The sequence below is a fragment of the Streptomyces sp. NPDC034043 genome, assembly GCF_055575675.1.
Map to the genome: position 1 here is coordinate 1 of NZ_JBVISF010000022.1, position 57,421 is coordinate 57,421.

General features: G+C 73.9%; 43 protein-coding genes and 1 riboswitch. Of the genes, 28 read left to right on the plus strand and 15 right to left on the minus strand.

The genetic code is table 11. The features are described 5' to 3' along the window. Positions 1–296 precede the first annotated feature (296 nt). The gene (locus tag ACZ51S_RS31990; RefSeq protein ID WP_468478659.1) at positions 297–779 is read right to left on the minus strand and encodes a DUF456 domain-containing protein; all 483 of its coding nucleotides are present in this window, start codon (positions 777–779) and stop codon (positions 297–299) included. Positions 780–803: 24 nt separating this feature from the next. After that, positions 804–1,769: a helix-turn-helix domain-containing protein gene (locus ACZ51S_RS31995; RefSeq protein ID WP_468962785.1), complete on the minus strand. Its 966-nt coding sequence runs from the start codon at positions 1,767–1,769 to the stop codon at positions 804–806. A 269-nt stretch (positions 1,770–2,038) separates the two neighbouring features. Here ACZ51S_RS31995 and ACZ51S_RS32000 point away from each other — a divergent pair, with 269 nt between their 5' ends. From ACZ51S_RS32000 to ACZ51S_RS32010, 3 genes are all read left to right on the plus strand, one after another. Continuing rightward, a complete protein-coding gene (locus tag ACZ51S_RS32000; protein ID WP_468478660.1) occupies positions 2,039–3,370 on the plus strand; it encodes a protein phosphatase 2C domain-containing protein in 1,332 nt (443 codons plus the stop codon). A 65-nt stretch (positions 3,371–3,435) separates the two neighbouring features. Beyond that, positions 3,436–5,178, plus strand: a complete 1,743-nt coding sequence (locus ACZ51S_RS32005; RefSeq protein WP_468478661.1) for a pyruvate dehydrogenase — start codon at positions 3,436–3,438, stop codon at positions 5,176–5,178. Between the two features lie 183 nt (positions 5,179–5,361). After that, the gene (locus ACZ51S_RS32010; RefSeq protein WP_468478662.1) at positions 5,362–5,751 is read left to right on the plus strand and encodes an ATP-binding protein; all 390 of its coding nucleotides are present in this window, start codon (positions 5,362–5,364) and stop codon (positions 5,749–5,751) included. A 54-nt stretch (positions 5,752–5,805) separates the two neighbouring features. Here ACZ51S_RS32010 and ACZ51S_RS32015 read toward each other — a convergent pair whose 3' ends face one another. Both ACZ51S_RS32015 and ACZ51S_RS32020 read right to left on the minus strand, forming a co-directional pair. Further along, a complete protein-coding gene (locus ACZ51S_RS32015; protein WP_468478663.1) occupies positions 5,806–6,864 on the minus strand; it encodes a DUF2637 domain-containing protein in 1,059 nt (352 codons plus the stop codon). Positions 6,865–7,056: 192 nt separating this feature from the next. After that, the gene (locus tag ACZ51S_RS32020) at positions 7,057–7,926 is read right to left on the minus strand and encodes a (2Fe-2S)-binding protein (RefSeq protein ID WP_468804084.1); all 870 of its coding nucleotides are present in this window, start codon (positions 7,924–7,926) and stop codon (positions 7,057–7,059) included. 246 nt (positions 7,927–8,172) lie between these two features. Between ACZ51S_RS32020 and ACZ51S_RS32025 the strand changes: the two genes are divergently transcribed. Next, the gene (locus tag ACZ51S_RS32025) at positions 8,173–8,811 is read left to right on the plus strand and encodes a GntR family transcriptional regulator (protein ID WP_388945457.1); all 639 of its coding nucleotides are present in this window, start codon (positions 8,173–8,175) and stop codon (positions 8,809–8,811) included. A gap of 444 nt (positions 8,812–9,255) precedes the next feature. Here the strand turns inward: ACZ51S_RS32025 and ACZ51S_RS32030 are convergent, their stop codons facing one another. Both ACZ51S_RS32030 and ACZ51S_RS32035 read right to left on the minus strand, forming a co-directional pair. Continuing rightward, on the minus strand, positions 9,256–10,011 hold the full coding sequence (locus ACZ51S_RS32030; protein WP_468804095.1) for a hypothetical protein: 756 nt from the start codon (positions 10,009–10,011) through the stop codon (positions 9,256–9,258). Positions 10,012–10,201: 190 nt separating this feature from the next. Beyond that, complete coding sequence (locus tag ACZ51S_RS32035; protein WP_388945378.1) at positions 10,202–11,878, minus strand: PucR family transcriptional regulator; 1,677 nt, start codon at positions 11,876–11,878, stop codon at positions 10,202–10,204. A gap of 253 nt (positions 11,879–12,131) precedes the next feature. Between ACZ51S_RS32035 and ACZ51S_RS32040 the strand changes: the two genes are divergently transcribed. The 7 genes from ACZ51S_RS32040 to ACZ51S_RS32070 all read left to right on the plus strand — a co-directional run bounded on the left by ACZ51S_RS32040 (position 12,132) and on the right by ACZ51S_RS32070 (position 21,782). Continuing rightward, the gene (locus tag ACZ51S_RS32040) at positions 12,132–13,025 is read left to right on the plus strand and encodes an FAD binding domain-containing protein (protein WP_467891937.1); all 894 of its coding nucleotides are present in this window, start codon (positions 12,132–12,134) and stop codon (positions 13,023–13,025) included. Positions 13,026–13,027: 2 nt separating this feature from the next. Next, a complete protein-coding gene (locus ACZ51S_RS32045) occupies positions 13,028–13,627 on the plus strand; it encodes a (2Fe-2S)-binding protein (protein ID WP_388945384.1) in 600 nt (199 codons plus the stop codon). Positions 13,628–13,629: 2 nt separating this feature from the next. After that, positions 13,630–16,032 (plus strand): xanthine dehydrogenase family protein molybdopterin-binding subunit, encoded by a 2,403-nt coding sequence (locus ACZ51S_RS32050; RefSeq protein ID WP_467891933.1) that lies wholly within the window; start codon positions 13,630–13,632, stop codon positions 16,030–16,032. A gap of 327 nt (positions 16,033–16,359) precedes the next feature. Then, positions 16,360–17,820, plus strand: coding sequence for an NCS2 family permease (locus tag ACZ51S_RS32055; protein ID WP_468804081.1), 1,461 nt, complete (start codon positions 16,360–16,362; stop codon positions 17,818–17,820). Between the two features lie 86 nt (positions 17,821–17,906). Continuing rightward, positions 17,907–19,058 carry an XdhC family protein gene (locus ACZ51S_RS32060; RefSeq protein ID WP_468478666.1) on the plus strand — a complete coding sequence of 384 codons (1,152 nt, stop codon included), beginning with the start codon at positions 17,907–17,909 and terminating at the stop codon, positions 19,056–19,058. Between the two features lie 114 nt (positions 19,059–19,172). Then, complete coding sequence (locus ACZ51S_RS32065) at positions 19,173–20,441, plus strand: YncE family protein (RefSeq protein WP_468478667.1); 1,269 nt, start codon at positions 19,173–19,175, stop codon at positions 20,439–20,441. 105 nt (positions 20,442–20,546) lie between these two features. Next, positions 20,547–21,782, plus strand: coding sequence for a GNAT family N-acetyltransferase (locus ACZ51S_RS32070; protein WP_468478668.1), 1,236 nt, complete (start codon positions 20,547–20,549; stop codon positions 21,780–21,782). 106 nt (positions 21,783–21,888) lie between these two features. On the opposite strand, the gene ACZ51S_RS32075 is transcribed toward ACZ51S_RS32070, so the two are convergent. Together ACZ51S_RS32075 and cobN are read right to left on the minus strand one after the other, a co-directional pair. After that, on the minus strand, positions 21,889–24,114 hold the full coding sequence (locus tag ACZ51S_RS32075; protein ID WP_468804078.1) for a terpene synthase family protein: 2,226 nt from the start codon (positions 24,112–24,114) through the stop codon (positions 21,889–21,891). A gap of 213 nt (positions 24,115–24,327) precedes the next feature. After that, a complete protein-coding gene (cobN, locus tag ACZ51S_RS32080) occupies positions 24,328–27,948 on the minus strand; it encodes a cobaltochelatase subunit CobN (RefSeq protein ID WP_468478670.1) in 3,621 nt (1,206 codons plus the stop codon). Between the two features lie 53 nt (positions 27,949–28,001). Further along, positions 28,002–28,101: riboswitch (cobalamin riboswitch) on the minus strand. Positions 28,102–28,312: 211 nt separating this feature from the next. Between cobN and ACZ51S_RS32085 the strand changes: the two genes are divergently transcribed. The 3 genes from ACZ51S_RS32085 to ACZ51S_RS32095 are packed head-to-tail and all read left to right on the plus strand — an operon-like array spanning position 28,313 to position 31,822. Then, entirely contained in the window at positions 28,313–29,647 is a 1,335-nt protein-coding gene (locus ACZ51S_RS32085) for a cobalamin biosynthesis protein CobG (RefSeq protein WP_468962768.1), read from the plus strand. Between the two features lie 4 nt (positions 29,648–29,651). Next, positions 29,652–30,299 carry a precorrin-8X methylmutase gene (locus ACZ51S_RS32090; RefSeq protein ID WP_468478672.1) on the plus strand — a complete coding sequence of 216 codons (648 nt, stop codon included), beginning with the start codon at positions 29,652–29,654 and terminating at the stop codon, positions 30,297–30,299. After that, positions 30,296–31,822 carry a precorrin-2 C(20)-methyltransferase gene (locus ACZ51S_RS32095; protein WP_468478673.1) on the plus strand — a complete coding sequence of 509 codons (1,527 nt, stop codon included), beginning with the start codon at positions 30,296–30,298 and terminating at the stop codon, positions 31,820–31,822. Before ACZ51S_RS32090 ends, ACZ51S_RS32095 begins: the two co-directional genes overlap by 4 nt. A gap of 194 nt (positions 31,823–32,016) precedes the next feature. Here ACZ51S_RS32095 and ACZ51S_RS32100 read toward each other — a convergent pair whose 3' ends face one another. From ACZ51S_RS32100 to ACZ51S_RS32115, 4 genes are read right to left on the minus strand one after another with little or no spacing between them, the layout of a single operon-like run. Next, the gene (locus ACZ51S_RS32100) at positions 32,017–32,775 is read right to left on the minus strand and encodes a cobalt-precorrin-6A reductase (RefSeq protein ID WP_468478674.1); all 759 of its coding nucleotides are present in this window, start codon (positions 32,773–32,775) and stop codon (positions 32,017–32,019) included. Next, complete coding sequence (gene cobM / locus ACZ51S_RS32105) at positions 32,765–33,514, minus strand: precorrin-4 C(11)-methyltransferase (protein WP_468478675.1); 750 nt, start codon at positions 33,512–33,514, stop codon at positions 32,765–32,767. The genes ACZ51S_RS32100 and cobM overlap by 11 nt, the downstream gene beginning before the upstream one ends. Further along, positions 33,511–34,845 (minus strand): precorrin-6y C5,15-methyltransferase (decarboxylating) subunit CbiE, encoded by a 1,335-nt coding sequence (gene cbiE, locus ACZ51S_RS32110; RefSeq protein ID WP_468962770.1) that lies wholly within the window; start codon positions 34,843–34,845, stop codon positions 33,511–33,513. Before cbiE ends, cobM begins: the two co-directional genes overlap by 4 nt. Further along, positions 34,842–36,062, minus strand: a complete 1,221-nt coding sequence (locus tag ACZ51S_RS32115) for an MFS transporter (protein ID WP_468804074.1) — start codon at positions 36,060–36,062, stop codon at positions 34,842–34,844. The genes cbiE and ACZ51S_RS32115 overlap by 4 nt, the downstream gene beginning before the upstream one ends. 177 nt (positions 36,063–36,239) lie before the next feature. Here ACZ51S_RS32115 and ACZ51S_RS32120 point away from each other — a divergent pair, with 177 nt between their 5' ends. From ACZ51S_RS32120 to ACZ51S_RS32135, 4 genes are all read left to right on the plus strand, one after another. Continuing rightward, positions 36,240–37,067, plus strand: coding sequence for an SMI1/KNR4 family protein (locus ACZ51S_RS32120; protein WP_468962772.1), 828 nt, complete (start codon positions 36,240–36,242; stop codon positions 37,065–37,067). Positions 37,068–37,163: 96 nt separating this feature from the next. Beyond that, entirely contained in the window at positions 37,164–38,177 is a 1,014-nt protein-coding gene (locus ACZ51S_RS32125; protein WP_468888873.1) for a transcriptional regulator, read from the plus strand. A 104-nt stretch (positions 38,178–38,281) separates the two neighbouring features. Next, positions 38,282–39,226: an oxidoreductase gene (locus tag ACZ51S_RS32130; RefSeq protein WP_468804072.1), complete on the plus strand. Its 945-nt coding sequence runs from the start codon at positions 38,282–38,284 to the stop codon at positions 39,224–39,226. A 284-nt stretch (positions 39,227–39,510) separates the two neighbouring features. Next, positions 39,511–40,920 (plus strand): NAD(P)/FAD-dependent oxidoreductase, encoded by a 1,410-nt coding sequence (locus tag ACZ51S_RS32135; RefSeq protein WP_468888828.1) that lies wholly within the window; start codon positions 39,511–39,513, stop codon positions 40,918–40,920. Here the strand turns inward: ACZ51S_RS32135 and ACZ51S_RS32140 are convergent. Together ACZ51S_RS32140 and ACZ51S_RS32145 are read right to left on the minus strand one after the other, a co-directional pair. Continuing rightward, positions 40,917–41,801: a trypsin-like serine peptidase gene (locus ACZ51S_RS32140; protein WP_468478681.1), complete on the minus strand. Its 885-nt coding sequence runs from the start codon at positions 41,799–41,801 to the stop codon at positions 40,917–40,919. The two genes, ACZ51S_RS32135 and ACZ51S_RS32140, sit on opposite strands and share 4 nt — an antisense overlap. A gap of 154 nt (positions 41,802–41,955) precedes the next feature. After that, positions 41,956–44,253, minus strand: coding sequence for an immune inhibitor A domain-containing protein (locus ACZ51S_RS32145; protein WP_468962774.1), 2,298 nt, complete (start codon positions 44,251–44,253; stop codon positions 41,956–41,958). 280 nt (positions 44,254–44,533) lie between these two features. Here ACZ51S_RS32145 and ACZ51S_RS32150 point away from each other — a divergent pair, with 280 nt between their 5' ends. Both ACZ51S_RS32150 and ACZ51S_RS32155 read left to right on the plus strand, forming a co-directional pair. Further along, positions 44,534–45,640 carry a class I adenylate-forming enzyme family protein gene (locus ACZ51S_RS32150; protein WP_468478683.1) on the plus strand — a complete coding sequence of 369 codons (1,107 nt, stop codon included), beginning with the start codon at positions 44,534–44,536 and terminating at the stop codon, positions 45,638–45,640. A 17-nt stretch (positions 45,641–45,657) separates the two neighbouring features. Next, on the plus strand, positions 45,658–46,326 hold the full coding sequence (locus tag ACZ51S_RS32155; RefSeq protein WP_468478684.1) for an O-methyltransferase: 669 nt from the start codon (positions 45,658–45,660) through the stop codon (positions 46,324–46,326). Between the two features lie 55 nt (positions 46,327–46,381). Here the strand turns inward: ACZ51S_RS32155 and ACZ51S_RS32160 are convergent, their stop codons facing one another. Next, positions 46,382–46,906, minus strand: a complete 525-nt coding sequence (locus ACZ51S_RS32160; protein ID WP_468962776.1) for a hypothetical protein — start codon at positions 46,904–46,906, stop codon at positions 46,382–46,384. Positions 46,907–47,055: 149 nt separating this feature from the next. On the opposite strand from ACZ51S_RS32160, the gene ACZ51S_RS32165 reads away from it, so the two are divergent. From ACZ51S_RS32165 to ACZ51S_RS32200, 8 genes are all read left to right on the plus strand, one after another. Then, entirely contained in the window at positions 47,056–48,552 is a 1,497-nt protein-coding gene (locus ACZ51S_RS32165; RefSeq protein ID WP_468962778.1) for a tyrosine-protein phosphatase, read from the plus strand. 356 nt (positions 48,553–48,908) lie between these two features. Further along, a complete protein-coding gene (fusA, locus tag ACZ51S_RS32170) occupies positions 48,909–50,966 on the plus strand; it encodes an elongation factor G (RefSeq protein WP_468478686.1) in 2,058 nt (685 codons plus the stop codon). A 165-nt stretch (positions 50,967–51,131) separates the two neighbouring features. Further along, positions 51,132–52,580, plus strand: a complete 1,449-nt coding sequence (locus ACZ51S_RS32175; protein WP_468804065.1) for an MFS transporter — start codon at positions 51,132–51,134, stop codon at positions 52,578–52,580. Between the two features lie 175 nt (positions 52,581–52,755). Further along, positions 52,756–53,961, plus strand: coding sequence for a trans-sulfuration enzyme family protein (locus ACZ51S_RS32180; protein ID WP_468804093.1), 1,206 nt, complete (start codon positions 52,756–52,758; stop codon positions 53,959–53,961). A 64-nt stretch (positions 53,962–54,025) separates the two neighbouring features. Continuing rightward, positions 54,026–54,532, plus strand: coding sequence for a MaoC family dehydratase (locus ACZ51S_RS32185; RefSeq protein WP_468478688.1), 507 nt, complete (start codon positions 54,026–54,028; stop codon positions 54,530–54,532). A gap of 39 nt (positions 54,533–54,571) precedes the next feature. Continuing rightward, positions 54,572–55,411, plus strand: coding sequence for a class I SAM-dependent methyltransferase (locus ACZ51S_RS32190; protein ID WP_468888812.1), 840 nt, complete (start codon positions 54,572–54,574; stop codon positions 55,409–55,411). Then, entirely contained in the window at positions 55,408–56,454 is a 1,047-nt protein-coding gene (locus ACZ51S_RS32195) for a methyltransferase domain-containing protein (protein ID WP_468478690.1), read from the plus strand. The genes ACZ51S_RS32190 and ACZ51S_RS32195 overlap by 4 nt, the downstream gene beginning before the upstream one ends. Positions 56,455–56,524: 70 nt before the next feature. Continuing rightward, entirely contained in the window at positions 56,525–57,418 is an 894-nt protein-coding gene (locus ACZ51S_RS32200) for a diiron oxygenase (protein WP_388946376.1), read from the plus strand. Positions 57,419–57,421: the final 3 nt, after the last annotated feature.

The following is a 57,421-nucleotide window of genomic DNA, read 5'->3' on the forward strand; positions in this document are numbered from 1 at the left end:
CATCTCGTTTTAGCCCCGGACGACACCCCACCCCGTCCCCGCCCCCTCGCGTAGCCGTTTGGCCGTCCCGCCGCTTTGGCCTCGCAGGCGTGCTGGTGGCAACTCCAGCCTCGTCAGCCTCGCCGGCGTTTGAGGCGCGGGGGTCTGGGGGCTGGCCCCCGGGAAACGGTCCGCACATGGACGGGCTGCGCAGGCACCCAGCCTCGCCGGCGTTTGAGGCGCGGGGCCGGGGCGGAGCTCCGGGGAACGGGCGAAGGGTGGGTTAGGGGACTTCGGCCCGCGCAGTGGTGGCCCGGCTACACGGCCAGTACCGTTCCCAGCCACGCCGCCGTAACCAGGAGGCACGCGAAAAGCTCCACCAGCACGCTCGTCCCCACCGCCCGCATCACCGCCCGGACCGACGCCCACGCCTCGCCGTGCGTGCCCAGCCGGCGGCGTTCGGAGAGGTAGATGCCGCCCATGAAGCCCGGGACCGCACCGAGCACCGGCAGTAGGACGAAGCCGGCCACCGCGCCCGCGCCCGCGTACGCCGCCATGCGGCGGGTGACCCCGGCACCCCGCAGCCGTCGCGGCGGCAGCTGCCACTTCACCACCTGCACGACCAGGAGCAGGGCCGTCGAGGCGACCAGGACCGCCCATGCGGCGGCGGACCGCTCGTGCAGGGACCACCACAGCAGCCCCGCCCAGACCAGCCACGTCCCCGGCACTCCCGGGACCAGAACCCCCAGCACCCCGAGCAGCAGCACCAGCCCCACCAGGAGCAGCTGAGGCAGATCCATGGGCTCAGCGTGACCGACCCCCGGCTATCGGGCCACCCAGCCCCGTTCGTACGCGTGCCAGCCGAGCTGGAGCCGGGTCGTCACGCCCGTCAGCTCCATCAGCCCCTTCACGCGCCGCTGGACCGTCCTCAGGCCCAGGTCCAGGTGTTTGGCCACGCTCGCGTCCGTCATCCCGGCCAGCAGCAGGGAGAGGATCTCCAGGTCGGTGGTGTCGGGGCCGCCGTCGCTCTCCTCGGGGTGGCCCGTGACGCCCAGCCTCAGGGGGAGGGACTCCCGCCACACCGCCTCGAAGAGGCCGCGCAGCGATTCGAGCAGGCCCGACGCGTGCACCACCAGGGCCGTCGGCTCCGCCCCGCGGGCCGTCAGCGGGACCATGGCGAGGGCGCCGTCCGCGATCACCAGCTTCGTGGGGACCGCGCCCGTCACCCGGATCCGTTCGCCGCGGGCCAGCGCGCTGGAGGCCTCCCGCATCCCGGTGGGCAGAGTGAGCACCTCGCGCTCGATGACCACCCGGTACTCGACGCCCCGTACGGCGGCTTCGTGGTCCAGCCCGGTCACCGCCCCGTGCCGGCCGCTGACCAGCGCGCAGACCTCTTCCGTCGCGCCCAGCCGGAGCTGGTGGAAGCGGTGGGCCACGGCGCTCGCGCCCGTCACCACCTCCACCAGGTCGTGCACGGAGGGTTCGGCCGCTTCCGCCCTGTACTGGCGCGCGAGCAGTGCCGCGGCCGTCTCGGCCTGCTCCAGTTCCTGCCGCTGCTGCGTCAGCAGGGCTCCGAGGGCGACGTCCGGCGGCGCCGCCACCCAGCGGCCCGGGCGTGCCGAGGACCGGGCCGCGAGGCCGTGGCGTTCCAGGTGCCGCAGTGCCCGCTCGGTCTGCGGCACGGGCAGCGTCAACCGGTGTGCCAGGTCGGGCACCTCCGCCGCCCCCAGTGCCACCAGCGCGCGGTACGCCGACTCCTGGCCCTCGTCCAGGCCTATCGCTCCCAGCAACCCGTCCACCCCACTCCCCAGAAGCCGTTCCCGGCGGGGAGCGGCCACGGCGCGAACCCGCCGCTGCCATCTTCGCCGCATCCCCGGCTCCGCCGTCACGGCGGCTCCCCCGCGGCTCCCTTTGCGGGGTGGATGAGGTGGTTTCGCCCGGTGAGGGCGATGCGTCCGGTGGCGGGGTGGGACGGGAGGGGTTCACCGGGTGGTGGCCCAGGGGGTCCTTTTCGTGCATTCGGGGTTTTCCGCCGCCCGGTCGGGCCGAGAATGGGGGCATGAGTCAGCAGGGCGCCGAGGACTGGTGGCAGAAGCTGTACGAGGACCCCGAGGCGGGTCCCGCCCCCGACCCGGGGGACACCCTGGACCAGCGCTTCCGCTCGGCGTCGGTCCTGGTGGCCGGCCCGGAGCCGGCCGAGCCCCCGCTGCCGGGTCCCCGGCGGGAGCCGCCCGATGTGTCCGTCGGCGCCGGGCAGGCGCAGCCGCCGCCGGCGGCCGAGGCGGCGCCCGCCCCGTCGCCGGCGGTTGCGGCCCCCCAGGGGCTGCCGTCCGTACCGCCGCCGGCCGCGCCGCCGCCCGGCTACCGCATCGCCGAGCCGCCCCCGGCCCCGCCCCTGCCCCCGCAGCGCACGGCGCCTTTTGCGGCCGATCGGCGGGTGGCGGGCGAGACCGGGTACGCGCGGGGGGACGTGGCCGTGCCGCCGGCGCCCGGCCCGGGCTGCGCCCCGCCACCCGAACGGGGGCCCGAGTCCGAGCGGCCCGCGGTGCGCCACCTCGGGGACCGCGCCCCCACCTACGCCGCCGAGCCGGGGGCACTGCCCGCGGCCGACCCCGCCGCGCTCGACTTCCTGACCCCGGACACCGTCCTGGAGGGCGCCCGCTACGGCACGTACACCCTGCGGGCCGCCTCGCTGCGCGGGGACTCCGCCCGCTACCGGGGCGAGGCCCGACGGGACTTCCTGCTCACCGCACGCTTCGGCAGCGGCGACGAAGCGCTCGTGCTGGTGGTCCTGGCGGGCGGGGACCGGGCCGCGCCCGGCGCCCGCGAGGCCGCCGCCGAGCTGGGCCATCTCGTCGCGGCGGCCGTCGGGCGCAGCCGGGAGCGGCTGGCCGAGGACATCCGGGCGGGCCGGCGCGAGGCCCTGCTGTCGGGGCTCCAGCGCCTCACCGACCGGGGTTACGGGCGGCTGCGGGCCCGCGCCGCCGAACTCGGGCTCGCGGAGGAGGCGTACACCGCCGGGCTGCGTGGGCTCCTGCTGCCCCTGGACCCGCACTGCCCCCACCGGGTCTCCTTCGGTGCCGGTGCGGGCGGGGCCTTCCGGCTGCGCGCCGGCCGCTGGCAGGACCTGGAGGCCGCCGATCCGGCCACCGGGGCGCCGGGCGGCGCCTTCCGGTTCCGGGCGTCCGTGGCCCGCCCGGGTGACACCCTGCTGCTCTGCTCCGGCGGCCTAGCGGAGCCGATGCGGGAGGAGAGCCTGCTCCCGGCCGAGCTCGCCGCCCGCTGGTCGCAGGGGGAGCCGCCGGGCCTGGCGGCCTTCCTCGCGGACGCCCAGCTCCGCCTCAAGGGCTACGCCGACGACCGGACGGCCGTCGCGCTCTGGGAGGCGTAGCCGGGCGGGACGTGCGTGGATGGAAGGCGCACACGGCTCGCGAGGAACCGGAAAGGGCGCCTTCCATGGCCAAGCAGAACGTGGCGGAGCAGTTCGTGGACATCCTCGTGCGCGCGGGCGTGCGCCGGATGTACGGAGTCGTCGGCGACAGCCTGAACCCCGTCGTCGACGCGATCCGCCGGACGGGTGGCATCGAGTGGATCCAGGTCCGCCACGAGGAGACGGCCGCGTTCGCGGCGGGCGCCGAGGCCCAGATCACCGGCCGGCTCGCCGCCTGCGCGGGCTCCTGCGGGCCCGGCAACCTCCACCTGATCAACGGCCTGTACGACGCCCACCGCTCCATGGCCCCCGTCCTCGCGCTCGCCTCGCACATCCCCTCCGGTGAGATCGGGCTCGGCTACTTCCAGGAGACCCACCCCGACCAGCTGTTCCGCGAGTGCAGCCACTACAGCGAGCTGATCTCCAACCCGGCGCAGATGCCCCGGCTGCTCCAGACCGCCGTCCAGCACGCCATCGGCCGCGGCGGTGTCAGCGTCGTCGCGCTGCCCGGGGACATCGCCGCGCAGCCGGCTCCGGAGAAGGCGGTGGAACACGCCCTGGTGACGGCCCGGCCGACCGTACGGCCCGGCGACGAGGAGATCGAGAAGCTGGTGCGGCTGGTCGACGAGGCCGGCAGGGTGACGCTCTTCTGCGGCAGCGGTACCGCGGGCGCGCACGCCGAGGTCATGGAGTTCGCCGGCCGGGTCAAGGCCCCCGTCGGCCACGCCCTGCGCGGCAAGGAATGGATCCAGTACGACAATCCGTACGACGTCGGTATGAGCGGTCTGCTGGGCTACGGCGCCGCCTACGAGGCCACGCACGAGTGCGACCTGCTGGTCCTGCTCGGCACCGACTTCCCGTACAACGCCTTCCTGCCCGACGACGTGAAGATCGTCCAGGTGGACATCCGGCCCGAACGCCTGGGACGCCGCTCCCAGTTGGACCTCGCCGTCTGGGGGGACGTGCGGGAGACCCTGCGCGCGCTGAACACGAGGGTGCGGCCCAAGGAGGACCGCCGCTTCCTGGACCGGATGCTGAAGAAGCACGCGGACGCGCTGGAGGGGGTGGTGAAGGCGTACACGCGCAAGGTGGAGAAGCACACGCCGATCCACCCCGAGTACGTGGCCTCCGTACTCGACGAACTGGCGGACGAAGACGCGGTGTTCACCGTGGACACGGGCATGTGCAACGTCTGGGCGGCGCGCTATCTTTCCCCGAACGGCAAGCGGCGCATCATCGGCTCCTTCAGCCACGGCTCCATGGCCAACGCCCTCCCGCAGGCCATCGGCGCACAGTTCACGGACCGCCGCCGTCAAGTGGTGTCGATGTCGGGTGACGGTGGTTTCTCGATGCTGATGGGAGATTTCCTCACCCTGGTGCAGTACGACCTGCCCGTCAAAGTGGTTCTCTTCAACAACTCATCGCTCGGCATGGTCGAGTTGGAAATGATGGTTTCCGGCCTTCCCTCGTACGGAACGACGAACCACAATCCGGACTTCGCCGCGATCGCCCGCGCGGCGGGCGCCTACGCGGTGAGGGTGGAGAAGCCCAAGCAGCTCACGGGCGCTTTGAAGGACGCGTTCCGGCACAAGGGGCCCGCGCTGGTGGACGTGGTGACCGACCCCGACGCCCTGTCGATCCCGCCGAAGATCAGCGCAGGGATGGTGACCGGATTCGCACTGTCCGCAAGCAAGATCGTGCTGGACGGCGGGGTCGGCCGGATGGTCCACATGGCTCGTTCCAACCTCCGCAACGTGCCCAGGCCTTGAGCCCGAAGGAGTGCGGACCGTCGCCAGGGGCATGCATTCCGTAGACCTGTTCGAGACCACGGGCAGCGCTATACGGGGAGGTATGTCGCCGTGCGGGTGGGGGCGAAGACCGGGAAGACGTGGAGGACCGAAGGGCCCTTGGCGCGGGAGCCGTCGACGGGCGCCGGGCAGGACCGCGCCGAGATGACGCGCAGCGTGCGCCGGGCCGACCTGAAGGCCGTGGGCGAGGTGCGCCGGGCTCTGCGGGAGCTGCTGCGGCACCGCTGCCGCGGCGAGACGGCCGACGTGGCCGAACTGCTGATCACCGAGGTCGTCACCAACGCCCTCGTGCACACCGAACAGGGCGCCGAGGTGTCCGTGAGCCTCAGGGGCGGCCGCCTCCGGGTCGAGGTCCGCGACCACGCCGCACTCCTGCCCCGGCCGTACGTACCGTCCGCCGACGACGGTACGCACGGCCGCGGACTGGTCCTGATGCAGGCACTGGCCGACGACTGGGGCGTGGACCCGCTCGGGCCGGGGCGCGGCAAGGTGGTCTGGTTCGATCTGGGGGTGACGGGCACGGGCCGGGCCTGAGCGTGCGGAAGCGGGGCACCCCGGGGGCACCCCGCCTCCGTGCACGCGGTCCGGTCAGCCGAACTGCTGCTCCAGGTCCTTCAGTTTGCGCTCCAGGGAGTCGAGCCGGGGGATCGTCTGGGTGTCGTCCTCGGCGGTGAGGTCCACCGTCCGGGGGCCGGGCGGATCAAGGGGTTCGGTTCCGTTCACGGCCTGCAGTGAGGGCCTTCGGCGCAGGGGCAGCTGTCCCGCTTCCGATATGGCGGGCTCCGCGCCGACCGGCGCGGAGCCCGACCCGGGAGCGAGCCCCGGCAGGTCGACCTGACGTCCCCGGGTCCGCCCGAAGGCCCTGTTCTGCCGGCCCAGCGCCTTGATGTGGGCGCGGTCCAGGCGGTGCTGTTCCCGCCTGCGGTGCCGGTCCTGTTCGCGCTCCTTCTTGTCCTCGCGCACCTCGTCCACCGCCTCGTCGAGGGTGCGTACCCCCTCCAGCAGCATGAGCGACCAGGCGCCGAAGGTTTCCCGGGGCGCCCGCAGCCAGCGGACCATGCGGATCTGCGGCAGCGGGCGGGGGATCAGGCCCTGCTCGCGCAGCGCCGCGCGGCGGGTCTGCTTGAGGGCCCGGTCGAAGAGCACCGCCGCCGAGAGCGACATCCCGGCGAAGAACTGCGGGGCACCGTCGTGGCCCGAACCCCTAGGTGCGTGCACCCAGTTGAACCAGGCCGCCGCCCCGGCGAACAGCCAGACCAGCATTCGGGAGCCGAGGGCGGCGTCGCCGTGGCTGGCCTCGCGGACGGCGAGCACCGAGCAGAACATGGCGGCGCCGTCGAGACCGAAGGGGACCAGGTACTCCCAGCCTCCGGTGAGGTTCAGGTTCTGCCGGCCGAAGCCGACCAGCCCGTGGAAGGAGAGCGCGGCGGCCACCGCCGCGCAGCAGAAGAGCAGGACGTAGGAGGCGGTCCCGTAGACGGCCTCCTTGCGGCGGCGGCGTTCCTCGCTGCGTTCCCAGCTGTCCTCGGCCGCCGCCTTCTCGCCCTCACGCTTGCCCCGGGCCAGCACCGCCACTGCCGCAAGCACGCCCAGGATCAACAGGCTGCCGGGCAGCAGCCAGTCCAGCGATATGTCGGTCAGTCTCATGCGGATGTCCCTTGCCTCGCGTATGCGGCTTTCCGGGCGCCATAGTGGCGCAGCCGGTCAGTGGTGCACGTGGGTTTCGGGGCAAGTGGACGCCATCGGGGGGCGGGTCCCGTCGGATAGGGTGTTGTGGGTCGAACTGGCGCTCGTGCGGGATGGGTTGAGTTCGAATCCACTTCATCCGTACGAGTGGGTTCAGCCGGTGGCCGCCGTGAGCCGGGTGACGCGGTCCGCGTCGCAGGTGCGCGGGCAGGTCGTGCAGGTGTCCTCCGGGCGGATCGTGTAGAAGAAGCAGCAGCTCGCCCGGTCCCGGGTGGTGATCTCCGCCCCCTCGGCACCGGCGAGGGCCCGGAAGCCGGCGCCGGCCGTGTACGGGGCGAGCGCGCCCGGCAGCAGCAGTTCCAGCTCGCGCACGGCCCGCCGCTCCTCGCCGAGCAGGCTCCCGACGTACCAGAGCCCCTCGACCACCTCGTCGGCGGCCATCGCCCACAGCGCGCGGCGGCCGCGGCGCATCCGCGGGCCGAAACCTTCCAGCAGCGGTCCGAGGTGCTGGGCCACCGCTGCCCGCACCTCCTCGCGCAGGGCCTCCTCGCCGGGCACGACCCGTGCCCCGGGGAGGGAGGCCGCCGGGTCGTCCGGCAGGCAGGCGAACTCCTCCACCCGTACGGACATCCGCCCCTGGGTCCGGTGGAAGGCCACCCGGTCCACGGGCAGCCGGGGCACCCGGCGCTCCAGGAACCACGGAACGGTGATCAGCAGGCAGGCCGGCCAGGCGTACCGGTGGAGGCCGAACCCGGCCACCACGTCGGGCCGGCCCCGGCGCCCGTAGTCCCGCAGGACCTGGGCCTCGTCCCAGGCGAGGTGGGCGTCCAGGGCCTCGCCGCCCGCCGCGAGCTCGTGCGCGCCGACCCAGCCCGCACCGCGAGGGAGGGGTTCGTGTGCGCCGCGCTCCTCGGCCCGCAGGCCCGGATGGACGACCGCCAGGCGCTCGTACGCACGCGCCACCGGAGAGCCGGCCGGGGTGGATGCGGACGGGAGCGGGGCGGGAACAGCCGAGCCGGGCATGGCGGACCACCGAATCGCACGTCGTAAGAGAGAAGGTAAGCCTTACCTTATCGGATCTTCGGTGGTGTGGGGAGGCCGGGACCGCCCGGTTCCTCCCCGCAGCTCGCGTCCGCGACGCCCGCGGGCCCGTCACCTATCCTCGGAACCGGTCGAGACCCGGAGGAGGACCGAGTGCACGAAGCGGCCCACGCCCTGGTGTCGGAAGAGCCGGAAGGACCGGCGGCGCAGGCGCCGCCCGGCAAGCCCCTGATCCCGCCGCAGAAGGTGCTGCGCCATTCGGTGCGCGGACAGGTCCTCGAAGCGCTGCGCGCCGCCCTCGTGGACGGGGAGCTGGCGCCGGGGGAGATCTACTCGGGCCCCGCGCTCGGCGAGCGGTTCGGGGTCTCCGCGACCCCCGTCCGCGAGGCGATGCAGCAGCTGGCGCTGGAGGGGGCGGTGGAATGCCTGCCCAACCGGGGCTTCCGGGTGCTGAGCCGCACGCCGCGCACCCAGGCGGAACTGTCCGAGGTCCGGGCCCTGATCGAAGTGCCCGTGATGCTCCGGCTGGCCCGCTCGGTACCCGCCGCGACCTGGGAGTCCCTGCGTCCGGCCGCCCTCGCCACCGCCGAGGCGGCCGCCGAGGGGGACCTGCCCAGGTACGCGGACGCCGACCGGGCCTTCCACCGGGCCGTGCTCTCCCTGTCGGGCAACGGCCAGCTGGCGCAGATCGCGGAGGAACTGCACCGGCGCGCCCAGTGGCCCCTGCCCGGCGCCCCACGCGTGCGCCGTGCCGACCTGGTGGCTGACGCGGCCGAGCACTCGGCCCTGCTGGAGGCCCTGATCGCGCAGGACCTGCTGGTGGTGGAGTCGCTCGTACGCGAGCACTTCGCGGGCTCGCCGGCCTGAGACCGCCGAACGCCGGCCCGCCTCCCGACGTCGGCCTTGGACCCCCGACGTCGGCCTTGGACCCCCGACGTGGGCATGGGGCCGCCGACGCAGGGCTGAGACTCGACGCGGGCATGGGGCCGCCGACGTCGGCCTTGGACCCCCCGACGCGGGCATGAGACCGCCGGCGCAGGCCTGGGACTCGACGCCGGCTGGAGCGGCCGCGCCCGGCTGGGATGCCGACGCCCGCCCGAGAGCCGCGACGCCCGGGGGATGCCCGACGGCCGCCTGAGGGCGCGCGCCCGCCTGGGATGCCCGACGCCCGCCTGACGGCGCGACGCCCGGCTGGGATGCCCGGACACCCGCCTGAGGGCGCGACGCTCGCTCGGGATGCCGGCGGCCGCCTGAGGCGCGCGACGCCGCCGGGACGCCGGCCCACGCTCGCGCGGCGCCCCCTGCGCCGCCCTATGCCGCCGGGGCCAGCTGGTCCGCCAGCCATGTGGGGATGCCGCCCAGCAGGTGGAACAGGCGCCGGGCCTCCGCGCGCAGCCGGGCGGCCTCGGGCTCCGGTTCCACCTCGGCCAGCGCCGCCAGTGCCGGGGCCGTGCCGACCAGGAACCCCAGGTCCTCCCGGATCCGCAGGGACTCCGAGAAGCCCTTGCGGGCCTCGGCGACCTCGCCGTCCCTCAGCGCCAGCGCGGCGAGGTGGCGCCACGTGAAGGACAGCAGCAGCGTGTCCCCGTGGGCCAACGCGCCCGTGTGCGCGCGGTGGTACGCCGGCCGGGCCGCCTGCGGGGCGTCCGCCAGGTGCTCGGCGACCAGCCCCCGCCGGAAGTCCAGCAGCGGGCGCGTCCGCGACCCGGGGGACAGCAGGGCGGCCGCGCGGCCCAGCGCCGAGCGGGCCTCGTCCGCCCGGTCCCGTACGCCGAGCACGGTCGCCGCGTACGCCAGCTGGCCCCGCTCGCAGGCCGCCGCGCCCCGTTCGTCGTCGTCGTGGGCCACGGCCTCGGCCACCCGCAGCGCGTCCTCCGCGTCGGACCAGCCCTGGCCGGTGAACAGGCACCGCTCCACCAGGAGCGCGGTGCGCTGCGCCGCCGCCCCCGCCTCGTCCGCGTGCGGCGTCAGCAGGGCCGCCGCGTCCGTCCAACAGCCGCGCGAGCGCAGCCGCCATATCGCCCGCTGGAGGGGGTCATCGCCCCCCGTAGATCCCGCACCGGACATGGCGGTATCCGCCACAGTGCCCTCCCCGAAGCAACCAAGCAGCACGTCGTTGAGCCCTGGGGCGAAATGAGAGCACGGATCGGCTGCATCGGCCAAGGGGTCGGGTGAACTCTTTCACAAAGTCCGGACGGCTCGTCAGCCGCCCCGGCCCGGCCCCTCCCGGGACCACCCCCCGCGATCAGGGAATTGGTCAGCTCATGCGCAGCGCGAGGAAGAAATCGAGCTTGTCCTCCAGGCGCGAAAGGTCCCGCCCCGTCAGCTGCTCGATTCGCCCGACCCGGTAGCGCAGCGTGTTGACGTGCAGGTGCAGCCGCGTCGCGCAGCGCGTCCATGAGCCGTCGCAGTCCAGGAACGCCTCCAGGGTCGGGATGAGCTCCGCCCGGTGCCTGCGGTCGTAGTCGCGCAGCGGGTCCAGCAGGCGGGCCGTGAAGGCGCGGCGGACGTCGTCCGGCACGAACGGCAGTAGCAGGACGTGCGAGGCCAGCTCGTGGTGGCCGGCCGCGCAGACCCGGCCGGGCCGGGCCGCAGCGACCCGGCGGGCGTGCCGGGCCTCCTCCAGCGCCCCGCGCAGCCCCTCGGCGGAGTGCACGGCCGCGCTGACGCCGAGGGTGAGCCGGCCGTCGTCGGCCAGGCCGGCCGCCAGGGGCGCGCGTACGGCCGCCAGGAGCACGTCGGCGTGCAGGGCGGAGTCCGGGCCCTTGTCCTCGCCGGCGTCGCCGGAGAGCGCGGGCAGCGGTACGAGGGCGATGGCCTCGTCACCCGCATGGGCCACCGCGATCCGGTCGGACGGTTCGGGTCCGGCCATCGACGGGTCGACCAGGATCTCCTCCAGCAGCGACTGGGCCACCGGGCCGCCGGGGATGTCCCCGCCCTCCCAGTCCACCCGCGCCACCACGACCTGCCAGTGCGGGGCGCCGCCCAGGCCGGGCAGCAGGACGGGCGCGGCCACCCGCAGGCGGGCGGCGATCTCGGCGGGCGGAGCGCCCGTCTGGACCAGCTCCAGCACCTCCTGCGCCAGGCGGCGGCGCACCGTGCGGGCCGCGTCGCGGCGGTCCCGCTCCACCGCGATGAGCTGGGTGACGCCCTGGAGCAGGTCCAGGCGCTCGGCAGGCCAGTCGCCCGCGTCCGCCTCGACGGCCAGCAGCCAGTCGGACAGCACGCTCTCGCGCACGTCACGCGCGGCGGCGGCCGGGCCCCGGCCGTGTCCCCTGATCGGGAAGAGGGAGTACGTAATACCCTGGATGGACATCCGGTGCGGACCCCTGCGGCCGGTCCGGACCGCCGCGAGGTGCTCGCCGGCCAGCGCCGCGCAGATGCCCGGAGCGAGCGGCTCGCCGGCCCCGGCGATCTGCCGTCCGGTGGGCGAGAGCACCCAGGCCCGCAGATCGAGGTCCGTGGTGAGCAGATCCAGCACCACATCGGGTCCGCCGCCCGCGGGGCCCGAGGTCATCAGACGCCGGTGGCGGTCCACGACCGCCGCCAGGTCGCCCGCGCGTTCCCCGGAGACCTGCCGCACCACGTATTCCGTGATGGTGGCGAACGCGACGTCCTCGTTCACCGCGAAGAGCGGGAGCCGGTTGCGCCGACAGGCTGAAACCAGATCGTCGGGGATGTCTCCCAGTTCCGCTTCGCCGGCCGCGAGGCCCGCCACTCCCGCGCTCGCGAGGATTCGTACGAATGGCTCGGAGTCGGCTGAATTTCTTCGCCATGCCAGCCCCGTGAGGACAAGTTCTCCCCCCGACAGGTATCGGCTGGGATCCCTCAGGTCGGTCGTCATGACCCCGCGGACCGTCCGGTCGAGTTCTTCCTCGCCGCCCAGCAGCCGCAGCCCCAGCGCCTCGGTTTCCAGCAGTGCGCGCAGCCGCATGATGTCGCCGCCGATCTGTCTCGAATGTTGCCGTTGGAAATCGGGCAGGTCGTCGCATCCTGCCTTTCATACGAATCTACAAGACGAAGGAGGCCGCCAGCCAACTCCTTCATGGTTTCGGTGACTGCACCCGAGGGACGCCGGGCTTGTGTACTGGCTCCACACCGCGTTAACAGCACGTGAACGACCAGTCGAGGGCCCTTCGGCCTCCTGGCTTGAAGTGAACGACCCGATTAAGAAGAAGAGAGCCGACATGGACTTCCTTCGCCCCGCCAGCTGGGAGGAGGCACTCGCCGCGAAGGCCGAGTACCCCACAGCTGTGCCGATTGCGGGTGGCACCGACATCATGGTCGAGATCAACTTCGATCACCGCCGTCCGGAATACCTCCTGGACCTCAACCGCATCGAGCTGCTGCGGGAGTGGGAGGTCGGCGAGGAGGTCACCAAGCTCGGCGCCTCCGTCCCGTACACCCAGATCATGGAGAACCTGCGCGGTACGCTGCCGGGTCTCGCGCTCGCCTCGCACACGGTCGCGTCCCCGCAGATCCGCAACCGCGGCGGTGTCGGCGGCAACCTCGGTTGCGCCTCGCCCGCCGGTGACTCCCACCCCGCCCTGCTCGCCGCCGACTGCCACGTCGAGGTCGAGTCGGTGCGCGGCTCCCGCCTCATCCCGATCGACGAGTTCTACACCGGTGTGAAGCGCAACGCGCTCGCCGCCGACGAACTCATCAAGACGGTCCACATCAAGAACGCCACGGGCCCGCAGCAGTACTCGAAGGTCGGCACCCGCAACGCGATGGTCATCGCCGTCTGCGGTTTCGGCCTCGCGCTGCACACCGACACCCGCACCGTACGTACGGGCATCGCCTCCGCCGCCCCCACCCCGATCCGGGCCAAGGCCGCGGAGGAGTTCCTGAACGCCGCGCTCGAAGAGGGCGGCTTCTGGGACAACGGCAAGGTCATCACCCCGTCGATCGCCAAGCAGTTCGGTGAGCTCGCCTCCGGCGCGTGCAACCCGATCGACGACGTCCGCGGCACGGCGAAGTACCGCCGTCACGCGGTTGGCATCCTTGCTCGCCGTCAGCTCGTCTGGACGTGGGAGCAGTACCGCGGCGACAACGGCCGCTCGCTTGAAGGGGCTGCGTAACCATGCGCGTCAATTTCACTGTCAACGGTCGTCCGCAGGAAGCCGACGACGTGTGGGAGGGCGAATCCCTCCTCTACGTGCTGCGCGAGCGTCTGGGCCTTCCCGGCTCGAAGAACGCGTGCGAGCAGGGCGAGTGCGGTTCCTGCACCGTCCGTCTCGACGGAGTGCCGGTCTGTTCCTGCCTGGTCGCGGCCGGCCAGGTCGAGGGCCGCGACGTCGTGACCGTCGAGGGCCTGGCGGACTTCGCCAAGCAGCGCGACGCGCACGGCCACGCCTGCGGCACCGGCGCGTGCGGCGGCTCCCAGGGCGTCTCCACGGACGAGGCCAAGCAGTGGTCCGCCAAGGGCACCGACTCCCAGACCGGTGAGGGCGCCGAGCTCTCCAACATCCAGCAGGCGTTCATCGACGCCGGCGCCGTCCAGTGCGGTTTCTGCACCCCGGGTCTGCTGGTCCAGGCCGACGCCCTCCTGGAGAGCAACGCCGACCCGTCCGACCAGGACATCCGTGAGGCCCTGTCCGGCAACCTCTGCCGCTGCACGGGCTACGAGAAGATCCTCGACGCGGTCCGCCTCGCGGCCGCCCGTCAGGGAGAGGCTGTCTGATCATGGCCAACACCCGCACCACTCCCTCCGGTACGCCGACGAACGTCACCCAGAAGCACAACAAGGGCGGCATCGGCGAGTCCACGCTGCGCCCCGACGGCACGCTCAAGGTCACCGGCGAGTTCGCGTACTCCTCGGACATGTGGCACGAGGACATGCTGTGGGGCCAGACCCTGCGCAGCACCGTCGCCCACGCCGAGATCGCGTCCATCGACATCTCCGAGGCGCTCGCCACCCCCGGCGTGTACTCCGTGCTCACGTACGCGGACCTGCCGGCCGAGATGAAGAACTACGGCCTCGAGATCCAGGACACCCCGGTCCTCGCCAACGGCCGGGTACGTCACCACGGTGAGCCGGTCGCCCTCGTGGCCGCCGACCACCCGGAGACCGCCCGCCGCGCCGCGGCCAAGATCAAGATCGACTACCGTGAGCTGCCGCTCGTCACCGACGAGGCCTCCGCCCTCGCCGCCGACGCGCCGCTGATCCACGAGGGCCGCGACGACCACCACGCCGGTCACGTCCCGCACCCGAACATCGTGCACCGCCAGCCGATCATCCGCGGCAACGTGGAGGAGGCCCGCAAGCGCGCCGACGTCATCGTCGAGGGCGAGTACACCTTCGGCATGCAGGACCAGGCCTTCCTCGGCCCCGAGTCCGGTCTGGCCGTGCCGTCCGAGGACGGCGGCGTCGACCTGTACGTCGCCACCCAGTGGCTGCACTCGGACCTCAAGCAGATCGCCCCCGTCCTCGGCCTGCCCGAGGAGAAGGTGCGCATGACGCTCTCCGGCGTCGGCGGTGCCTTCGGCGGCCGCGAGGACATCTCGATGCAGATCCACGCCTGCCTGCTGGCCCTCGCGACCAACAAGCCGGTCAAGATGGTCTACAACCGCTTCGAGTCCTTCTTCGGCCACGTGCACCGCCACCCGGCGAAGCTGTACTACGAGCACGGCGCCACCAAGGACGGCAAGATCACGCACATGAAGTGCAAGATCGTCCTCGACGGCGGTGCCTACGCGTCGGCCTCCCCGGCCGTCGTCGGCAACGCGTCCTCCCTCTCGGTGGGCCCGTACGTCATCGACGACGTGGACATCGAGGCGATCGCGCTCTACACGAACAACCCGCCCTGCGGCGCGATGCGCGGCTTCGGCGCTGTCCAGGCCTGCTTCGCGTACGAGGCCCAGATGGACAAGCTCGCGGCGAAGCTGGGCATGGACCCGGTCGAGTTCCGCCAGCTCAACGCCATGGAGCAGGGCACGATCATGCCCACCGGCCAGGTCGTGGACTCCCCGGCCCCGGTCGCCGAACTGCTGCGCCGGGTCAAGGCCCGCCCGCTGCCGCCGGAGCGCCAGTGGGAGAGCGCCGGCGAGGGCGCGGACGTCCGCGCGCTGCCGGGCGGTCTGTCCAACACCACGCACGGCGAGGGCGTCGTCCGTGGCGTCGGCTACGCGGTCGGCATCAAGAACGTCGGCTTCTCCGAGGGCTTCGACGACTACTCGACCGCCCGGGTGCGCCTGGAGGTCATCAACGGCGAGCCCGTCGCGATGGTCCACACGGCCATGGCGGAGGTCGGCCAGGGCGGTGTCACCGTCCACGCGCAGATCGCCCGTACGGAGCTGGGCGTCACGCAGGTGACCATCCACCCGGCCGACACGCAGGTCGGCTCCGCCGGTTCCACGTCCGCCTCCCGGCAGACGTACATGACCGGTGGCGCCGTGAAGAACACCTGTGAGGCCGTCCGCGAGGCCGTGCTCGAGATCGGCCGCCGCAAGAACGGCTCCTACCACCCGGCGTGGGCGACCGCCGAGCTGCTCCTGGAGGGCGGCAAGGTCGTCACCGACGGCGGCGAGGTGCTCGCGGACCTGGCGGACGTCCTGGAGGGCGAGGACCCGATCGACCTCGAGCTCGAGTTCCGCCACCGCCCGACCGTCCCGTTCGACCTGGTCACCGGCCAGGGCGACGGCCACGTCCAGTACACCTTCGCCGCGCACCGCGCGGTCGTCGAGGTGGACACCGAGCTCGGCCTCGTCAAGGTCGTCGAGCTGGCGACCGCCCAGGACGTCGGCAAGGCGCTGAACATGCTGTCCGTGGTCGGCCAGATCCAGGGTGGTACCACCCAGGGTCTCGGCGTGGCGGTCATGGAAGAGATCATCGTGGACCCGAAGACCGCGAAGGTGCGCAACCCCTCCTTCACGGACTACCTGATCCCGACCATCCTGGACACCCCGACCATCCCGGTCGACGTCCTGGAGCTGGCCGACCCGAACGCGCCGTACGGCCTTCGCGGTCTCGGCGAGGCCCCGACCCTCTCGTCCACCCCGGCCGTCCTCGCGGCGATCCGGCAGGCGACGGGTCTGGAGCTCAACAAGACGCCGATCCGTCCGGAAGCCCTCACCGGCACCCTCTAGGACGGCGTGGTCCGGGGGCCCAAGGCCCCCGGACCGTCACACCCCGGATTTCCGGGCGGCGCGGTTCGGGAACGTCACACTTCACGCCGCGCCGCCCGGAGCACCACGCACCAGTACCGCACCGCTCGCGGTCAGCGTCACCCGCAGAACCCCTGCGAAACCCCCACGTAGTACCAGCGGTCACCCCGCACTACCCGCAGTACACGCAGTGCACATTTCGCGTCGCCTCGGGCCGTCACCCCGGGTCGTGCAGCCAACGCAGTTTCCCAAATCCCGCGTCTCCAATCTTTATGCGGGTGCCCCTTTGAACCTTGGGAGTTAGGCACCATGACCCAGTCGTCTGTGGAGCCCAAGACCACCGCGGAAGAGGCCGGCGACGGCTCTCTGAACCCCGCGGGGCGTTCTTGGCTCGACCGTTACTTTCACATCACCCATAGAGGGTCGAGCGTCGGCAATGAAATTCGTGGCGGTATCACGACTTTCATGGCCATGGCGTACATCCTCCTGCTCAACCCGCTGATCCTCTCCGGCAAGGACGCCGCCGGCGACACGATGAGCCAGAAGGCGCTGATCACGGCCACCGCCTTCGCCGCGGCGCTGACCACCCTGCTCATGGGCTTCGTCGGCAAGGTCCCGCTGGCGCTGGCCGCCGGCCTGTCCGTCTCCGGCGTCCTGGCCTCGCAGGTGGCCCCGCAGATGACGTGGCCGCAGGCCATGGGCATGTGCGTGATGTACGGCGTCGTGATCTGTCTCCTGGTCGTCACCGGCCTCCGCGAGATGATCATGAACGCCATCCCCCTCGCGCTCAAGCACGCGATCACCATGGGCATCGGCATGTTCGTCGCCCTGATCGGCCTCGTGAAGGCGGGCTTCGTGCACGCCTCGCAGGTCGGCGGTCCCGTCACCCTCGGTCCTGCCGGCGAGCTCGCCGGCTGGCCCGTCCTGCTCTTCTGCCTCACCCTGCTGGCCATCTTCATGCTCCAGGCCCGCCGGGTCCCCGGTGCGATCCTGATCGGCATCATCGGCGGCACCGTCCTGGCGGTCGTCCTCAACGCCGTGGCGGACATCGACGCCAAGGCCTGGCGCAGCGGCCCGCCGGCGCTCAACGGCTCCGCGCTCTCCATGCCCGACTTCTCGCTCTTCGGCGACGTCGAGTTCGGCGGCTGGGGCGACGTCGGCGTCATGACGATCGGCATGATCGTCTTCACCCTGGTGCTCGCCGGCTTCTTCGACGCGATGGCCACCATCATCGGCGTCGGCACCGAGGCCAAGCTCGCCGACGACAAGGGCCGCATGCCGGGCCTGTCCAAGGCGCTCTTCATCGACGGCGCCGGTGGCGCCATCGGTGGCGTCACGGGCGGCTCCGGCCAGACCGTGTTCGTCGAGTCCGCGACCGGCGTCGGCGAGGGTGCCCGCACGGGTTTCGCCTCCGTCATCACCGGTCTCTTCTTCGCCGCCTGCCTCTTCTTCACCCCGATCACGCAGATCGTCCCCGGTGAGGTCGCGTCCGCCGCCCTGGTGGTCATCGGCGCGATGATGATGCAGAACGCCCGCCACGTGGACTGGTCCGACAGCGCGACCGCGATCCCGGTCTTCCTGACCGTCGTGATCATGCCGTTCACCTACCAGATCACCGCCGGCGTCGCCGCCGGCGTCATCTCCTACACCGCCATCAAGGTCGCTCAGGGCAAGGCCCGTGAGATCGGCGGCTTCATGTGGGCGCTGACCGGTGTCTTCCTGGTCTTCTACGCGCTCCACCCGATCGAGGGCTGGCTCGGGGTCAGCTGACCCGGGGCGGCTCCGGCCGCCCCCCAGCGGCCCGCACCCTCCACGCCCGATACTGGAATCCGACACCCTCTCCGAGGAGGCCGCACATGCTGGACATCGCCGAAGAACTGAACCGGTGGGTCGAGCAGGGACGGGACTTCGCCGTCGCCACCGTGGTGGCGGTCGGCGGGAGCGCCCCCCGGCAGCCCGGGGCGGCGCTCGCCGTCGACAGCGAGGGCACGGCCATCGGATCGGTTTCCGGCGGATGCGTGGAGGGTGCGGTGTACGAGCTGTGCCGGCAGGCGATCGAGGACGGCGAGACCGTCACGGAGCGCTTCGGCTACAGCGACGACGATGCCTTCGCCGTGGGCCTGACCTGCGGCGGAGTCATCGACATCCTGGTGACCCCGGTCCCGGTCGGATCCCCCCTGCGGGGGGTGCTGGCCGGCGGGCTGCGCGCCGCGGCCCGGGGCGAGACGTCCGCGCTGGCCCGGATCGCCGAGGGCCCGGCCGAGCTGACGGGCCGCGCCCTGGTGGTCGGCCCCGACGGCTCCTTCGAGGGCGGCTTCGGCGGCCACCCGGAGCTGGACCGCACCATCGCCGAAGAGGCCCGCGCCATGCTGGACGCCGGCCGGACCGGCGTGCTGGAGATCGGCGCCGACGGCCGGCTCTGCGGAGAGCCGCTCAAGGTCCTCGTCGAGTCCAGCGTCCCGCCCCCGCGGATGATCGTCTTCGGTGCCATCGACTTCGCCTCCGCCCTGGTGCGGATCGGCAAGTTCCTCGGCTACCACGTGACGCTGTGCGACGCCCGGCCCGTCTTCGCCACGAAGAAGCGTTTCCCCGAGGCCGACGAGATCGTGGTCGACTGGCCGCACCGCTACCTGGAGAGCGCCCAGGTGGACGGCCGGACCGTGCTCTGCGTCCTCACCCACGACGCCAAGTTCGACGTACCGCTCCTCGAACTGGCCCTCCGGCTCCCCGTCGCCTACGTCGGCGCCATGGGCTCCCGCCGCACCCACGAGGACCGCAACAAGCGGCTCCGCGAGGTCGGCGTGACGGAGCTCGAACTGGCCCGGCTGCGCTCCCCGATCGGCCTGGACCTCGGCGCCCGCACCCCGGAGGAGACCGCGCTGTCCATCGCCGCCGAGATCGTCGCGAACCGCCGCGGCGGCAGCGGCGCGGCCCTCGCCGGCGCGCACATCCCGATCCACCACGACAGCTCGGACGCGGTGGCCGGCAGGATCGGCTCGGTCGCCTGAAGGGGCGGCCCTCCCGCGTAACAGAAGGCGCGGCCCCGCGGGGGTTGCGCCTTCGTGCCGTCCCGCCTATTTTACCGGCCGGTAACAGCTGTTCCTCGTATCGGAGTTGAGCGGATGTCCCGGACCGGCCGTACCCCTGCACGCACCCTGCGCCTGATCGGCGCCGCCCTGGCGATGGCAGGCCTCGCGGCCGTCCCCGCCCCCGCCTCCCAGGCCGCGACGCCCCCGGCCGCGGGCCTGCGCGAGGTGCTCTTCGTCGGCAACAACTGGGAGGGCACCGCCGACGTCCTCGCCTCCACCGGCGACCTCGCCCGCGTGGGCCGGATCAACGTCGTCCCCGACAAGGAGGAACGGCTCCGCGAGATCTACCTCAACCCCGTAAGGCTCGGCTTCTTCCTCGGGATCCGCGCCACGGCCGGGGAGGGCCACGACCAGTTCGTGGACGACATGTACACCACCCCCGACGGCTCCGCCGTCGTGGTCTCCCGTCCCAGCTTCGCCGACGTCGTCTCCATCGACGTGCGCTCCGGACGGATCAACTGGCGCTTCCCCGTGGCCGGGTACCGCTCCGACCACATGGCCGTCTCGCCCGACGGGACCCGCGTCGCCGTCTCCGCCTCCACCGCGAACACCGTCCACGTCCTGGACGTCGCCACCGGCCGCGAGGCCGGATCCTTCACCACCGGCGACAAGCCCCACGAGAACGTCTTCACCGAGGGCGGCCGCTACCTCTGGAACAGCGCCATCGGCGACGTCACCTCCGCCCTCGACGCACCCTGGCTGGACTGGACCAAGGGCGACCGGAAGATCACCGTCGTCGACACCCGGACCTTCCGCACCGTCCGCGTCATCGACATGCGCGAACGCCTCGACGCCTTCGGCCGCAAGGACCTCTCCGACGCCGTACGGCCGGTCTCCCTAAGCCCCGACGAGTCCAAGCTCTACTTCCAGGTCTCCTTCTTCAACGGATTCCTCGAGTACGACGTGGCCTCCGACCGGATCACCCGCGTCAAGACCCTCCCGGAGAACCCCGCCACCACCACCGACCGCACCAAGTGGGTCAACGACTCCCGCCACCACGGCATGTCCATGAGCCCCGACGGCAGCAGGCTCTGCGTCGCGGGCACCATGGACGACTACGCCACCGTCGTCGACCGCGCCACCCTCGCCGAGGGGCCGCTCGTCCCCGCCGCCAAGCCCTACTGGGCCACCGTCGACGGCGACGGCACCGCCTGCGTGATCTCCGAGAGCGGCGCCGACCAGGTCACCGCCATCGACTTCGCCACCGGGGCCAAGCGGGTCTCCGTCCCCGTCGGCGACCACCCCCAGCGGATCCGAATCGGCCACGTCCCCGCGGGCTGGACCGGCCCCGAGAGCCGCTGACGGCAAGCCCCCGGACCGGCCGGACCCGGCACCGGGACCGGCCGGACGGGCAGATCCGGCCATTATGGTGCGAGCAGTCCGCGATGACCGATTAGTCTCCCGATCATGGTGGACATCCGCGAGGTACCCGAGGCCGACATCGACCGCGCCCAGGAGCTCGCCTACCTGGTCTTCCACGACCGGCCCGAACCGGAGGCGCGCGAGCGGCACCACTCCCTGCTCACCCGCTGCCGACGCCTCGGCGCCTACGACGGCGACGCACTGGTCGGCTTCATGGCGGCCCACTCCTTCCGCCTCTCCGTCCCCGGCGGCACCGACCTCGCCTGCCCCGGCCTCACCTTCGTCTCCGTCGCCCCCACCCACCGCCGCCGGGGCGTCCTCACCGCGCTCATGGACGAACAGCTGCGCCGCGCAGCCGCCGAGGGCAGCCCGCTCGTCGCCCTGTGGGCCTCCGAGGCCGCCATCTACGGCCGCTTCGGCTACGGCTCCGCCACCCAGGGCCTCACCATCGAGATCGACTCCACCCGGCCGCTCGCCCTGCGCATCGACCCCGATCCGCGCCCGCTGCGGCTGGTGGACCGGGACGAGGCCCTCACCGTCATCGCGCCGTTCCACGAGGCCGCCCGCCGGACCCGGGCCGGACGGCCGACCCGGAGCGCGCGGCGCTGGGCCGAGGAGTGGCTCTGCGAACAGGACGAGGAGGACGAGGAGCTGAGCCCGCCCAGGATCATCGCCGTCGGGGAACCGGGGGAACCGGTGGCGGGCTACGTCCTCTACCGCACCAAGCACGAGGACGACGGCGCACCCGCCCGCAGCCCGGGCCTGGTCCGCGTCGACGAACTCGAGGCCGCCACCCCGGCGGTGGCCGCCGCGCTGTGGCAGTGCCTGGCCTCCCTCGACCTGACCGGCAGGGTGTCCGCGTGGGGCCGCCCCCTCGACGACCCGCTGCTGCACTTCGCCGCCGACCGGGACCAGGTCCGGGTCACCGCCCAGTACCCGGCGCTGTGGCTGCGGCTGGTCGACGTACGGGCGGCGCTGACCGGGCGGTCGTGGGCCGCGCCCGTGGAACTCGTACTGGAAGTCTCCGACACCCGGCTGCCCGCGAACGCCGGGCGGTTCCGGCTCAAGGCCGGGCCGGGCGGGGCGGCGTACGAGACGGCCCGCGCGGCCCCCGATCTCACCCTGGACGTACGGGAGCTGGCCGCCTGCTACCTGGGCGGGACCCGCCTCGGAGAGCTGGTGGCGGCCGGGCTGGTGGCCGAGCACACTCCCGGCGCGGCGGCGGCCCTGGACGCGGCCCTGTACCCCGGGCGACTGCCGCACACGTCCGACGAGTTCTGACGGCGGCCGGCGAACGGCCGGTGCGGGCGAACGACGGGTGCGGGCGGCCGGCGGGTGCGTGGGCCGGCGAGTGCGGGGGCGGGCGAGCGGACCGCCCCCGCGGCCTTCAGGATCGGGCGGCCGGGCCGATCCGCGCCGCCGACATGCCGAAGCCGCCGGAGAGGATGCCGGTGGACAGGGCGTCGCCCGGCCGGTGCAGGTTCTCCTCGCGGTAACGGCTCGTCATCCGGTGCCAGTGCAGGACCCCGGCGAGCCAGTCCTGGAGCTCGCCGACGTACGCGTCGAGCCCGGCGCGGGCGTCGGCGTCCAGCTGCCAGTCGTCGTAGAGCACGGGCAGCTGGTTCGCGACGATGTGCTGGAACTCCTCGATGCGCTGCGTCATGAGGGAGTGGCAGATGTGCAGGGCCTCGGGGTACCCGATGTCGAAGAAGTTCCGGGTGACGAGGACGTGGTTGTGCACCTCGCCCTCGAACTCCACCTCCTTCTGGTAAGAGAAGACGTCGTTGACGAGGGCGCCGGCGTCGGCCGCCGCGTTCTCCAGCGACCGGATGGTCCCCGAGCGGTAGATCTCGTCGGGGATGCCCCGGCCGTCCTGACCGAGCCGGCACATGTACATCGTCATCTGGGCGCCGAAGGTGTGCCGGCGCATCTCGGCGTAGTCCACCGGATCCGGGATGCGGTGGTGGAACTGGTTCTCCACCTCCCACACCCAGCTGTCCAGCATGCTCACCATGGTGGCCCGGAACTCGGCGCGGGCGGCCGGGGTCATGCCCCGGCAGGTGCGAAGCCACAGGTCGGCGAGTGAACGTTCCATCGCGATGACCGGTACCGGCGCCGTCCCGCCGGGGTCCAGCGGCATCATCGCGACCAGCCGTGCGGTGGCCGCCTTCGCGGCGGCGAGGTTCCCCGTCTGCCCGAACACCAGCGGGTAGTAGTCGTCCGCGTACGTCCCCCAGGCCAGCCAGGAGGCGTTCAGCAGCAGTGCCTCCGGGGTGGCGTCCGGGTCGATGCCGGCCGAGCAGAGGGCGAAGTCGAAGCCGCGCATCTTGCGTTCGTCCCAGATCGCCGAGCCCGGGTCCCCGGGCTGGGGGTCCAGCAGCCCCATCCCCCGGCACCATCGCACCAGCCCCTCGCGGGCGTCGTCCAGGTGCGGGCTGAGGGACAGCGCGTAGGGCATGTGGATGTCCGGGATGACGGACGGGCCGGTCTTCTCGAAGGGGACGTGGCTGAAGGACCGGCGGCGCAGTTCCATCGAGCGCCGGGTGAAGACCGAGCCCAGGTCGAAGGCGCTGGTGCCGAGCCCGGCGGGGAGGAAGGGCAGGGTCAGCCGGCCGGTGGCCCGGGCACCTTCGTTCATGTAGCGGCTGGAGGCCATGTGCCATTCGTGGCCGCCGGACTGCCAGTCCTGGAGGCCCTTGGTGTAGGCCAGTACGGCCGCGATCTCGGCCGGGGTCAGGGCGTGATCGGCGAAGAGCCGGGGCAGTTCGGTGAGCGCGGTCTGCTCGAACTGCTGGAGCCGGGAGGTGATCAGGTCGTTGGAGAGGTCGGCGGCCTCCTGGGTGGTGCAGCCGAGGAAGGTCTCCAGCACCAGGACCGCGTTGGAGAGTTCGCCCTCGTCCTCGACCTCGCGCTGGTAGGAGAAGAGGTCGTTCCTGATGTGCACGGCGTCGGAGAAGGCGTCGCGCAGGACGCCCAGGGGCCGTGAGTGCGCCACCCGCGCGGGGACTTCGGCCGACACGTACTCGACCAGCCCGGCCGACCAGGGGGCGCCGCCGACCTTGCGGCGCATCTCGATGTATTCGAGGGGGTTCGCGATCCGCCCGATGCCGATGTTCGCGAGCTCCCACATGGACTCGTCGAGCAGGTTCTTGGTGGAGAGGGAGAACCGCTCCCGCCAGTCGGCCGACATGGCGGGGACCGTACGCGCCCACAGGTCGGCGAGCCCCGCCTCGACGGGGTTGGTGGCCTCGGGGAAACCTTCCGCCAGGTCCATCGGCATGAAGGCGGCCAGCCGGTCGAGGTAGGCCTTGGCGCCGGCCCGGTCCTGGGAACGCTTGAACATCTCCAGGAAGTGGTCGTCGAAGAAGAACACCCACACGTACCAGTCGGTGACCAGGGACAGGGCGTCGGCGTCGCAGTCGGGGTGGGTGTACGAGCAGAGCAGCGCGTAGTCGTGCGAGTCCAGGTCCGACTCCTCCCAGACGCCGGAGCCCTCCAGCATTCCGAGGGCCCGTGCCCATCGTTTGCTGTGGGCCCTCGCGCTCTCCAGGTGGGGGTTCAGGCGTGCCGGGTAGGGCACGTAGAACTCCGGCAGTTGAAACGGCTGCGTCACGGGCGGGCCGGCCTTTCCTCACTGGATGCGGGACCGGCGCTCCGGCCCCCGCACGAGATGAGCACCGCCCCGCCCCCGGCGTCGCCCGGACGGGCCGGAGTTCACCGCTTCAGGTGACGGCGGGGCAGTTCGGGGCGCGTGGGCCTGACGGGCGGCGGACGCGCGACGGCCCGGCCTCCGCGGGAGGCCGGGCCGTCTGCGTACGGGCGGCGGTCAGCCGGACTCGCCCTCCAGGTCACCCTCCGTGTCGAGGTAGACCTGGCGCAGGGCTTCGAGGACCTGCGGGTCCGGCTTCTCCCACATGCCGCGGGACTCGGCCTCCAGGAGGCGTTCCGCGATGCCGTGGAGGGCCCAGGGGTTGGCCTCCTCCAGGAAGGCGCGGTTCTCCGGGTCCAGGACGTACGTCTCCGTGAGCTTGTCGTACATCCAGTCCGCCACCACGCCCGTCGTGGCGTCGTAGCCGAAGAGGTAGTCGACCGTCGCCGCCAGTTCGAAGGCTCCCTTGTAGCCGTGGCGGCGCATCGCCTCGATCCACTTGGGGTTCACGACGCGGGCCCGGAAGACGCGGGAGGTCTCCTCGACGAGCGTGCGGGTCTTGACCGTTTCCGGGCGGGTGGAGTCGCCGATGTACGCCTCGGGGGCCGTGCCGCGCAGGGCGCGGACGGTGGCCACCATGCCGCCGTGGTACTGGAAGTAGTCGTCGGAGTCCGCGATGTCGTGCTCGCGGGTGTCGGTGTTCTTGGCGGCCACCGTGATCCGCTTGTACGCCGTCTCCATCTCGGTGCGGGCCGGGCGGCCCTCCAGGCCGCGGCCGTACGCGTAGCCGCCCCAGACCGTGTAGACCTCCGCCAGGTCGGCGTCCGTACGCCAGTCCCGGGAGTCGATCAGCTGGAGGATGCCGGCCCCGTACGTGCCCGGGCGGGAGCCGAAGATGCGGGTGGTGGCCCTGCGTTCGTCACCGTGGGCGGCGAGGTCGGCCTGGGCGTGGGCCCGGACGAAGTTGTCCGAGGCCGGCTCGTCCAGGGAGGCCGCCAGCCGGACCGCGTCGTCCAGGAGGCCGATGACGTGCGGGAACGCGTCCCGGAAGAAGCCCGAGATGCGCAGCGTCACGTCGATGCGGGGGCGGCCCAGCTCCGCGAGGGGGATCGCCTCGACGCCGGTGACGCGGCGCGAGGCCTCGTCCCAGACGGGGCGGACGCCGAGGAGGGCGAGGGCCTCGGCCACGTCGTCGCCCGCCGTGCGCATCGCGCTCGTGCCCCACAGCGACAGGCCGACCGAGGCCGGCCACTCCTCGTCGTGGTCGGTGCGGTAGCGGGTCAGCAGGGAGTCCGCGAGGGCCTGGCCCGTCTCCCACGCCAGCCGGGACGGGACGGCCTTGGGGTCGACCGAGTAGAAGTTGCGGCCGGTCGGGAGGACGTTGACCAGGCCGCGCAGCGGCGAACCCGACGGGCCCGCCGGGACGAAGCCGCCGTCCAGGGCCCGCACGACGTGGGCGATCTCGTCCGTGGTGCCGGCCAGGCGGGGGACCACCTCGTGCGCGGCGAAGGCGAGGATGTCCGCGACGGCCTGCGGACGGCCCGCCGCGACGGTGGCGACCGCGTCGGGGGACCAGCCGGCGTCCTCCATGGCCTGGACCAGGGTGCGGGCGGTTTCCTCGACCTCGTCCGCCGCCGTGCGGGTGGCCGCCGACTCGTCGAGGCCGAGGGCCTCGCGCAGGCCCGGCAGGGCGGAGGCGCCGCCCCAGATCTGGCGGGCACGGAGGATGGACAGCACCAGGTTGACCCGGGCCGGCCCCGTCGGGGCGCCGCCGAGGACGTGCAGGCCGTCGCGGATCTGGGCGTCCTTGACCTCGCACAGCCAGCCGTCGACGTGCAGCAGGAAGTCGTCGAAGCCGTCGTCGTCCGGACGCTCGTCGAGGCCCAGGTCGTGGTCGAGCTTCGCGGCCTGGATCAGCGTCCAGATCTGGGCGCGGATCGCCGGGAGCTTGGACGGGTCCATGGCGCTGATCTGGGCGTACTCGTCCAGGTGCTGCTCCAGGCGCGCGATGTCGCCGTACGACTCCGCGCGGGCCATCGGCGGCACGAGGTGGTCGACCAGGGTGGCGTGCACGCGGCGCTTGGCCTGCGTGCCCTCGCCCGGGTCGTTCACCAGGAACGGGTAGACGAGCGGGAGGTCGCCGAGCGCCGCGTCCGGCGCGCAGGACGCGGAGAGGCCGGCGTTCTTGCCCGGCAGCCACTCCAGGTTGCCGTGCTTGCCCAGGTGGATCATCGCGTCGGCGCCGAAGCCGCCGTCCTCGGCGGCCGCCTGGATCCAGCGGTACGCCGCCAGGTAGTGGTGCGAGGGCGGCAGGTCCGGGTCGTGGTAGATCGCGATCGGGTTCTCGCCGAAGCCGCGCGGCGGCTGGATGAGGATCAGCAGGTTCCCGCGGCGGAGCGCGGCGAGGACGATGTCGCCGTCCGGGTTCGAGGAGCGGTCCACGAACATGTTGCCGGGGGCCTCGCCCCAGTGCTCCTCGACGCTCTCGCGCAGCTCGGCCGGGAGTTCGGCGAACCAGCGCCGGTAGTCGGCCGCCGGGATGCGGACCGGGTTGCGGGCCAGCTGCTCCTCGGTCAGCCAGTCCTGGTCGTGGCCGCCGGCCTCGATCAGGGCCCGGATCAGCTCGTCGCCGTCGCCGGAGACCAGGCCGGGGATCTCGGCCTCGGGACCGAAGTCGTAGCCGTGGGCGATGAGGGTGCGCAGGAGCTCGACGGCGCTGGCCGGGGTGTCCAGGCCGACCGCGTTGCCGATGCGGGAGTGCTTGGTGGGGTACGCGGACAGGACGAGCGCGATCCGCTTGTCGGCGGGCTCGATGTGGCGCAGCCGGGCGTGGCGCACGGCGATGCCGGCGACGCGGGCGGCCCGCTCCGGGTCGGCGACGTACGCGGGCAGGCCGTCCTCGTCGATCTCCTTGAAGGAGAACGGGACGGTGATCAGACGGCCGTCGAACTCGGGGACGGCGACCTGGGTGGCGGCGTCGAGCGGGGACAGGCCCTCGTCGTTCTCCTCCCAGTTGCCGCGCGAACCGGTCAGGCACAGCGCCTGGAGGATCGGCACGCCGAGCCCGGCCAGCGCGCCCGCGTCCCAGGACTCGTCGTCCCCGCCGGCGGAGGCGGTGGCGGGGCGGGTGCCGCCGGCGGCGAGCACGGTGGTGATGATCGCGTCCGCCGGCTCCAGCGCCTGGAGCAGCTCCGGCTCGGGGGAGCGCAGGGAGGAGACGTAGAGGGGGACGGGCTGCCCGCCCTTGGCCTCGATGGCGTCGCAGAGGGCGTGCACGAAGGCGGTGTTGCCGCTCATCTGGTGGGCGCGGTAGTACAGCACCGCGACCCGGGGGCCGGTGGCCGTGCCGGCGGGCCGGTCCAGGGGACCCCAGGTGGGGGAGGCGGCGGCGGGCTCGAAGCCGTGGCCGGTGAGCAGCACGGTGTCGGAGAGGAAGCGCGCCAGCTGGCCGAGGTTGGCCGGGCCGCCGTGCGCGAGGTAGCGGTGCGCCTCGGCGGCGATGCCGATCGGGACCGTGGAGGCCTCCATCAGCTGGGCGTCGGGGGCCTGTTCGCCGGTCAGCACGACCACCGGGCGGGTCTGGCCGGGGGCGAGGAGCACGTCCAGGCCCTCCTGCCAGGCGCGCAGGCCTCCGAGGAGGCGTACGACGACCAGCCCGACGCCGTCGAGCAGTCCGGGGAGATCGTCGAGGGGAAGGCGGGAGGGATTCGCGAACCGGTACGGCACGGGGCCGCCGGCGACGTTCGCGGCGCGGGCGCTGAGCAGATCGGTGTCGGACGTCGACAGCAGCAGGATCATGCGGCGGCAGGCCTTCCTCGGGGTTTCCGCGCCCCGGGCAGTGAGGACAGCGGGAGTTCCTGACTCACCCGGCCGATCGCTCCGCGGGGTTCACAGTGGCGGGACCGCGCCGGAATCGCACCGGGCTTCCTCCCATGTCGCCGTCCTCGGCGATGACGGGCCGAGCGGCCCGTCGGAAGGTCATCTTAGGCGGCCTTTCCCCTGGCCGGGAGTGGGGGTGGGATCGGGGCCGCCCCGTCGCCGCGGCCCCGCCCCGGACCCCGCGCCCCGCACGCGGGCGGCGCCGCGTCCCGGCCCGGCGCGGCGGGAGGCGGCCCGGGCCGGGGTGGCGACGGACACAGGCCGGGGCCGCGCAATCGTGGGTATGCTCGCGGCCATGCCCCAGCCCCCCTCCGCCGCGTCACGGGACGAACCCGTCATACGCGACCGCGGCGACGCCTGCCCCGGCGCGCTGCGGCTGCACGCCGCCGATGACGGCTACCTGGCGCGCGTCCGGATCCCCGGGGGACTGCTCACCGCCGCCCAGGCGTTCGTGCTCGGGGCCGCCGCCGACCGGTTCGGCGACGGGCACCTGGAGCTCACCTCGCGCGGCAACGTCCAGCTGCGCGGCCTCTCCGACGGCTGCGGCACCGGGCTCGCCCGGCTGCTGGACGGTGCCGGGCTGCTGCCCGCGCCGAGCCACGAGCGGGTGCGCAACATCGTGGCCTCCCCGATGGGCGGCCCCCGCGTCGCGCACCGGGTCCGGGAACTGGACCGGCTGCTCTGCGCGAGCACCCGGGCGACGGCCCTGTCCGGGCGGTTCCTCTTCGCCGTTGACGACGGGCGCGGGGACGTCGCCGCCCTCGACCCCGATGTCACGGTGCTGGGGGACGGCGGTGACGGGGACGGCGGTGACGGCGGTGACGGCGGCAGCGGTGACGGCGGCCGCCGGGTGCTGGTGCGGCTCGGAGCCGCCGCCGACGCCGTCGGCGTGGCCCCGGCCGACGCGCCCCGGGCGGCGCTGCTGGCCGCCGAGTACTTCCTCGACGCCGCCGACGCCGCCGGCACCCGGGCCTGGCGGGTCGCCGAGCTGCCCGACGGACACGCCCTGGACGGCGGGGAGTTCGCCCTGCGACTGGCCGCCGCCGGGATCGACGCGGCCCGCGTCCCCGAGGTGGCGTGGCCCTGCGCGGAACCGCCCCGGCCGCGGGGGGCCGGGGGCGCGCTGTGCGTCCTGCCCCCGCTCGGCCGGCTGAGCTCCGCCCAGTGGCGGACCCTGGCCGAGGTCGCCGAAGCCGGCGGCCGGGAGCTGCGCGTCACCCCGTGGCGCAGTGTCGTCCTGCCCGACGAGGGCACCCCCGTCCCCGCCGACGGCTGCGCACGGCTCGAGGCGGCCGGCCTGGTGGTCCGCCCCGACAGCCCCTGGCAGTCCGTCACCGCCTGCACCGGCAAGCCCGGGTGCGCCAAGTCCCTGGCTGACGTACGCGCCGACGCGCGTGCCGTCGTAAAGGAAGTCGTCAAGGAAACGGAACCGGCGCCCGCACTGCCCGTGCACTGGTCCGGCTGCGCCCGCCGGTGCGGGCACCCCCGCGGCACCGCCTGGGTGGACCTGGTCGCCACCCCCGACGGTTACGCGCTCGACGGGCGGCCCACCCCGTACGCACACCTGGCGGCCGCCCTCACGGCCGCACGCACCACCACAACACCCGCATCGCAGTGAAGAAATGAGCGAGTACACCGTGTTTGAGTACGAGAAGGACGGCGCCGCGATCTACCGCCAGTCCTTTGCCACGATCCGCGCCGAGGCGGACCTCTCCGGGCTGCCCGCCTCGGTCGCCCAGGTCGCGGTGCGCATGATTCACGCCTGCGGCATGACCGACCTCCCCCAGGACCTCGGCTACACCGCCGACGTCGTCCTGCGCGCCCGCGCCGCGCTGCACGCCGGCGCGCCGGTCCTGTGCGACGTACAGATGGTCGCCAGCGGCGTCACCCGCAAGCGGCTGCCCGCCGGCAACGAGGTCATCTGCACCCTCTCCGACCCGGCCGTGCCCGCGCTCGCCGCGAAGATGGGCACCACGCGCAGCGCCGCCGCGCTCGAAGTCTGGCGGGACCGGGGCCTGCTGGAGAACTCCGTGATCGCCGTCGGCAACGCGCCGACCGCCCTCTTCCGGCTGCTGGAGATGATCGAGGAAGGCGCCCCCCGCCCGGCCGCCGTCATCGGCGTACCGGTCGGTTTCATCGGCGCCGCCGAGTCCAAGGACGCCCTCGCCGCCCACCCCTCGGCCCTCGACCACCTCATCGTGCGCGGCCGGCGCGGCGGCAGCGCCATCGCCGCCGCCGCGGTCAACGCGATCGCGAGCGAGGAAGAATGAGCGACCGTCAGAGCGCCGTGAACGGCGGCCCGGACGTGACGAAGGGCAAGCTGTACGGAGTCGGCCTCGGCCCCGGCGACCCCTCCCTGATGACGCTGCGGGCCGTCGAGGTCATCGCGGAGGCGGACGTCGTCGCCTACCACAGCGCCCGCCACGGCCGTTCCATCGCCCGCTCCATCGCCGCGAAGCACCTGCGCTCCGACCACGTCGAGGAACCGCTGGTCTACCCGGTCACCACCGAGACCACCGACCACCCCGGCGGCTACCAGGGAGCGATGGAGGAGTTCTACGAGGCCTCCGCCGCCCGCCTCGCCGCGCACCTGGACGCGGGCCGCACCGTCGCCGTGCTCGCGGAGGGCGACCCCCTCTTCTACGGCTCGTACATGCACATGCACAAGCGCCTCGCGGACCGGTACGAGGCCGAGGTGATCCCCGGCGTCACCTCCGTCAGCGCCGCCGCCGCCCGCCTCGGCACCCCGCTCGTGGAGGGCGAGGAGGTGCTGACGATCCTGCCCGGCACCCTGCCCGAGGAGGAGCTCACCGCGCGCCTCGCCGCCACGGACTCGGCGGTCGTGATGAAGCTCGGCCGTACCTTCCCCGCCGTCCGGCGGGCGATGGAGGCCGCCGGCCGGCTCGCCGAGGCCCGCTACGTCGAGCGCGCGACGATGGAGGGGGAGCGGGTCGGGGTCCTGGCGGACACCGACCCGGACAGCGTCCCGTACTTCGCCGTCGCCGTCGTGCCCAGCCGGATCGGGAACCCGGGCAGTGTCCCCGAGGGCCCCGGCGAGGTCACGGTCGTCGGCACCGGCCCCGCCGGGCCGCTGTGGCTGACCCCGCAGACCAGGCGGGCGCTGGCCGACGCGGAGGTGCTCGTCGGGTACACGACCTACCTGGACCGGGTGCCGGTCAAGCCGGGCCAGATCCGGCACGGCTCCGACAACAAGGTGGAGTCCGAGCGGGCCGAGTTCGCCCTCGACCTCGCCCGGCGCGGCAAGCGCGTGGCCGTCGTCTCCGGCGGCGACCCCGGGGTCTTCGCCATGGCCACCGCCGTCCTGGAGGTGGCCGGGCAGCCCGAGTACGCGGACGTGCCCGTGCGGGTGCTGCCGGGGGTGACCGCCGCCAACGCGGCCGCCGCCGCGGCCGGCGCCCCGCTCGGCCACGACTACGCCACCATCTCGCTCTCCGACCGGCTCAAGCCGTGGGAGGTCATCGCGGAACGGCTGCGCGCGGCCGCCGCCGCCGACCTGGTCCTCGCGCTGTACAACCCGGGCTCGCGCAGCCGGACGTGGCAGGTGGCCCAGGCCCGCGAACTGCTGCTGGAGCTGCGCGCGCCGCAGACCCCGGTGGTGGTCGCGCGGGACGTGGGCGGCCCGGAGCAGTCGGTGCGCGTCGTGACGCTGGCCGAACTGGAGCCGTCGGAGGTGGACATGCGCACGATCCTGCTGATCGGGTCCTCGCAGACGCAGGTCACGCAGCGGCCCGACGGCTCCCGGGTGACGTGGACCCCGCGCCGCTACCCGTGATCCGGTAGCCGGGCCGGGGCGGGCGGCCCGGAGGAGTCCCCGGGCCGCCCGCCGGTGCTTCGGCGCCGGCGGCGGGTCCGGCCTCAGGTCCGGGTCCGGCCCCGGCGGTGGGTTTGCGGCCTCAGGACCGGGTCCGGCCTCACGGGCGGGTCCGGTCCCGGCGGTGGGTCCGGGGCCCGGCGGTGGGTCCGGTCTCAGCCCTGGCGGAGCCAGTCCATGACCGCCTCCACCGAACCGGCCTGCTCCACGTGCTCCGGGACCGCGGGCCGGCGTACGACCAGCACCGGGATCTGCGCCTCGCGCGCGGCGGTGAGCTTGGGGGACGTCGCGTCGCCTCCGCTGTCCTTGGTGACCAGCACGTCGATCCGGTGCCGGGCCAGCAGCTCGCGCTCCTCGGCCAGATCGAACGGGCCCCGCGCCAGCAGTACTTCCAGGCGCGGCGGCACCGGGGCGGCCGGGGGATCCACCGAACGCACCAGGAACCAGGTGTCGGTGAGGTGCGCGAAGGCGTGCAGCCCCATCCGGCCCGTGGTCAGGAACACCCGCGCACCGAGCCGGGGCAGCACGGCGGCCGCGTCGGCGAGGGAGTCCGCGAACGTCCAGTCGTCCCCCGGCCCCGGCGTCCAGCCCGGACGTCGCAGCGCCAGCAGCGGGACACCCGTGAGCGCCTCCGCCCCGGACGCGTGGAAGCTCATCCGCTCCGCGAACGGGTGCGTCGCGTCGACGACGTGCGTGACGCCGTGCCCGGCGATCCAGCCGGCCAGCCCCGCCACCCCGCCGAAGCCGCCGATCCGGGTCTCGCCCGGCGGCAGCACCGGCGAGGAGACCCGGCCCGCGAGCGAGGTCGTCACCCGGTACGAGGTCTCGCGCGCCAGCGCCTCCGCCAGCCGGCGGGCCTCCGTCGTACCGCCCAGGATCAGGACGTGCCGCGCCGGCGCCCGCTCAGCAGACATGCCGGTCGCGCTCGGGCGAGTACAGGTGGCTGTCCCGGAACTGCTCGGCGCCCAGCGTCCGGCCCACCACGATGACGGCGGTGCGCACCAGTCCCGCCGCCTTCACCTGCGCCGCGATGTCGGACAGGGTGCCGCGCAGGATCAGCTCGTCGGGGCGGCTGGCCATCGCCACCACCGCCACCGGGCACTCGGCCCCGTAGTGCGGCAGCAGTTCGTCCACGACACGGTCGACGTAGCGGGTGGCCAGGTGCAGCACCAGCAGCGCACCGCTGCGGCCGAGCGTCGCCAGGTCCTCGCCGGGCGGCATCGGCGTGGCCTGCTGGGCGATCCGGGTCAGGATCACGGTCTGGCCGACGGTGGGGACGGTCAGCTCCCGCTTCAGGGCGGCCGCCGCCGCGGCGAAGGCCGGCACGCCCGGGACGACCTCGTACGGGATGCCGGCCGCGTCGAGGCGCCGCATCTGTTCGGCGACCGCGCTGAAGATGGACGGGTCGCCCGAGTGCAGGCGCGCCACGTCGAGGCCCGCCGCGTGGGCCCGTACGCACTCGGCGATGATCTCGTCCAGGTTCAGCTGCGAGGTGTCGACCAGCCGGGCGTCCGGCGGGCATTCGGCGAGCAGTTCGCGCGGGACGAGGCTGCCCGCGTAGAGGCAGACGGGCGCGGCGGCCAGGGTCCGGGCACCGCGCACCGTGATCAGGTCGGCGGCGCCGGGGCCCGCGCCGATGAAGTACACGGTCATTGCGGATCTCCTTGTGTCTTCGCGGGGGAGGGGGCCGTCGTCGCGGACGCGGTCTCGGAGGTGGGCGCGGCGGGTGCGGTCCCGGGGCTGGGCGCGGACGGCTTGGTGACCGACCACTGGGTGACCGGCATCGCCTGCCGCCAGCCCGTGAAACCGCCGACCGGCACGGCGTGCGACACGGCCAGCTTCACCAGCTCGCCGCCGTGGCGCCGGTGGCGCTCGGCGAGGACCGCCTCCGACTCCAGGGTGACCGTGTTGACCACCAGCCGGCCGCCGGGCGCCAGCGCCGCCCAGGCCGCGTCCAGCAGGCCCGGCGCGGTCAGCCCGCCGCCGATGAACACCGCGTCGGGCTCCGGGAGCCCGTCCAGGGCCGCCGGGGCCGCGCCGACGACCACGCGCAGGGCGGGGACGCCGAGCGCGGCGGCGTTGCGGGCGATGCGCCCGGCCCGCTCCGGCACGCGCTCGACCGTCACCGCGCGGCAGGACGGGTGCGTACGCATCCACTCGATGCCGATCGACCCGGAGCCGCCGCCGATGTCCCACAGCAGCTCGCCGGGGGCGGGGGCCAGCGCGCACAGGGTCGCGGCGCGCACGTGGCGCTTGGTCAGCTGGCCGTCGTGCTCGTACGCGGCGTCGGGCAGGCCGGGGGTCGCGCCGAGCCGAGGCACCCGGGCGCCGGGGTCCCGGCGGCAGTCCACGGCGACCACGTTCAGGGGGTCGCCGGGCGCGTGGTCCCAGTCGTCCGCGGTGCCCTCGTACGCGTCCTCGCGCTCGGAGCCGAGCTGTTCGAGGACCCGCATCCGGCTCGGGCCGAAGCCCCGCTCCCGAAGCAGAGCGGCGATCTCGTCCGGGGTCGCCGCTCCGGCGCTGAGCACCAGTACCCGCCGGCCCTCGTGCAGCGCGGCCGCCAGCCGGGCCACGGGGCGGCCGACGACGGTCACCACCTCGGTGTCCTCCACCGGCCAGCCCAGGCGGGCGCACGCGTACGACACGGACGAGGGGTGCGGGTGGACCCGCAGGGCGTCCGGGCCCAGCTCCTCGGACAGTGCGCGGCCGATCCCGTAGAACATCGGGTCCCCGCTGGCCAGTACGGCGATGCGGCGCCCCGCGTGCTCGGCCATCAGCTTCGGCACGGCCGGGCGCAGCGGGCTCGGCCAGGAGACCCGCAGCCCGGCGCAGTCCGCCCCCGGCAGCAGGTCCAGCTGCCGGGGACCGCCGATCAGCACCTCGGCCGAGGCCAGCGCGGACCGCGCGCCGGCGGTGAGCCCGGCCCAGCCGTCGGCGCCGAGGCCGACGACCGTCACCGGTATGGGGGGTGCTGCGGAGCTCACTGCGCGGTACCTCGGGGAACGGGAGAAGGGGAATGCGGCGGATGGACCCGCAGCTTAGCGGGGCGCAGGCCCGGCTCCAGTGCCAGGGTGACCGCGACGGACGCGGCCGCCAGCACGGTGATGGCGACCGCCGGGGAGGTGTACTGGGCGACCGCCCCGGCGAGCGCCGCGCAGACCCCTTGCATCGTGAGCATCCCCGCCGAGTGCAGCCCGAGGGCCTGCCCCTGGGTCCCTTCGGGCAGCAGCGGCACGAGGCGCTCCTGCATCAGCAGCCCGGCCGCGTAGCCGGTGGAGGCCAGGGTCACGGCGGCCGTCGCCACGAGGGGACCGGGCTCCAGGACGAAGACCAGGTACGGGAGCGCGAGCAGCAGGCGCAGCGGCGCCGCCAGCCGGATCCGCAGCCGCTCCGGCAGCCACCGGCCCGCGACGGTGTCGCCGAGGAGCATCCCGGCGGCGGCGCAGCCGAAGAGCAGCCCGGCGTGCGCGGGGTCGTACGGGACGAAGAGCGACTCGCAGCCCACGATGAGCCCGTTGGGCACCCAGAGGGCGAGGTACAGCGTCCGGCGGGCCGGATCGGACAGCAACAGCCTGTTGACGCGCCGGGTCTCGGCGGGAGACGGCCTGCCCCCGGCCCGGGGCGCGCGCCGGCGCAGCCCGAAGCGGACCGTGAGCGCGGCGGCCAGCCCGAGCGCCGCCGACACCAGCAGCACCCCGCGCGGGGACAGCGCGCCGAGCAGCACCCCGCCGGCGGCGAAGCCGACGACCTGAGTGACACCGGCGGCGACGGCGAGGAGGGAGCGGCCGAGGAGGTAGTCGCCGGGCGGCAGGATCTCGGTGAGCAGCCCGTAACGGACCCCGCCCGCCAGGGAGTCGGCGATCCCCTGCCCGAGCAGCACCGCGAACACCGCCCACAACGGCAGGCCGGGGGCGGCGAGCAGCCCGCTCCCGGCGGCGGCGAGCGCGGCGAGCCCCGCGAGCGCGGCCCGCGGGGGCAGCCGGTCGGCGGCGGCCATGAGCAGGGTCGCGCCGAGCACCTGGGCGAGGGAGGGCCCGAACATGGCGAGGGCGGAGAGCAGCGGGCTGCGGGTCCGGCCGTAGACCAGCACCCCGAGGGCGAGCCCACCGGTGGTGGAGGCCCCGACGCGCAGGGCGGCGGCGAGGAAGAAGGGGACGAACTCGGGCGTACGCACGACGAGGGAGCGGTAACTGCGTGGCATGCGGGGAGTCTCCGACCGGAACCCGGCATCACCCAGAGTTTCGCCCCGACGCGAAAGCTCGCCGCGGCGGTCGCGGCCGCGGCTTCCGCTGCCTCTGATGTCCCCCGCCCGCCCGGATGACGTCAGATGCGTCTGCGTGCGGGTCGGATGTCCGAGCGGTGCGCTTCACTTTCCGCCATGGACCTCACGCAATCGACGCTCAGCGACCTGCTGGCCCGGCTCGCCGCCCCGGGCGGGTCTCTGCACCTGCCTCTGGACGTCGACCCGCACAGGCTGGTCGAGTTGATGGCCGATCGCCACGGGGCCCCGCGCACCCTTGTCCTGGACGGCTTCACGGACCCGACCGTGGACGAGTCCTGCGGTGCGGCTCTCCTCGCCCTGCTCGAAGGCCGGGCCGTGACGATACGCGCATGGGCGTACGGGGACCGGTGGATCGGCGCCGGGACCGCGCGGGACGAGGAAGGCGTCGTCCGGCCGGTGCTGGCGACCGCTCTGCGGCAGACGCAGATGCAGATGCAGACGCAGGCGCCGCGGGCCAAGGCGCCTGTGGCGGCGCTCGACCAGGGCGAGGACTGGGTCGAGCGGCTCATCGGCATCACCGGCTGGACACTGCCGCCGCGACGGCCGGACATCGACTGGGCGCAGGCCGAGGCGCGCCTGGGCACGCGCCTTCCCGGGGACTACACACGCATGGTGGAGACGTTCGGGGAGGGCGCCTTCGACGCCTACCTGAACCTGAACCAGGAGCCGTGGTCCGACCTCAGGGAGGACGGCCTGCTCATCTGGGCGGGTACCGAGCACGAGGACCTGTACTGCTGGCGGACCGACGACGGCGACCCCGACCGCTGGCCCGTCGCGGTCCGGACCTTTGACGGCCAGGTCGTCCCCTTCGACTGTTCGGCCGCGGAGTTCGTCTGTCGCATCCTCCTCGACCCGCACCACCCGTTCACGATGGCCCGCTACTTCGACACCCACTGGTTCATGAACTACCGGGAGAGCCAGTAGCCGAGGCCCCCCACCCCCGGCCAGGGGTGCGGCATGATCAGGTCAGTGCCGCCGGAGGGAGCCGCGGCCCGGCTGGGGCGGGAGGGGCGGGGCGGTATGGGGTGGTGGCGGATCGATGCCGACGCGCTCGCGCGGAGCCGGTTCCTGGTGTCCCCCCTCGCCGAGACCACCGCCGCCCTCATGGCCCTGGAACGCCGCACCCCCGCCCACCCCGCCGAGCGGGCCTGGCTCGCGGACCGGCTCCCGCACTACCGGGCCCACCTGGCCGCCGAGCCCCTCACCGCCGCCCTGGTGCGCTCCGCCCTCGGCCGGCAGTGGATCGCCGGGTACCTGACCCCGCCGGCCCACCAGGACGGCCGTGCCTTCGCCGAGGAGCTCGCTCCCGTCCGCGCCGCCCCCGACGCGGTCGTCCGTACCGACCTGCGCGCCGCCACCGGCCGGCTCCCCGAGGGCCTCGACCGGGCGCGCGGCCTCGGCCCCAGGACGGCCGAACTGCTGGAGTGGGTCTGGGAGGAGGCGGTACGCCCCGACTGGGAGCGGCGCCGCCGGATCGCGGAGGCGGACATCCTGGTGCGCACCGCCCAGCTCGGCCAGGGCGGCTGGGCGGCCGCCCTGTCGGGGATGCGGCCCGGCATGGCCTGGCTGGGCGGGGGGCGGCTGCGCGTCAACCTCCAGCAGCGGCGGCCGCGCGAGCTGTCGGGGGAGGCCGGGCTGGTCTTCGTGCCGGTGACCCATGCCCACGGGTGGGTCGCCTGGACCGGTACGCACCGGCACGCGCTCGTGTACCCGTGCGCGGGCCAGCTCACCCAGCCGGGTCCCGGGCCCGCCGCGCCGCAGGCCCTCGTACGGCTGCTGGGCCCGGTACGGGCGCGGGTGCTGGTGCTGCTGGCGAGCCCGAAGTCCACGACGCAGCTGGTGGCGCTGACCGGGCTCAGCCTGGGCGCGGTGGCCGGGCAGCTGAAGGTGCTGCTGGCGGCGGGGCTGGTCCTGCGCCGGCGCACGGGCCGCACGGTGCTCTACAGCCGGGTCGCGGCCGGGGACGTGCTCGTGGCGGCGGCGGCGGGCCGGGCGGACCCGGGGCCCGACCGCGGCGCCGGCCCGCTCCGCTGAGGAACGCGAGCACGCGCCGCGGGCGGGGTGCGCCCACGGCGCGTGCCGCGGGCCTGAGTAGGGTGGCCGGGAAAGGGCGTGCAGGAACCGTCGAGGGAGTCGTCGTGACCGGCTGGGACGCCACGCGCATACCCGATCAGAGCGGCCGCAAAGCCGTCGTGACCGGGGCCAACAGCGGGATCGGGTACGTCACCGCCCGCGAACTCGCACGGCGCGGGGCGGTCGTGGTGCTGGCCTGCCGCAGTGCCGCGCGCGGGCGCGGAGCGGCGGCCCGGATCCGCGCGGAAGTCCCGGGCGCCGAGGTGGAGCCGGCGGACCTGGACCTCGCGGACCTGGGCTCGGTGAGGGAGTTCGCGCGGCAGTACGCCCGGCGCCACGGCGCCCTCGACCTCCTGGTCAACAACGCCGGGGTGATGGCCCTGCCGTACGGGCGCACCGCCGACGGCTTCGAGACGCAGTTCGGCGTCAACCACCTCGGGCACTTCGCCCTGACCGGCCTGCTGCTGCCGAGGCTGCGGGCGGCCGCGCCCGGAGCCCGCATCGTCAACGTCTCCAGCGGCTTCCACGCCCTGGCCGACATCGACCTCGACGACCTCGACCCCCTTCGGGGAGAGGCCTCCTACCGCCGCTGGACCGCCTACGGCCGCTCCAAGACCGCCAACCTGCTCTTCACCCACGAACTGGCCCGCCGCTTCACCGCCGCCGGCGCGACGGTCACCGCGGTCGCCGCGCACCCCGGCTACGCCTCCACGAACCTCCACGCCGGAGCATCCCGCCCCGGAGGCCGCCGCACCTTCGCCTCCCGCGTCATGGCCCTCGGCAACGCGGTCCTCGCGCAGCCCGCCTCCTCCGGCGCGCTGCCCACCCTCTACGCGGCCACCGCGCCCGGGGTGGAACAGGACGGGTTCTACGGGCCGAGGCTCGGCTGGCGCGGGGCGCCCGTACGCTCCTGGCGGGCCAAGTGGACCCTCGACGACGCCTCCGGCGCACGGCTGTGGGTGGTCTCCGAGAAGCTCACGGGCGTCTCGTACGCGTCCCTCCCGCGCTGACGGCGCGCCGTTCACGCCGCGCGCGCCGTGCGCGCCGCGCCCCGGGAGCAACCGGCGGCTCCCGCGCGCGGCCGCGAGCCGACGATCCGCAGTGCGCGCCCTGCTCCCCCCTCCGCCCCCGCGACGGCGTGACGTACCGCCCCGGGCACGCTCCGTCCGCGCCCCCGCCCGCTCCGCCCGCGCCCCCGTCCGCCCCGTCCGCGCCCCCGCCACGCCCCGGTACGCAACCGTCCGCCCCGGCCCGGGCCTGACCCCCGCCGTCCCGGCGGCCGGACACTCGTCCCATGGACGACACTCCGGACAACCACTCAGAATCCCCCGGGGACCACGCCGTGGTCCTCGGGGCCGGCCTGGCAGGGCTGCTGGCGGCACGGGTCCTGGCGGGGCGGTTCGCCCGCGTCACCGTCGTCGAGCGGGACGAACTGTCGCCGCACGGCCCGGAGTTCCGCCCCGGCCTGCCGCAGTCCCGGCACGCGCACGTGCTGTGGGCGCGGGGCGTCGAGCTGATGGAGCAACTGCTGCCCGGCACCACCGCCGAGCTGATGGGGGCTGGCGCCGCGCTGCTGGAGTCGCCGCGCGACTTCCTGTGGCTGAGCCCCGCCGACTGGTTCCAGCCCGTGCCCGGGGCGGGAATGCTGATCGGCAGCCGCGAACTCCTCGACTGGACCCTGCGCCGGGCCGTGCTGCGCGACGGCCGGATCCGGATGCTGGGCGGCCGGCTCGCCACCGGACTGGTCGGCGGGGCGGACGGCCGCTCCGTGACCGGCGTGACCCTGCGCGACGGCGGCCGCCTCACCGCCGCGCTCGTGGTCGACGCCACCGGCCGCACCTCCAAGGCCCCCGCCTGGCTGGCCGCCCTCGGCTACCCCGCCCCGGCGGTCACCCGCTACGACTCCCACCTCGGCTACTCCAGCCGCCCGTACGCCATCCCCAAGGCCGCCCGGGACAGCCCGGAGCGCCGCTGGCACGGGATGTACGTACAGGGCCGCCCGGACAGCCCGCGCGGGGGAGTGCTGGTGCCGCTGGAAGGGGACCGCTGGCTGGTCACCCTGATCGGCAACGGCGAACACGCCCCGCCCACGAAGGACCCCGAGTTCCTCGGCTTCGCCCGCAGCCTGCGCAGCCCCGCCCTCTACGACGCCATCCGCGACGCCGAGCCGCTCGGCCCGCCCGCCGGCTTCCGGGCCACCGCCAACGAATGGCGCCACTACGAGCGCATGGACCGCTGGCCCGAGGGCCTCCTGGTCGTCGGCGACGCGGCCTGCCGCTTCAACCCGGTCTACGGGCACGGCATGACGGTCGCCGCCATCACCGCCCAGGCCCTGGGCGACGCCGTCAAGGGCCTCAGCGCCGCGCAGATCCCGGCGCAGGCCCGGCGCGTCCAGCGGCACACCGTCACCGCCGCCAACGTCGCCTGGCAGATCGCCACCAGCGAGGACCTGCGCTACCCGGGCACCGAGGGCCCGCCGCCCGACCGGGCGACCCGCGTCCTCCAGGCGTACATGTCCCGCGTCATGGCCGGCGCGAACACCGACGCGGCGATCTCGGCGCCCTTCTTCGGCGTGCTCTCCCTCTCCGCCCCGCCGAACACCCTCCTCGCCCCGGGCACGATGCTCCGCGTCCTGTCGAAGTGGCGCCTGCCCACCTCACCCCGCACCACGGCGGACTACCCGCCGCACCACAAGGAGGCCTAACCGCCCGCGGCCCGCTCGTACAGGTCCCGCACACCGTCCCCGAAGTAACTGCTGTACGAAGTCACCTCGTCCCCGCCTCCATCGCGGCCGCCGATCACCCCGATCAGGGTGTCCGCTCCGGTCAGGACGGGGCCGCCACTGGTGCCGTTGGGCACGTCCGCGCAGTCCAGCCGCAGCTGCGCGGACCCGGCGGCCACGGCCGTGTTGGCGCACCCCAGCGGCTGCTCGGCGTCATTGGGGTAGCCCACCAGCCGGGCGGGGGCGGGCAGCTGCTGCCCGAAGCGGATGGCGTGTGCCCCCGTGACGTCCTCCAGCCGCTGCCCGGGATGCCCGGGCCGGCGCACCCGGATGAACGCCACGTCGTAATCGGGGTCCGCGGACCGCACCCACCGCGGGTCGACGTCGATGCGCGTCGGCACCCACACCCCGAACGGCGCCTTCCCCTCCGCGTACCCGGGCACGAAGGCCAGGTTGGTCCGGAACCCGCCGGCGTAGACGCAGTGCGCGGCGGTGACGACGAGGTCCCCGCCGGGCGAGTGGACGACGCTCCCCGAACAGTGGTGCTCGTCGTCCCAGTCCAGGCCGGGGGAGAAGAGCGCCCCGATCGCCGGCTCCGGCTCGGCGGTCCGCGCCCGCAGCGGCTCGGAGACCCGCCACACGGCCTCGGCCGGCGCCCGCCGCTCCCCGCCGCCCTCGACGAGCGTCTCCAGCGCCTTCGCGGCGGCCTCGTCCGCCTGCCGCCGGTCCTGCGCGTAACTCCCGCGGTCGGCGTCCCCGTCGGCGACGGTCCCGAACCGGCCGATTCCGAAGGCCACCCCGGCGGCGACCAGCGCACAGCAGACCCCGGCCAGCACACAGCCCCGCACGACCCTGCCCGTCATACCCGGCTCCCGCCCCTCGCCACCACCACCCCACCCCCAACGCCAACCCCGCACCCCGGGTTCCCCCGGACGACGTGTCCGTCCTCACAGGACCCGGAAGCACGAGCGCCCTGCCGGGAGGTTCCGGCAGGGCGGCTCGCGCGTGCGCCGGGGGTCAGGGGGAGGAAGGGGTGAGCTGGAGGGTGGTGCGGGTGGGGGTTTCCTTGGTGATCTCGATGCGGGTGCCCGTGTCCGGGACCTTGACGCCGAGTTGGGGGAGGTCCGGGGTCCAGTAGGAGGTGTGGCGGTCGTCGAAGGCGCGGACGCCCGGGCGGGAGGGGATGGTCAGGGGGGTGCCCGCCTTGTGGAGGGTGATGCGGTCGGTCGGGCGGGTCGAGAAGGGGGCGTCGAAGGTCTGGGCGCGGGCGTTGAGGAGGGTGCCGTCCTGGAAGCGGAGGGGGGCCGGGCGGGCGTCCACCGGGAGGAGGAGGCCGTTGCCCGGGTGCGCCTTGGTGGTGTTGTCGCTGTAGGCCGTGTCCCAGAGCCAGATCAGCACGCCCTGCTGGTACGGGTAGAACTCCACCGTGTCGCCCGTGAAGCCGAAGTTGTACGGTCCCGACTTCAGGAGGGAGCCGTAGCCCGTGTGGCGGCGGTTCTCCACGAAGTAGACGCGGGGGTGGTCGGTCGTGCCGGTGCGGCCCTCCGTACGGGACCACTTGACCGGGGTCCAGCCGTTGTCGCCCTGTTCCGCGCCGTCCCGCAGGAGGGCGTCGCCGCCGCCGGCCGGGGTGACGCGGATGTCGTCCAGGGTGACGCCGCGGCCGTGGGTGTTGCTGTCCGAGGTGGCGCGGAGGCGGAGGTGGACGTGTTGTCCGGCGAACCGGTCCAGGGGGACCGAGAGCTCCGTCCAGCCGGCTGAGGTGCCCGAGACGCCCTTCGGCGGGACGGGGGTGCCGTTGACCGTGCCCGGCAGGGCGGTCCAGGTCCTGCCGCCGTCGGTGGAGGCCTCCGCCGTGAGGAAGTCGAAGTCCTGTTCCAGGTCGTACCAGAGGCGGGCCGTGAGGGTGGCCGGGCCCGGGGTGAGGTCCAGCGGGCGGGTCAGGGTGTTGTCCATGAAGTCGCCCGTGCCGCTCCACCACTGGCGGGTGCCCTCGTAGGGGTCGGTGAGGTCGGTGCGGGTGGTGGAGGGCGGCAGGTGCACCAGGAGGGCCTGCGGGTCCTCGGTCCGGTAGCCCGAGACGCCCAGCGTGGCGCGGGTCCTGCGGCCGGCGTCGGCCTCCGTGTAGTCGGGCCAGCCCAGCTGGAGCTTGCTCCACGGGTCCAGGTCGCCGGGGAACATGCCGGTGGTGTTGGGGCCCTTGCCCAGGTAGGAGGCCGAGGACATCAGCGACCAGAAGTTGACGCTGTTGTCCCCGTCCGAGCTGTAGAGGTCCGGCAGGCCGAGGTCGTGGCCGAACTCGTGGGAGAAGAGGCCGGCGCCGCTGTTCTCGCCGCCCGTGAGGTAGTCACCGGCCCAGATGCCGGTGTCCCCGACCGGTGTGCCGCCGGCCTTGTTGCCCTCCGGGCCCGCGCTGCCGGCCTGGTTCCAGTACGCGAACCAGCGGTGCGCCCAGATCGCGTCCTTGCCCTGGGCGCCGCCGCCCCAGGTCTGGTCCTTGCCGGCGTGGACGACGACCAGGTGGTCGAGGTAGCCGTCCGGTTCGTCGAAGTTCCCGTCGTGGTCGGCGTCGTAGCGGTCCCACACGTCGTACGGGGCGAGCTCGGCCTTGATGTCGGCCGGTGTACGGCCCTTCGCGCGCTCGGCGTCGTACCAGGCGGCCGTGGAGTCGCGCACCAGGTCCCAGTTGGTGCGGCACTGGCCCGGCTCGGTGCAGTTGTCCGTGCCGTAGCGGGCTTCGTTGTAGGGGAGCTTGACCCAGTCCGTGACCGTGCCGTCGATGTCGTAGCGGCCGGAGGACTGGAGGTTGTAGTAGGCGCGCATCGACGCCGAGCCGGGCTGGTCGGAGAAGAACTGCCGCTGGTAGAAGGCCCGGTCGAAGTCCTTGCGCCAGAGGGTGTGGTTGTCGTCCGCGGCCGGCTCGCCGATGGTGTTGTGCAGGGGGCCGGGGGTGCCGCCGAAGCGGGGGTCGGTCCGGTCTCCGAACTCGGCCAGGATGACGAAGACCTTGTCCTGGCGCTGCCGGGCCAGTTCGACGTACTGGTTGCCGATCTTCACCGTACGGGGGAGGGGGCTGGCCGGACGGGCGGCGGCGCCGCCGGCGCCGCCGGCCGCGATGCCCTCCAGGGCCTGCCGGCGCAGGGCCTGGCGCTGGAGTTCCAGCGGGGCGAGGGGCGGGGAGGCGGCCTGTTCGCCGCCGTGGGCGGCGTGCGGCGGGGCGGGCGGGGGTGCGGTGGCCGCCAGGGCGGCGGGGACGGGCAGGAGGGCGAGGGCGGCGAGGGATATCACCGCTCCCGCCGAGGCGAGTCTGCGCAACGGAGGGGCCCTTTCGGGGGGTTGGGTGCGTGGGGTGCGGCCCGTGGGTGCCGGGGGCCGAGGCGAAGGTAATATTTCACATGGCACAGGGGATGGATAGGGGGCCCGTCCGTGACGATTCCGGGCGGCGCCGCCGTGAAAGGCGCCCCCGCCCGTGTCCCGCAGGGCGGGCCCGTCGTTGGGCCCCTGAGGGCTCGTGTGCCGACGGGCCTCCGGGCCGCGGCCGCCCCGCACCGCCCACACCGTCCCGGCACCCGAACGCACAGGGGGAGACGAGCGCATGTCCCTCGAACCGCCGTACCCCGCCCTGCCCCCCGACGCCCCCTGGGAGCGTCCCGGCATCGGGGCCGACGCCGACGACGGGCCGCCCGGGCCGTGGCACCTGCCCTGGGACCGGTTGGCCCCCGCCGAAGCCGCCCGCGCCCGCGAGCGGCTCACCGGCCGCGACTACGCGTTCCTGGCGTCCGACGAAGCCACCGGTGACCCCGTGCGGCGGATCTTCTCCGGGGCCCGGCTGCGCGCCGACGCCGAGCAGACCGCCCGCCTGCTGGCCCCGTACGCCCCCGGGGCGATCGTCAGCTCCGCCCCGCCCCGGCACGCCTACGGGGCCTGCGCCACCGTGCTGCTGCCCGCCGTCACCGGACTGCCCGTGTGGTTCTGGCCCGCCGCCGACTGCCCGCCGCCGGCCGTCACCGCCCGGCGGATCGCCGTCGTCGCCATCCCCGCCACCTTCCGGACCCTGGCCCGCTACCCCCGCTGGACCGCCTCCTTCGAGCAGCTCACCTTCCTGCACAGCTCCGCCGAACTCCCCCCGGAGGCACACCGGTTCCGGGCCGACCCCCGCGCCGTCCTGATCGAGCTGCTCGGCTCCACCGAGACCGGCTCCGTCGCCCACCGCACCGGCTGGGACCCGGCCGGGCCCTGGACCCTGCTCGACGACGTCGCCTTCGTCGCACCCCGCACCGGCGCGGAAGGCCCGCTCACCGTGACCGGCCCGCGCCTGTCCGCCCTGCCCGACGGCAGCCGGCCCGGCCGGCACGAGATGGACGACCTCGTCCGCCGCCTCGGCGACCGGATGTTCCTGCGCCTCGGCCGCCGCGCCCAGCTCGTGCGGATCAACGGCATCCGGTACGACCTCGGCGCCATCGCCGCCCGGCTGCGCGCGGCCCTCCCCGGGGCCGACGTGGCCTGCGTACGCGTCGCCGGCCCGCAGCACGAGGAGGCGTACGACCTGCTCGTCGCCGGGGGCGGCCCCCTGACGGCCGACGGCGTACGGGCCACCGCGCGCGGCCTCGGCGCCGAACCCCGCCTGGTACGCCTCGTGGACCGCATCCCGCGCGGCCCCCTCGGCAAACCCCTCCCCGCCCAGACCGCCCCGCCCCCCTGACCGAGAGGACGTACGCCATGAACAGGCAGCCCGACGACGTGAAGACGGTTCCCCTCACCCCCGAGGTGTACGCCTACCTGCTCGCCCAGGCGGAGCCCCAGAGCGAGGTCCAGCGGCGGCTGGTCGAGCGCACGCGCGCCCTCGGCGACCGGGCCGTGATGCAGATCCCGCACGAGCAGGGGGTCCTGCTCACCCTCCTCGCCAAGCTCGTCGGCGCCCGCCTGATCGTGGAGGTCGGCACCTTCACCGGCTACTCCACCCTCGCCCTCGCCGCCGGACTGGCCCCCGGCGGGCAGGTCCTCACCTGCGACGTCTCACCGGAGTGGACCGGGATCGCGCAGGAGGCCTGGAAGGAGGCCGGGCTCGCCGACCGGATCGAGCTGAGGCTCGCGCCCGCCCTGGACACCCTGCGCGCCCTGCCGGCCGAACCGGTCATCGATCTCGTCTTCCTGGACGCCGACAAGGGCGGCTACCGGGACTACTGGGAGGAACTGGTCCCCCGGGTACGGCCGGGCGGGCTGCTCCTCGCCGACAACGCGCTCTTCGGCGGTGACGCGGCGGACCCCGCGGCCCGGGGCAACGGCCTGGCCGTCCGCGAGTTCAACGCCCACGTCCGCGCCGACGACCGGGTGGAGTCCGTCCTGCTCCCCGTCGCGGACGGGCTGCTCTTCGCACGCAAGCTCTGAGACGAGCCCGTCCCCCTGGTGGAGAGGGGCCGCCGGCACCGGGGGGACGGCGGCCTCACCCGTCCTCCGACACGCAGAGGTCGCGGCGCATGGCGGTCCGCATCGTCCGCAGCAGGTCCCAGATCTCGTACTGGGCGCGGGCCGCCGCCTCCAGTGTCTCGCCCGCTTCGGGAGCGCCCCGTTCGAGGCGCTTGACCTGGCCGTAGACCGTGGTCAGGGCCCGGTTGACTGCGCTCGCCGTCGCGAGGACCTCATCGGGGGCGATCATCTGGGCTTCCGAGTAGCGGTCGCGGTGCGCGTCCTTCGCCACGTCGAGCGCCTCCCGGTCGGCGTCCTGCGCGCCGCGCTCGCCCAGGACGTGCAGATGGCGGTTGAGCGCGGTGGTGAACTGCCGAGCGTCCCGGTTCAGTTCCGCGTAACAGGCGCGCCGCAGCGAACGGCTGTCGCGGATCTCGTCCTTGGCGTGGACGAGCTCTATCTCGCGGCGCCTGGCCCGTTCGGAGCCCCGTTGGGTGAGCAGGGCGCCCCCCAGGGTTCCGGCGACGCCGGCCACCGCGATGACCACCGAGTTGAGATCCATCCGCGCGCTCCGTGAGATCCTCCGGCCCCGTGCCCGCCGCACACGGCCCAGACCTCCCAGTGTGCCGAACCGGCCTTTCCACGCGCCGCATTGGCCGCTCGGCGCCATCGTGCCCGGCGGGGGAGTGCGACGAGGGGGCGGTGCGGGACATGCGGTTTCCGTTCGTTCACGGTACGGGGGTGCGGCGGGCGCGGCACGACGCGCTGTTCGGGCTGGTGCGGGAGCGGCTCGCCGACCGGTTCCCCGGGGCGGAGGGCGAACGCTGCTTGTGGGGCGAGCGGTTCGGCGCCGGGCCGGGAGCCGGCGCCCGGTTCGTGCCCGGGACGGCCGTCGAGGCGGACGGGGGCGGCGAGACCGCCGAGTGGGGACTGCTGCCCGCCGACCCGCTGTGCGAGCTGCGGGCCCTGGCCGAGGCCGGCTGGGGCGAGGAGGAAGGCGCCGAGGAGGAAGGCGGCGACCCCTTGGCGATGCCCGGCTCACGCCCCGCCGGGGAGCGGGTACTGGTGCTGCTGCACCGGCTCGCCGAAGCCGTCCCGGACCCCGGAGCCCCCGGCGAGCTGCGGTCCCTGCTCGACGGCACCGGCCTCGCCGCCGCGTTCCGTCCCGCGCCGGAGGCCACCGCCGGCTCCGCCGAAGCGGCACGCGCCGCAGCCCGCGCCACCACCGGACCGCAGGTCCGCGAGCCGGCAACCGCCCTCGCCCGTCTTCCACGGGCGGGTCACCTTCACCGGGGTCCCCCTCGCCGGCCCCCCTCGGCCTCCCCGGCGGCTGGACCGCGGCCGGGACGGACGGGGTGGGGGAGATCACCTCCCCCGCCCCTGAGGAACCCGGTGATCACTGAGGCATCCTGGCCGCACCAGGCCCACCACCCCACCCAGGAGCCCCTGTTGACCCACGAGCCCGCCCACGAGGAACGCCGCCACGTCCCCTTCGAACGCCTCCACAACTTCCGCGACATGGGCGGCTACCGTTCGGCCGACGGCCGGGTCGTCGCCTGGGGCCGCCTCTACCGGGCCGACTCCCTCGGCAAGCTCCACGGCGCCGACTGGGACCGGTTCCTCGGGCTCGGCGTCCGGACCGTCATCGACCTGCGCTACCCCTGGGAGATCGAGGCCAAGGGCCGGATACCGGAGCCGGAGCGGTTCACGTACGCCAACCTCAGCATCGAGCACCGCCCCTACGACCAGGCCGAGATCGACCCCTCCCTCGACCCCTGGCGCTACCTCGCCGACCGCTTCGCGGAGGTGGCCGAAGACGGCGTGGACGAGATCGGCCGCGCCATCGGGCTCATCGCCGACGGCCCGGGCCCCGCCGTCTTCCACTGCACCTCCGGCAAGGACCGCACCGGTCTGATCGCCGCCCTGGTCCTTACCCTCCTCGACGTGCCCGAGGAACAGATCCTGGCCGACTTCGCCCTCACCGAGCTCGCCACCGAGCGCCTCACCGCCGACTGGCACGCCGCCCACCCGGGACGCACCATGCGCTGGCCCTCGTACGGCAGGGCCCCCGCCACCGTCATGTCCCTGGTCCTCGCCGACCTCACCGCCCGGTACGGCTCCCCGTCCGCGTACCTCACCGACGCCGTCGGGATCACCCCGGACACCACGGCGCGGCTGCGCGCCCGCCTCCTGACCGGGGCCGGATAGCCCCCGGAAAACCAGGTGTCCCGGCCGGCGCGCACCGCCTACAGTCGCGGTGCGCGCCGCCGCCGGGGCGGTGTCCGCCGATGCCGAGCGAAGAGAAGGGGGAACCGGGCCATGCGTACGTACCGCACCGCCGCCGTCGTTCCCCCCTGCCGGTACGACGTGATCCCGGTGTCCCGCAGCGCGCGGTAACAGCCGCGCGGCTGTCACCGTACGCCCGTCGACGCATCCCCCGTCCCCAGCACGGCCCCGCCCTCCCGGGCCCGGCCGTGTGCCCCGCGGCTCCGCCGCGCGGCGGACCGGCGTCCGGGAATCGCGCTGCCCTCTTCCCGCCCCAGGCATCCGAAAGGCCCCGGGTCATGCGCACCAACCGTCACACCAGCACCAGCAACACCACTGCGGCCGCTGCCGTACGCAACCTCGGCATCCTCGCCCACGTCGACGCCGGCAAGACCACCGTCACCGAACGGATCCTCTTCGCCACCGGCACCATCCACAAGCGGGGCGAGGTCCACGACGGGACGACCGTCACCGACTACGACCCCCAGGAACGCGACCGGGGCATCACCATCTTCGCCGCGGCCGTCAGCTGCGCCTGGGACGGGCACCGCGTCAACCTGATCGACACACCGGGGCACGTGGACTTCTCCGACGAGGTCGAGCGCTCCCTGCGCGTCCTCGACGGGGCGGTCGCGGTGTTCGACGCCGTCGCCGGTGTCGAACCGCAGAGCGAGTCCGTGTGGCGGCAGGCGGACCGGCACGGCGTACCGAGGATCGCGTTCGTCAACAAGCTGGACCGGGCGGGCGCCGACCTCGACACGGCCGTCGCCTCCATCCGGGAGCGGCTCGGCGCCGTCCCGCTGGTCGTGCAGCTGCCGGTCGGGCGCGAGGACGGTTTCACCGGGGTCGTCGACCTGCTGCGGATGCGCGCGCTGCTCTGGCGCGCCGGCGACGGCGGCCCGTACGAGACGGTGCCCGTGCCCGGACCGCTGCTGGAGGAGGCCCGGCGAAGGCGCCTGCTCCTGGAGGAGACGGTCGCCGGACTCCACCCGGACGCCCTGGAGGAGTTCTGCGCCCGCTCCGCGCTGAGCGAGGGGACGCTGGTGCGCGCCCTGCGCGAGCTGACGCTCGCCGGGGACGGCGTGGTCGTGCTGTGCGGCTCGGCGTACCGCAACCGGGGGATCGAACCGCTGCTCGACGCCGTCGTGGCGTACCTGCCCGCGCCCGGGGACATGCCGCCGGTGCGGGAGCGGGCCGCCGACCCGTCGGAGCCCCTGGCCGCGCTCGCCTTCAAGGTGACGGCGACGTCGACGGGGCGGCTGACGTACCTGCGGGTCTACGCGGGCACCCTGCGCAAGGGGGACTCCGTACTGGACCCGGCCACGGGCAGGACGGAACGCGTCGGGCGGATCCTGCGGGTGCAGGCCGACCGGCACGAGGAACGGGAGGAGGCGGTGGCCGGTGACATCGTCGCCGTCGTCGGGCTGAAGTCGGCGCGGGCCGGAACCAGCCTGTGCGCGCCGCAGGCGCCCCTGCTCCTCGAACCGCCCACGGTGGCCGACCCGGTGGTGTCGGTCGCGGTCGAGGCGCGCGGCAGCGCGCAGACCGGGCGGCTCGCCTCCGCACTGGCCCGGCTCGCCGAGGAGGACCCCTCCCTGGTGGTGCGGACCGACGCGGAGACCGGGCAGACCGTGCTGTCGGGGCTGGGCGAGCTGCATCTGGAGGTCGCGGTGGAGAAGGTCCGCCGCTTCCACGGGGTGGAGGTGGTCGTCGGACGGCCGCAGGTCTCCTACCGGGAGACCGTCGTGCGCGGGGTGTCCGGCTTCGTGTACCGGCACGTCAAACAGGACGGCGGCGCGGGGCAGTTCGCGCACGTCGTGCTGGACGTCGAGCCGCTGGAGGAGCCCGGTTTCGAGTTCCGCACGGCGGTCGTGGGCGGCCGGGTGCCGCAGGAGTACGCGCGGGCCGTGGAGGCCGGCTGCCGGGACGCCCTCGCCGAGGGCCCCCTCGGCGGGCATCCGGTGACGGGCCTGCGGGTGGTCCTCACGGACGGGGCGACCCACTCCAAGGACTCCTCGGAGATGGCGTTCCGCGCGGCGGGCCGGTTCGCGCTGCGGGACGCCCTGCGCGCCTGCGCGCTGGAGCTGCTGGAGCCGGTCGCGGAGGTCACGGTGACCGTTCCGGACGACGGCGTCGGCGCGGTCCTCGGGGACCTCGCCGCACGCAGGGGCCGGGTCACGGGCTCCGCCGGGCAGGGCGGGACCTCGGTGATCACGGCGACGGTGCCGCTGGCCGAGCTGTTCGGGTACGCGTCCCGGCTGCGCGGCCGCACCCAGGGCAGGGGCAGCTTCACCAGCCGTCCGGCGGGCCTGGCGGCCGTCCCCGCGGCGGTGGCAGCGGTCCTGACGGCCCGTTAGCAGTCGCGTGTGCCCCGCCCCGGTTCCGGCCGGGGCGGGGCACACGTGTGTCGCGGGCGGGGATCCGTACGCCTTCCCACGCCTCTCTTACATACCCCCCACGGGTATGCTACGTTGCTACGCGAAGGTACCCCCCAGGGGTATATGACAGAGAGAGGTCAGGGCATGTCAACCGTCAATCCCCGGCGCTGGTGGGCACTTGGCGTGCTCGCCGCCGCTCAGTTCATGGTCATCATGGACACCTCGATCATCGGGGTCGCGCTCCCCGAGATGCAGAAGGACCTCGGCTTCTCCCAGGGCGAGCTCCAGTGGGTCTTCAACGCCTACGTCATCGTCTTCGGCGGATTACTGCTGCTCGGCGGGCGGCTCTCCGACCTGTTCGGAGCGCGCAAGATCTTCGCCACCGGCTGGGTCGTCATGATCGTGGGGTCGGTGCTCGCCGCCGCCGCGCAGAGCGCCTCGGTCGAGATCGCCGGCCGGGCCGTCCAGGGAGTCGGCGGCGCGCTCATCGCGCCCTCGGCCATGACCCTGCTGATGATCCTCTTCGGGCACAACCCCAAGGAGCTCGGCAAGGCGATGGCCCTCTACGGCGCGGCGGCCCCCGCCGGCGGTACGGCCGGCGTGTTCCTCGGCGGTGTGTTCACCGAATGGGTGAGCTGGCCGTGGGTGTTCATCATCTACGTCCCGATCGGCGTCGCCACCCTCGCCGCGACCAAGCTGCTGCCCGCCGTCCAGTCCCGCCGCGGTTCCGTCGACGTCCTCGGCGCCGTCGCCGTCACCGCCGGGCTCGCGCTCGCCGTGTTCGCCGTCGTCCGGGCCCCCGAGGTCGGCTGGGGCGCCACCGCCACCGTGCTGGAGCTGATCGGCGCGGCCGTCCTGCTGGTCCTCTTCTTCGTGATCCAGAAGACCGTCCGCGAGCCGCTCATGCCGCTCAGCGTGTGGCGGATCCCGCGCCTCGGCTCCGCCAACCTCGCGATGACGCTGCTCGGCGCCGCCTGGATCCCGATGTGGTACTTCCTCAACCTGTACCTCCAGCAGGTGCTGAACTACGGCGCCTTCGCCTCCGGTGCGGCACTGCTCCCCATGACGGTCCTGCTGATGATCTTCATGACGGCCATCACCGCCCGCCTCATGGGCCGCTTCGGGGCGAAGCCGCTGATCGTGACCGGTCTGCTCGCCCTCGCCGCCGGGCTGGTCTGGCTGTCCGCCGTCGAGCCGACCGGCACCTTCCTGGTCGACGTCCTGCCCGCCTCGCTCGTCGCCGCGCTCGGCATGGCGCTCGCCTACATCCCGGCGATGATCGCCGCGATGTCCGGCGCCCCGCAGGAACAGGCCGGCCTCGCCTCCGGCATCGTCAACACCACCTACAACGTGGGCTCCGCCCTCGGCCTGGCCGCGCTGACCGCGCTCGCGACCACCCAGGGCGCCGGTGAGCTGGGCAACCTGCCCGCCCTCACCGACGGGTTCAGCGCCGCCTTCATCGGCGCCGCCGGCATCGCCGCCGCGGGTGCGGTGATCACCCTGCTCGTGATGAAGGGCGACAAGTCCGCCGCCCGGGCCGCCGCTCCCGCCGCCGACGCCCCCGCGTCGCGCAGCGAGACGGCGGGGGTGTGACGTACGGGGTCGCCCCCGCTCACCCAAGGGGTCGCCCGACGTCCTTCCCGGACGTCGGGCGACCCCTTTTTCCGTACCCGAACGAAAGGCAGACCCCTCGATGAAGGACACCGCGATGAAGGACCCCTCAGTGAAAGACCCCTCGGTGAAGGACCCCTCGGTGAAGGACGCCGCGATGAAGGATCCCTCGGTGAAGGACATCCGCACCCGGGCCGTGCACGTGGCCCACGAGCTCGAGGTCCCGGGCAGCCGGCCGCTGTCCGTGCCGCTCGTCCAGTCCTCGGCCTTCGCCTTCGACTCGGCCGACGAACTGGCGCGGGCCATGTCCGGACCCGACGGGGCGTACGTCTACAGCCGCCGCGGCAACCCCACCGTGCGCGCGCTCGAACGCACCCTCGCCGGCCTGGAGGGCGGTGCCTCGGCCATCGCCTTCGCCTCCGGGATGGGCGCGATCAGCGGCGTCCTGCTCGCCCTGCTGCGCCCCGGCGACCAGGTGATCGCCCAGCGCTGCCTGTACGGGGGGACGTACGCGGCGCTGAACGACCTGGCGGAGCGCTACGGGGTGCGGGTCGACCACATCAGCGGTGACGACGTGGGGGAGTTCGAGGCGCTCGCCGGACCGCGCACCCGGCTGCTCGTCCTGGAGACCATCGCCAACCCGACCGGGCAGGTCCCGGACCTGCCCGGCCTGCTGGCGGCGGCCCGCAGGCTCGGCGTGCTCAGCGCCGTGGACAACTCCCTGGCCTCGCCGGTCCTGTGCCGTCCCGTCGAGCACGGCGCGGACATCGTGTTCCACTCCACCACCAAGTACCTCGCCGGGCACTCCGACGTCCTGGGCGGCGCGGCCGTCTTCGCGGACGACGCGCTGCGCCGGGAGGTCTGGCCGCGCACGGTCGAACTGGGCGCCACCCCGGACCCGTTCGCCGTCTGGCTGACCTTGCGCGGGATCGCCACCCTGCCGCTGCGGATGCGCGAGCACTGCGCCAACGCGGGCCTGCTCGCGGAGCGGCTGGCGGCGCATCCCGCCGTGGCGGCCGTCCACTGGCCCTGGCTGGGAACGCACCCTTCGTACGCGAGGGCCCGAGAGGTGCTCTCCGGCGGCGGCGGGCTGCTCTCCTTCGAGCTGCACGGCGGCCGCGACGCGGGGCGCGCCTTCGTCGAGAGGGTGCGGCTGGCGCGGCTCGCTCTGTCGCTGGGCGGGGTGGAGACGCTGGTAACCCACCCCGCCAGCACCTCCCACCGGGAGCTGGACGAAGGGGCGTTGGCGCGCGCCGGGATCGGTCCGGGCCTCGTCCGGATGTCGGTCGGCATCGAGGACGCGGAGGACCTCTGGCAGGACACCGAACAGGCACTGCGGTCTTCTTTTGGGTTGACAAAATAATCGGCTGATTCGTAGATTGGTTCACGCCAGAGAAACCACTCCTCTCCGTCAAGGGGGTCGCGTGATGCGCTACTTCGAGGACTTCCGGACCGGTGACGTCCACGAACTGGGCACCGTCACCGTCACGACGGAGGAGGTGCTCGAGTTCGGCCGGCGCTTCGACCCCCAGCCCTTCCACACCGACCCCGAGCTCGCCGAGCGGTCCCCGTTCGGCGGCCTGATCGCCAGCGGCTGGCACAGCGCCTCGATGTTCATGCGCCGTTACGTGGACGGGCTGCTCGCCTACAGCGCCTGTACCGGCTCCCCCGGCGTCGACGAGATCCGCTACCTGCGGCCCGTCCGCCCCGGGGACGTGCTCACGGCGCGCGTCGAGATCCTGGGCTCGCGCCCCTCGCCGTTCAACCCGCGCACCGGCGTCGTCCAGCCCAAGTGCACGCTGGCCGACGCCGACGGGAACGTCGTGTTCAGCATGGTCCTGCACAGCATCTTCGAGCGGCGGCCCGCCGAGTGCGACGCGCCGCACCCCGCCGCCGCCGAGGACCCCGTCGTCCGCGCGGGCTCCCCGGCCTGACCCCCGCCCCCCTGCCCGACGAAGCGAAGGGAGCCTCCCGTGGAGGCCGTATCCCGCACCGCCCAGTGGACCGCCGCCGCGCGGGCCCTGGAAACCGAGCGCGAGGACCGGCTGTTCGCCGATCCGTACGCGCGAACCGTCGCCGACACCATCGGCTTCGACCTGCTCGAGCGCTACGCCGGCGCCGGCACGGTGCCGTTCCTCGCCATCCGCACCACCTACCTGGACCGGGCCATCGTCCGCGCCGTCCAGGAGCACGGCATCCGCCAGGTCGTGTTCCTCGCCGCCGGCATGGACACCCGCTTCTACCGCCTCCCGTGGCCCGACGGCGTCACCGTCTACGAACTCGACCGCCCCGCCCTCCTGGAGGCGAAGGCCGAGATGCTCGCCGGGGAGCCGGCCCCGGCCGGACGCACCCGCGTCACCGTGCCCGTCGACCTCACCCAGGACTGGACGGGCCCGCTGGAGGAAGCCGGCTGGCGCGCCGACGAGCCCGTGCTGTGGGTCGTCGAGGGCCTCCTCTTCTTCCTCCCCGAGCAAGCCGTGCGGGGACTGATCTCCACCCTCGCCGTGCACTCCGCCCCCGGCTCCGTCCTGCTCGGCGACGTCATCAGCAAGGCGGCCCTGCAGAACCCGCTGTCGCGGCCCTTCCTCAACTGCCTGGAAGAGGACGGCAACCCGTGGCTCTTCGGCACGGAGACCCCCGAGGAACTGCTCGCCGAATGCGGCTGGGACGTACGAGAGGTGCGCCAGCCCGGCGAGGACGGCGCCGACTTCGGCCGCTGGCCCTACCCGGTACCCGCCCGCAGCGTGCCGCGCGTCCCGCGCTCCTTCCTGTTCACCTGTGACCTCCCCACCGCCGAGGTGAAAGCAGCATGACCGCCGTCGAGGACTTCCACCAGCGCGTCATCAGCGACGCCGGCGCCGCCGTACGCGGCCTGACCGTCGCCCTCGGCGAGCGGCTCGGCCTCTACCGCGCCCTCGCCGAGGCCGGCCCGCTCACCCCCGCCGCCCTCGCCGAGCGCACCGGGATCAACGCCCGCTACGCGGAGGAGTGGCTGCACGCCCAGCTGAGCGCAGGGTACGTCGAGCGCCACCCGAGCGCCGGCACGTACACCCTGCCCGCCGACCACGCCCCGGTGCTGGCCGACCCGAGCGCGGTCACCTTCGCCGCCGGGTTCTTCACCGCGCTCAAGGCCCTCTACGGCACCGAGGACCTGCTCGTCGACGCGTACCGCACCGGCGACGGCGTCGGCTGGGCGGAGCACGACCCCGCCCTCGACACCGGCATGGGCAGCTTCTTCCAGCCCACCTACGAGCACCGCCTCGTCGCCGACTGGCTGCCCTCCCTCACCGGCGTCACCGGCAAGCTGGCCGCCGGCGGCACCGTCGCCGACGTCGGCTGCGGCGTCGGCCACACCACCCTGCTGATCGCGAAGGCCTTCCCGCAGGCCACCGTCCACGGGTTCGACTACTCCGAAGAGGCCATCTCGATCGCCTGCCGGCTGGCCGAGGAGGCGGGCCTCTCGGACCGCGTCGTCTTCGAGGTCGCCTCCGCCGACGACTACCCCGGCACCGGCTACGACCTGGTCACCTTCTTCAACGCCCTGCACGACATGGGCGACCCGGTCTCCGCCGCCCAGCACGTGCACAAGTCCCTGGACGCGGACGGCACCTGGATGCTGGTCGAGTCGAACGTCTCGCCCGACGACATCGACACCCAGACCCCGGCCGCCCGCATGTTCATGGCCCTCTCCGCCGTGATGTGCCTGCCCGTGGCCGTCGCCCAGCGCGGCCCCCACGCGCTCGGCAACCACTCCGGCGAGAAGGCCTTCCGCGCCATCGCCGAGGAGGCCGGCTTCACCCGCTGGCGCCGCGCGGCCGAGACCCCGGTCAACGCCGTCTACGAAGTCCGGCCGTAGCCGGCCGCCGCACCGGCCGCGCCGCCCGGGCCACGGCCCCGGTCCACACCACACCACCCGAGGAGTCCCCATGGGAGTCAGCGCCCCCCTGCCGGTCAGCGACCGGTTCCTTGAAGTCCTCGAGCGGCTCAGCCACCGCTCCATCGAGGAGTACTACAACCCGTACCAGCAGTTCGACTGGCCCGAGAAGCTCGACGAGGGCCGCATGTGGATGACCCCCGAGCTGCTCACCGTCTACGGCACCCCCTTCTACGAGGAGCTCGGCGAGGAGACCCTCCAGCGCCTCTCCAAGTGGGAGAGCATCAACTTCTACAGCCTCAACGTGCACGGCATCCGCGAACTGCTCATCGAGGTCGTCGGCCGCATCCACATGCCCGGCTTCGAGGTGCCCTCGGACTTCTTCCACCACTTCATCGGTGAGGAGAACGAGCACATGTGGTTCTTCGCCGAGTTCTGCCGCCGCTACGGCGACAAGATCTACGGCTCCACCGCCCTGCGCGCCGACTCCGCCTGGGAGCCGGAGGTGGAGAACTTCCTCGTCTTCGCCCGCATCCTCTTCTTCGAGGAGCTCGTCGACCACTACAACACGCGGATGGCACGGGACGAGGACCTCTGCCACACCATCCGCGAGGTCAACCGCATCCACCACCAGGACGAATCCCGCCACATCGCCTTCGGCCGCGAGCTGGTCTCCCTGCTCTTCGACCGGATGCGCCAGGCCGTACCCGCCGCCCGGGTCGCCGAGGTCGAGGCGTACCTCAAGCGGTACGTGGTCTACAGCCTCAACTCCCTCTACAACCCGCACGTCTACCGCGACGCCGGCATCGCCGACCCGGTGGGACTGCGCAACGCACTGGTCGCCGACGAGCGCCGCCGGCCCTTCGAGCGCAAGACCATCCGCAAGCCGCTCGGCTTCTTCCTGAAGACCGGGATCTTCACGGACGACGTCCTGCCCGTCGTCTGAGAG

What these genes read in the sequence shown, in the direction of transcription:
- ACZ51S_RS32035 (WP_388945378.1), bottom strand. Translation starts at nt 11,878, where the DNA reads ATGCGGCTGCGCGCACTGCTGGAAACCGAGGCGCTGGGGCTGCGGCTG.
- ACZ51S_RS32155 (WP_468478684.1), top strand. Translation starts at nt 45,658, where the DNA reads ATGAACAGGCAGCCCGACGACGTGAAGACGGTTCCCCTCACCCCCGAG.
- ACZ51S_RS32200 (WP_388946376.1), top strand. Translation starts at nt 56,525, where the DNA reads ATGGGAGTCAGCGCCCCCCTGCCGGTCAGCGACCGGTTCCTTGAAGTC.
- ACZ51S_RS32005 (WP_468478661.1), top strand. Translation starts at nt 3,436, where the DNA reads ATGGCCAAGCAGAACGTGGCGGAGCAGTTCGTGGACATCCTCGTGCGC.
- cobM (WP_468478675.1), bottom strand. Translation starts at nt 33,514, where the DNA reads ATGACCGTGTACTTCATCGGCGCGGGCCCCGGCGCCGCCGACCTGATC.
- ACZ51S_RS32160 (WP_468962776.1), bottom strand. Translation starts at nt 46,906, where the DNA reads ATGGATCTCAACTCGGTGGTCATCGCGGTGGCCGGCGTCGCCGGAACC.
- cobN (WP_468478670.1), bottom strand. Translation starts at nt 27,948, where the DNA reads ATGATCCTGCTGCTGTCGACGTCCGACACCGATCTGCTCAGCGCCCGC.
- ACZ51S_RS32030 (WP_468804095.1), bottom strand. Translation starts at nt 10,011, where the DNA reads ATGTCCGGTGCGGGATCTACGGGGGGCGATGACCCCCTCCAGCGGGCG.
- ACZ51S_RS32000 (WP_468478660.1), top strand. Translation starts at nt 2,039, where the DNA reads ATGAGTCAGCAGGGCGCCGAGGACTGGTGGCAGAAGCTGTACGAGGAC.
- ACZ51S_RS32060 (WP_468478666.1), top strand. Translation starts at nt 17,907, where the DNA reads ATGCTGGACATCGCCGAAGAACTGAACCGGTGGGTCGAGCAGGGACGG.
- ACZ51S_RS32175 (WP_468804065.1), top strand. Translation starts at nt 51,132, where the DNA reads ATGTCAACCGTCAATCCCCGGCGCTGGTGGGCACTTGGCGTGCTCGCC.
- ACZ51S_RS32010 (WP_468478662.1), top strand. Translation starts at nt 5,362, where the DNA reads ATGACGCGCAGCGTGCGCCGGGCCGACCTGAAGGCCGTGGGCGAGGTG.
- ACZ51S_RS32065 (WP_468478667.1), top strand. Translation starts at nt 19,173, where the DNA reads ATGTCCCGGACCGGCCGTACCCCTGCACGCACCCTGCGCCTGATCGGC.
- ACZ51S_RS32015 (WP_468478663.1), bottom strand. Translation starts at nt 6,864, where the DNA reads ATGAGACTGACCGACATATCGCTGGACTGGCTGCTGCCCGGCAGCCTG.
- ACZ51S_RS32120 (WP_468962772.1), top strand. Translation starts at nt 36,240, where the DNA reads ATGGACCTCACGCAATCGACGCTCAGCGACCTGCTGGCCCGGCTCGCC.
- ACZ51S_RS32085 (WP_468962768.1), top strand. Translation starts at nt 28,313, where the DNA reads ATGCTCGCGGCCATGCCCCAGCCCCCCTCCGCCGCGTCACGGGACGAA.
- ACZ51S_RS32055 (WP_468804081.1), top strand. Translation starts at nt 16,360, where the DNA reads ATGACCCAGTCGTCTGTGGAGCCCAAGACCACCGCGGAAGAGGCCGGC.
- ACZ51S_RS32090 (WP_468478672.1), top strand. Translation starts at nt 29,652, where the DNA reads ATGAGCGAGTACACCGTGTTTGAGTACGAGAAGGACGGCGCCGCGATC.
- ACZ51S_RS32140 (WP_468478681.1), bottom strand. Translation starts at nt 41,801, where the DNA reads ATGACGGGCAGGGTCGTGCGGGGCTGTGTGCTGGCCGGGGTCTGCTGT.
- ACZ51S_RS32195 (WP_468478690.1), top strand. Translation starts at nt 55,408, where the DNA reads ATGACCGCCGTCGAGGACTTCCACCAGCGCGTCATCAGCGACGCCGGC.
- ACZ51S_RS32070 (WP_468478668.1), top strand. Translation starts at nt 20,547, where the DNA reads ATGGTGGACATCCGCGAGGTACCCGAGGCCGACATCGACCGCGCCCAG.
- ACZ51S_RS32045 (WP_388945384.1), top strand. Translation starts at nt 13,028, where the DNA reads ATGCGCGTCAATTTCACTGTCAACGGTCGTCCGCAGGAAGCCGACGAC.
- ACZ51S_RS32020 (WP_468804084.1), bottom strand. Translation starts at nt 7,926, where the DNA reads ATGCCCGGCTCGGCTGTTCCCGCCCCGCTCCCGTCCGCATCCACCCCG.
- ACZ51S_RS32095 (WP_468478673.1), top strand. Translation starts at nt 30,296, where the DNA reads ATGAGCGACCGTCAGAGCGCCGTGAACGGCGGCCCGGACGTGACGAAG.
- ACZ51S_RS32135 (WP_468888828.1), top strand. Translation starts at nt 39,511, where the DNA reads ATGGACGACACTCCGGACAACCACTCAGAATCCCCCGGGGACCACGCC.
- ACZ51S_RS32150 (WP_468478683.1), top strand. Translation starts at nt 44,534, where the DNA reads ATGTCCCTCGAACCGCCGTACCCCGCCCTGCCCCCCGACGCCCCCTGG.
- ACZ51S_RS31990 (WP_468478659.1), bottom strand. Translation starts at nt 779, where the DNA reads ATGGATCTGCCTCAGCTGCTCCTGGTGGGGCTGGTGCTGCTGCTCGGG.
- ACZ51S_RS32040 (WP_467891937.1), top strand. Translation starts at nt 12,132, where the DNA reads ATGGACTTCCTTCGCCCCGCCAGCTGGGAGGAGGCACTCGCCGCGAAG.
- ACZ51S_RS32180 (WP_468804093.1), top strand. Translation starts at nt 52,756, where the DNA reads ATGAAGGATCCCTCGGTGAAGGACATCCGCACCCGGGCCGTGCACGTG.
- ACZ51S_RS32185 (WP_468478688.1), top strand. Translation starts at nt 54,026, where the DNA reads ATGCGCTACTTCGAGGACTTCCGGACCGGTGACGTCCACGAACTGGGC.
- ACZ51S_RS32125 (WP_468888873.1), top strand. Translation starts at nt 37,164, where the DNA reads ATGGGGTGGTGGCGGATCGATGCCGACGCGCTCGCGCGGAGCCGGTTC.
- ACZ51S_RS32100 (WP_468478674.1), bottom strand. Translation starts at nt 32,775, where the DNA reads ATGTCTGCTGAGCGGGCGCCGGCGCGGCACGTCCTGATCCTGGGCGGT.
- fusA (WP_468478686.1), top strand. Translation starts at nt 48,909, where the DNA reads ATGCGCACCAACCGTCACACCAGCACCAGCAACACCACTGCGGCCGCT.
- ACZ51S_RS32115 (WP_468804074.1), bottom strand. Translation starts at nt 36,062, where the DNA reads ATGCCACGCAGTTACCGCTCCCTCGTCGTGCGTACGCCCGAGTTCGTC.
- ACZ51S_RS32050 (WP_467891933.1), top strand. Translation starts at nt 13,630, where the DNA reads ATGGCCAACACCCGCACCACTCCCTCCGGTACGCCGACGAACGTCACC.
- ACZ51S_RS32165 (WP_468962778.1), top strand. Translation starts at nt 47,056, where the DNA reads ATGCGGTTTCCGTTCGTTCACGGTACGGGGGTGCGGCGGGCGCGGCAC.